The organism is Oceanobacillus sp. FSL W7-1309, assembly GCF_038002145.1.
GTDB classification, from domain to species: Bacteria; Bacillota; Bacilli; order Bacillales; family Amphibacillaceae; genus Oceanobacillus; species Oceanobacillus profundus.
Window position 1 is genome coordinate 1 of the sequence record NZ_JBBOBX010000002.1, and the last position, 57671, is coordinate 57671.

Below are 57671 nucleotides of genomic sequence, written 5' to 3' on the forward strand. Positions count from 1 at the left end.
TGGGGCTGGTAAAACAGAGATGCTATTTCCAGGCATTACAGAGGCATTAATATGCGGGAAGCGCGTTTGCTTAGCCACACCACGAGCTGATGTGGTGAAAGAATTATACCCCAGACTGCAACAGGCATTTCGAGCAGTAACGATCCAAGCATTGTATGGTGGTAGTTTAGATAAAGCTGGAACAGCTCAGCTGATTGTCACTACAACACATCAATTACTTCGTTATCAGGAAGCATTTGACGTCATAATCATTGATGAAATCGATGCTTTTCCATTTCACGCAGACCCGTCCTTGCCATATGCTGCAAATCGAGCCAAAAAGTCCGAAAGTACTACGGTTTATTTAACGGCAACGCCACGCAGTAAACAGCGCAAACGAATCCAACGTAAACAATTACCACACGTATTCGTCCCACTTCGCTTTCACGGCAAACCTTTACCTGTCCCCAAAGCTAAAATGTGCTTTAGTTTAAAACGTGATCTCCAAAACTTAACAATTCCAAAAACAATTATAAACTGGTTGAAAAACCGGAAAAACCCAGGCAGACAGCTATTGATATTCACTCCAACAATTATGCTTGCTGAAAAATTGCAAAAACCATTTGAAATTCTCCTGCTGCAAACTGGATTACTACATTCAGCTAAGCAGCTGCAATCTGTCCATGCCCAAGATCCTGATAGGGGAATAAAAGTTCAAGCTTTCAGAGAAAAGGAAATAGTTGCTTTGATTACGACAACCATTTTGGAACGTGGGGTAACATTCCCTTCTGTCGATGTTGTCATATTGGATGCGGGGCATGATGTCTTTGATGAAGCGGCACTTGTACAAATTGCTGGAAGAGCAGGAAGGAGCCCGAATAATCCGACGGGGGAAGTAATCTTATTCCATCAAGGGAAGACAGAAGCTATACATGAAGCCATTACTTCTATAAAAGAAATGAATAAGAGAGGAGGATTTTAAGAATGGATTGTATAGCTTGTCAAAGTGAGATAATTATGCAGATTACCTGGGCTAATTTATTTCAGTTGTCTCTGCCTCGCCCTATTTGTGATGAATGTGCAGCAGGTTTAAATCTGTTAGGAGGAAAGCAATGTACAAAGTGTAGTCGTCCGTCGATAGAGAAAATTTGTTCAGATTGTCTGTGGTGGGAGCAGCAAGAAGAAATGAACACTATTGAATTTAATCACTCCATATTTTCCTACAATGAAAAAATGAAGGCAATTGTTGCAACCTGGAAGTATCGGGGAGATTATGTGCTAGGAGAAATATTCCGAGATTATGTCTCCAAAGCTTTTCGAGAAAGGTTTTCTTTTTTGGGGAAAGAGTCCCTAGCAGTCCCAATTCCATTAAGTGGAGAACGAATTTTGGAGCGGGGGTTTAATCAAGCACTCCAATTGTGCGAGTTCTTACCAATTGAGCACGCAGGCATCCTCTCGCGCATTCATGGAGAAAAGCAGTCAAAGAAAACGAGACACGAACGAATTACTTCAGAAAACCCATTTTTTATAAAACAACCTATTAACAAAGCTGTCGTACTTGTCGATGATATATATACAACAGGTACAACTTTACGTCATGCAGCTCAATTATTAAAGCAGCATGGATGTCCGACTGTGTATGCATTTACACTGATTCGAGGATAGCTTTTAGGTGTGCTATAATTATGGAAAGTGGGAATAAATATGGCTGAGTTAGCTAATTGTGTCCGGTGTAATACGGTTTTTGTAAAAGGGTTGCGTGATATTTGCCAGAACTGTTATAGAAAAGAAGAGGAAGCATTTCAAACAGTCTATCGTTTTTTAAGAGAAAGAAAAAACAGAGAGGCAACATTAATTGAAATCATCGAAGCTACTGGAGTAGAAGAATCGTTGATTATCAAATTTATAAAGGAAAAACGACTTCTCCCGTCTGATTTTCCAAAGCTTGCTTATCCATGTGAAAAATGCGGAAATGAAATTACTTCTGGAAAGCTATGCATTTCATGCACGGAAGAATTAAAAAATGATTTAACGGCATATGAAAAAACAGAAAAGGTTATGGAAGAAGCACGTAAAAAAAGTTCATCTAATATTGATACGTATTATGCAATCGATAAGCATAAAAAATAAATATGACTTTGCTGTTTCAGTACTGGCGATAAATCAAACTAAAAGTATTTAATAAGTTGACTAAGCTGCCGATAAATAAATAGAGAGAAATGATGATCGTTGAAATAAATATTTAAAACAAAACGGGGTGAAGTTCAGGATGAAGATAAATGGTCCAAATCAAACAAATTTTAATCCTTATAAGCAGCAAATACAAAAACAATCTGAACTAACAAAAGGGACGAAGCAAAAAGATCGCATCGAAATTTCCAACGAAGCAAAGCAGCTGCAAGAAAGTGGAAAAACGAATGAAAAACGAGCAGCTTACGTTCAAGAAATTAAACAGGCAGTTGATTCTGGAGAATATAAAGTGAACCCGGAGAAAGCAGCGCAAAAGATGCTGCAATTCTGGTCGAAATAATAGCGTAAGGAGGACTGGAGATTGTCCGCAGACACAATAAGAGAGTCATTGGAAAAGTTAGTTCAAATTCATACAGATTTATTAGCTGTTTCTGAAGACAAGACACGTATCGTAAAGGAAGGCGCCATTGAAAATCTGCAAAAGCTTCTAGTGGAAGAACGAAAACAATTACGACTATTGGAACAAGCAGAGAATAAGAGGCAGCAAGCTGTAAGTAACTGGTGTGCATTGAATCATATTCAAGCAGAGGATGCTACGATTACAAATATTTTAAAGCACATCACGCTTGAAAAGGAGCAAGTCAAACTTGAAAATGCAGCAACAAAGCTTACAGAACTGATTACGAAGCTAAAACAGCAAGAGCAGTTGAACCAAGTTTTAATTAGTCAGTCAATGCAGTTTGTCCAAGTGTCACTTGATTTGATGAGTCCAACATTAAAAAGCATGAATTACGGAGTCAAAAATGAAACCGATGTATCGAATCGGTCCGTTTTTGACTCGAAGGCATAAAGGAGTAAAGCTAATGAGCACATTTCATGGCTTGGAGATGGCAAGGCAAGCCCTTGCCACACAACAAGCAGCACTATATACAACGGGTCATAATATAGCGAATGCAAATACAGAAGGCTACTCAAGACAACGCGTTAATTTTGAAACACTATCAGCTTTCCCAGCTGCATCACGTAATCGTCCGCAAATACCAGGGCAAATGGGAACTGGAGTAGAAGCTGGATCGGTTCAGCGTATTCGCAATCAGTTTTTAGATAATCAATTCCGTGGTGAAAATAGTACTTCGGGATACTGGTCAACAAGAGCAGAGGCATTAAGCCGTATGGAGTCTTTATTAAACGAACCTTCCGAGGCTGGTCTATCTAAAACAATGGATCAGTTTTGGCAATCCTTACAAGATCTTGCAGTTAACCCGGAAAATTCAGGTGCAAGATCTGTCGTGCTCGAGCGTGCCCATGCAGTAGCAGATACATTTAATTATATGTCAGAGTCGCTGACCAATATACGCACGGATTTGCAAAAGCAGATTGATGTAACCGTGAAAGATGCGAACACATTGATTGATGGAATCAACGAGTTAAATAAACAGATTAAGCATTTGGAAACACACGGCTATAGTGCCAATGATTTATATGACCGCAGAGATATGTTAATAGACAATCTTTCTGAAATCGTAAGCATTGATGTTTCATACGATAAAAGTCATCTTCCGCCAAATAAACAAGGTGATGGTGTTGCAACGATTAATCTTGTAAATGAAGCAGGAACGTCAATTATGGATACGCCGTTAATTGACGGAGTATCTGGAGTTGCTCAAGCATTTGACGAACCTAACTATGAAACAGCAGAAGGATTACTTGCTGTTACTAATCTTACAATTGGTGGTACAGAAGTTGATATTTTGGCTACAGAAGGTTCACTCAAAGGTCTGATAGATGCATTTGGCTATGTGGATGAATCCGGTGAAGTTGTTGGGGATTATCCTGAGATGCTGCGTAACCTGGATAAAATGGCATATGCGTTTGCAACTGCATTTAATGCACAGCATCAGGCAGGTAAAATTGGTGATGAAAATGGAGCTGCATTCTTTACTGAATTTGGCACGGAAGAAGATGCTTATATTGGTGCAGCTGGGGCAATTTCGGTATTGATTGAAGATGGAAGTCAAATAGCAACGAGTACAACCGGCGATTCTGGTAATGGGGATAACGCATCGATGTTAGCAGATGTTTTCAACAAGAGTGATGCTACATTAGATGGTGCGAGTATTAAAAAGTACTATGAATCTGTGATTGGAGACCTTGGCGTAACAGCTGAGCATGCAAACAGAATGACAGAAAATACAAACACACTGTTAGGACAAGTGCAGAACCAGCGTCTGGCTGTAAGCTCAGTTTCGTTGGATGAAGAAATGTCGAATATGATTAAATTTCAACATGCATATAGTGCTGCTGCAAGAAGCATGACAGCAATGGATGAAATGCTGGATCGAATTATAAATAGTATGGGATTAGTAGGAAGGTAGGAGATTTGAATGCGTGTGACACAGGGAATGATTTCGAATAATATGCTCCGTAACTTAACGAATAGTTATGGGAAAATGGATACGTATTTGCACCAGTTGAGCACCGGTAAAAAGATTAACCGTCCTTCTGATGACCCAGTTATTGCGATGAAAGGCATGAGCTACCGCACAGAGCTTGTAAGAGTAGAACAATATATTCGGAATACAAATGAAGTGCATAATTGGATGGATAATACCGATGCAGCACTTGATAAAGCTACTTCTGCAATGCAGCGTATACGAGAGCTCGCTGTACAGGCAAGTAACGGGACATACGATAAAGAAGAGCTTGTTAATATCAGTGAAGAAGTAAAGCAATTAAAAGAACATATGATTGAGATTGCAAATACAAATGTAAATGATAAATATATCTTTAATGGTACAAAAACGGATACAGCTCCAATAAATCAAGAAACTGGTGCAGTTGATTTTGACAATTCCCCTGTATTAATTGAAGTTTCCAGTGGAACAGCATTAAAAGCAAATGTTGACGGAAATGAAGTTTTTGGTGGTGAACCAAGTATTTTTGATGCGATTGATACATTTATTGAAAAGCTTGAAGCGACTGGTGATAGTGATTTAGATAATGAGGCTATTGATGCTAGTATCGCTGAATTGGATATTGGTATAAATAACATCGTCAATGCCCGTGCAGAGCTTGGAGCACGCATGAATCGCTTGGAGCTGGTCGAAAATCGTTTAAGTGAACAGGAAGTTATTGCAACACAGACCATGTCACAAAATGAAGACATTGATTACGCAAAAGCAATTACAGAATTAATTACCCAAGAAAGCCTGCACCGTGCAGCGTTATCAGCAGGAGCAAGAATTATCCAGCCATCTTTAGTAGATTTCTTAAGATGATAACAAAAGCATAATTGTCCTTGCAGGCTCAGTACGCAATGTCCTGTGTGTCGTTGGATGCTAAGCTGGACGGACGTAAAACATAAGCCCTGGCCCGTTATAGGGTTCAGGGTTTATGTTGCGTTTAAACTATTTTCAGTAAAATATGGTCTTAGATAGAAGGAGTGCGCTGCATATGCAAATTCCACAAATACGGATGCAATCACAACAGGCACAAATTGAAATTCAAAATACAGATGCAAAACTAGAAATTTCTCAACCGCAAGCAGAACTAAACATTCAACAGCCACAAGCAGAATTATCGATACGAACTACTCCAGGGAAGCTTCGTATTGATCAAACCCAAGCATGGGCAGACTTAAACTTAATGCATATCACCGAGCGAAATGAACGTTTTGCAAGAGAAGGAAAAAATTCACTCATGCATGGGATTGCGAGACGTGCTCGACAAGGTGATGAGTTGATGAAAATTGAAAATGGTGGAGATCCATTAATTAATCAAGCGATTCAAAATAGTTCAGATCCAATGAAGTCTCTTGGAATTAAGTTCATACCTTCTCATTTTTCAGTGAAAACAAGCTATCAGCCAGCTGAAGTACATATCGATGTTCAAACCAAGAAACCAATTATAAATGCAACACCTCGAAGTCCGGAATTTACCTATGAGGCTGGTAATGTCACAACAAGTTTGAAACAAAGGCAGTATCTAAAAATCAGTTTTACTAATTTATATGTATAGGAAAGGACGACTCGAAATGAATATACAAACAAAATATCTAGGGGAAATTGCAATAGATGAACGTAAAATAATTCATTTTTTAACTGGTATTCCTGGGTTTCCTAACGAAAAGGAGTTTGTATTAATGGACTTGCCTGACACACCAATTTTTCAGGTTTTACAGTCTATTAAAACGCCAACAGTAGCATTTATCGTTTCAAATCCATATCAAATATACCCAGATTATTCAATTGAACTAGATGATAATCTTATCGAGAGCCTGCAAATCAAGGAGGTAAAGGAAGTTGCAGTTGTAGCTATTGTAACGTTGAAACAACCTTTTTATATAAGTACATTAAACCTTAAGGCACCGATTGTTATCAACACAAGTCTAGGACAAGGGAAACAATATATTTTAAATACAGAAGCATATTCTTCAAAAGCACCAATTACACCTCAGTCAGTTGAGAGAGAGGGGTAAAAAAATGTTGGTTTTAACAAGAAAACGAAATGAAGCAATTCAAATTGGCGAAGATATTGAGATTAAGGTACTAGCAATTGAAGGGGATCAAATTAAACTTGGTATAGCTGCACCACAATCTGTTGATATTTATCGTAAAGAAATATACTTGGACATCAAACAGCAAAATAATGAAGCAGCAGGTGTATCTCTAGACCTATTTGAGATGCTTAAAGAAACAAAAGAATAATGAAGTATTTTTATTTAAAGCTTTAGAAAGTATAGGGTGTAACCGATATAAAAAGAAAAAGTTTAGGAGTGCATTGACATGGCGTTAGATAAAGTAATGTCAGCACCTCAATCTCTGCTAAATAACGAATACAACACGAAATTAATAACAGAAATTGGGAGTAAGGGAATAGGGGCAGACACGCATTATAAGGTTGAAGACAAGATAGATAAAAATGAAGTTGACATGGTCGTTCAAAAGCTAAATGAATTTATGGAGCCTATTAGAAGGAACCTTAAATTTGAACTGCATGACAAATTGGATAAGTACTACGTTACAGTCGTTGACTCGAATACGAATGAAGTGATTAAAGAAATCCCGCCCAAAAAAATGCTTGATATGTATGCAGAAATGGCAGATTTTATGGGGATTTTAATTGATAGGAAGATTTAAGGGAGAGGATCAAGAGTATGCGAATTGGTGGATTAGCCAGTGGTATTGATACAGATACGATTATTAAAGATCTGATGAAAGCTGAACGAATGCCTTTGGATAAAATGGAACAGGATAAAATAAAATTTGAATGGAAGCGAGATGCTTTTCGAGATATTAATAAGCAAGTAGCTGAAATTGAAAAAATGATTACCGACATGAGATTAAATAGTAGTATGATTAATGCCAAAACAATCAGTTCTACAATGGGAAATGCAGTAACTGCTACAGGTTCTTCGTCTGCTACCAATGGTTCGTATGAGATTGCAGTAACTCAGTTGGCTAAGAATGCGATTAATGTGGGAAAAGAAGTGGATAAAGAAGTTGATCTATCTGATTATGCAGGTAAACAAATAACATTTTATACCTATGGTGAAGCATATACAACAGAAGATGGTACTGAGGTAGCTGAGGGAATGCAAGCGCGAACCTTTACAATTAATGAAGGTGATACATTAAAAGATGTGTTAAAAAAAATAGAAAGTGCAGATAAAAATGTACGTGCTTTTTATGATGAGCAGACACAGCAAGTTGTATTGGAAACGAAGAGGTCCGGGGATTATAATACAGATTCTAATAAATATGGCGGTAAGGAAATCGGATTTGATGACGATTCCTTCTTTACTAATGTATTAAAAATGGATCTAGGAGAAGAACAAGGCGGTACAAACGCCAAATTCACATATAATGGTGTCTTGGAGTTGGAATCAAAAGAAAACAGATACATATTAAACGGTATTACTTTTGAATTCAAAGATACAACAGGAACAGTAGATAATCCTCAAAGCGCCAAACTTACAGTTTCAAATGACGTGGACACTGCTGTCGAGAATATAACAAAACTCGTTACAAAATATAATGAATTAGTGGAATCGTTAAACTCTTCACAGCAAGAGCAGAGATATCGGGATTTCCCACCATTAACAAATGCACAGCGCGAAGAAATGTCTGAAAATGAAATTGAACTTTGGGAAGAAAAGGCAAAAAGTGGACTTCTTAAGGGAGAATCTATTATTACATCTTCTTTATTTGATGTACGCCAAGGTTGGTATCAAACGGTTGAAAATGGTAGTCAATTTAAACTATTAACAGATATTGGTCTGTCAACAACGAAGGATTATTTAGATGGTGGTAAACTCGAGATCAATGAAGGGGATTTGAGAACCGCACTTACAAATGATCCGGAAAGTGTCCAAAAGCTACTGTTAAATAATGTAGAAGGCGAAGGTCGTGGACTATTAAATCGCCTTGAGGATTCTCTTGAAAATACAATCGGCCGAATTGAAAAGCATGCTGGTAAAGGTTCCTATACATCTGAAATGTATACAATCGGTAGACGTATGGATGATCTCGATGGTCGAATCTCTGCATTTGAAGACAAACTTACAAGAATTGAAGACCGATACTGGAGACAGTTTTCAGCAATGGAGCAAGCGATTTCCAGGATGAATAATCAATCCGCAATGCTCATGAATGCTTTTGGCGGAGGAACGATGTAGCTCATTAAGGAAGGAGTGAACGGCTAATGGGAGCAAATAAAGCGTATCAAGCCTATCAAAATAACGCTGTAAATACGGCATCTGGTGGAGAGCTAACCTTAATGCTCTATAATGGATGCATGAAATTCATTAAACAGGCAATGAAAGACGTGAATGACAACAACTATGAAGCAAAAAATAAAAATATCCAGAAGGCACAAAACATTATTCAGGAACTAATGATTACACTAGATCCGAAAATGGAAATATCAAAGCAAATCATGCCTCTGTACGAGTTCATGCAATTTCAGTTGAAAGAAGCAAATATTAAAAATGACGTGAAGAAGTTGGAAGAAGTTTTGGAATTTGTAACAGAATTCCGTGACACATGGAAACAAGTTATTCTAAAAAATCGTCAGCAGCAATTTGCCAAAGGCGAACCGGTATAATGAACAGAGCGGAGCCAGTTTATGAGTTGACAATGCAAATGAAACAACTCTTAAATCAGGAGATTACAGGTAAAACGAGAGAGTCGATAATTGAACAGTTGACAGCATTAATTACACAACGCGGAATTGCTATGAAAGCATTAAATCCACCATATACTGAGGCAGAAAAGCAACTTGGTAAAGAACTTATGCAAGTTAATGAGGAAATTCAATCGAAAATGCAGATGCTATTTTTGGATTTAAAAAAAGAAATGAAGCAGGTCAAAATGCAGAAAAAATCAAACCAGTCCTATACGAATCCTTATAAAAATGTCCAAACAATGGACGGAATGTTTATGGATAGCAAAAAATAATGGGTGATGGCGTGTACAATGTACACGTCATTTTTTATTTATATATTAACTTTAATATTTTTTTGTAAATTATATTAATAAAATGTAAATCTCCTAATGCTTGATATCATGCGGTTTACAGATGATTTTACAAAAAACAGCAAATTTTCCGGAAGGTTTAAACAGGAAAAGTTGGTGGTAACGTAGTATAATAAAACTATAAAGAATAAAGGAGGACACTTTTATGAAATTTAACATTCGTGGTGAAAATCTCGAGGTGACTGGAGCAATTAAAGAATACGTTGAAAAAAAGATCAGCAAGCTAGAAAGATACTTCGATGATGCTCCAACGTCCGATGTACATGTAAATTTAAGTGTCTATAATGATGAACAACGAATTGAAGTTACAATCCCAATGACAAATCTATTATTACGCGGTGAAGTTCAACACATAGATTTATACGCTGCTGTAGATCTTGTAGTTGATAAACTAGAAAGACAGATTCGTAAATATAAAACTAAAATAAATCGAAAAACCAGACAGAATGGTGCACCTAAATATGCTTTTGCTGAAATGGAAAAAAGTGCAAATGCTGTTGAAGAAGAAAGTGATGAAATCGAAATCGTAAGAACAAAACGATTTAATTTAAAACCAATGGATTCAGAAGAAGCAATTCTTCAAATGGATATGCTTGGTCATGAGTTCTTTGTTTTTACAAATGACCAATCTGGTGATACAAACGTTGTATATCGACGTAGAGATGGCAAGTATGGATTAATTGAACCAAATGTATTTTAAATAAAGTTAGAGAAATAAAGACGACTCCAAATTTGGGGTCGTTTTTATTTCTGAAATAATCCCGGTTATGCAGGCTTTTAGCTAACCTATAGATGCAATGTCGAAAAATGTAGAACGAAATGCTGATTTTGTATTTTAGTGTTAATTTTTGTCTGGAAATAGGGGAAAAGAATTTATTTATTATGCTAAAACTCTCTTTTTGTCACTGTTTTTTGTCGAATACAAGTCTGAAATTTAAAAATGGCGATTAGTCTTTTGGACCATATAGATGTTATAAATGAATCAAACGAACCAGGAGGTATTTGTGTGAATGAAGAGGATGAACGAAGATTTCTTGCATTGGTAACACAAGTACAACAACATGAAGCTACAATTACCCAGCTGCTTGAAATTCTTGCAGCTACGAACCGAAAAGTTACCGAGTTTTTCTCAGGTCAAGAAAAATAGGCAATGAATCCTGAGCAATACTCTCCCCGATTTTTTCCTTCCTTAAAGAAAGCAGACTATCCCCAGTCTGCTTTCTTTTTTAGAATATAGGGCTATATAATGCCTAGTCAGTTGTCATACATTATTGGAAAGTGTTATGATAAGTAGTGGATTATAGTATTGATTTTTGTCAAATAGGAAAGTATTAAACTTTCCTATTTGTATAAGTGCAACTAAGACATTCGCTTAGGAGGCTTGCACTCCAAAGTATAAGGGCTTCTAAGAAAGCAAAGAACGCTTTCGTACGAATCCCTTTAACGAATGTCGAGTTTTCTAAAGGAGCGTTTAACATATGGCTGGTTTTTTAACGAAGATTTTTGGTGACGGTAATCAAAAGCAATTGAATCGAATACAAAAAAAAGTAGATCAAATAGAAGCAATGGAAGCAGAGATTGAAAAACTCTCTGATACAGATTTACAAAATAAAACGAAGGTATTTAAAGAACGGATTGCAAATGGGGAGACACTTGATGATTTACTAGTGGAGGCATATGCAGTTGTCCGTGAGGCTTCTAAACGTGTGCTTGGTATGCGGCCTTTTGCTTCTCAGCTCATTGGGGCAGTGGCCCTGCATGAAGGTAATATTGCTGAAATGAAAACAGGTGAGGGTAAAACGCTCGCTTCCACGATGCCAGCATACTTAAATGCATTGTCTGATAAAGGTGTTCACATCATTACTGTCAATGAATATTTGGCGGAACGTGATGCAACCGAGATGGGGAAACTTTATAATTTTCTTGGATTGACCGTTGGTTTAAATGGAAATGGTTTATCGAAGGAAGAAAAAAGGGAAGCTTATGCAAGCGATATAACTTATGGAACGAATAATGAATTTGGTTTCGATTATCTCCGGGACAATATGGTTCTATATAAAAATCAAATGGTACAGCGTCCTTTGAATTTTTCCATTATTGATGAGGTTGACTCAATTTTAATTGATGAGGCGAGAACGCCGCTAATTATTTCCGGGTCTGCAAAGAAATCAGCTACACTTTACCAACAAGCAGATGGGTTTGTAGCTACCCTCTCCAAGGAAACAGACTATACGTACGATGAAAAAACAAAAGGTGTTCAATTAACTGAAGAGGGAATTAATAAGGCGGAAAAATATTTCTCCATTGAGAATTTATTTGATTTAAATAATGTATCCTTAACCCATCATATTAACCAAGCATTGAAAGCACACGCCTCTATGCATCGTGATGATGATTATATGGTGGAAGATGGAGAAGTCGTTATTATTGACCAGTTTACCGGACGGAAAATGAAAGGTCGTCGGTATAGTGACGGTCTCCATCAGGCGATTGAAGCAAAGGAAGGTCTGCAAATTCAAAACGAAAGCATGACACTTGCTTCCATTACATTCCAGAATTTCTTCCGGATGTACAATAAGCTATCGGGTATGACAGGTACTGCGAAAACGGAAGAAGAAGAGTTCAGAAATATCTATAATATGGATGTTATTGCAATCCCGACGAATATGCCAATTGCTCGTGATGATCGTGCAGATTTAATTTATAAATCAATGGAAGGGAAATTCCGCGCTGTTGTGGAGAACATCAAGGAAAGACATGCAGCTGGACAGCCTGTACTAGTTGGTACAGTTGCGGTAGAAACTTCAGAGCTTATTTCCAAGTTATTGAAAAAGGCTGGCATTAAGCATGAAGTGCTAAATGCGAAAAACCATTATCGGGAAGCTGAAATTATCGAAACGGCCGGACAAAAGGGTTCTGTTACAATTGCGACAAATATGGCCGGTCGTGGTACTGATATTAAGCTTGGTGAAGGAGTAAAAGATCTGGGAGGACTCGCAGTTGTTGGTACAGAGCGTCATGAATCACGCCGAATTGACAACCAGCTTCGAGGACGTTCCGGACGTCAAGGAGATCCTGGTATAACGCAATTTTACTTATCGATGGAAGATGAATTGATGCGCCGTTTTGGTTCAGACAACCTAAGAAACATGATGGAAAGACTTGGCATGGATGATACGCAGCCAATCGAAAGTAAAATGGTATCCAAAGCTGTTGAATCTGCTCAGAAACGAGTGGAAGGAAATAACTTTGATGCTCGTAAAACAGTTTTATCCTATGATGATGTACTTCGTGAACAACGTGAAATTATTTATAAACAACGTTTCGAGGTTATTGATGCAGATGCAAACATTCGAGAAATTATTGAAAACATGCTGCAATCATCGATTGATCGAGTTGTAGGTACCCATACACAGGATAATGATGAAGAAAATTGGGATCTAAAAGCCATTGTTGAGTATGTGCATGGTAATCTGCTGGATCCTGAAGATCTTTCCGAAGCAGATTTGAAGGAAAAAGAAGCTGAAGAAATTTCTGCACTAATTATGGAAAAAGTGCGCAAACGTTACGATCAAAAAGAAGAGGAGCTTACACCTGAACAGTTCCGCGAATTCGAGAAGGTTATTGTTCTTCGAGCAGTCGATTCGAAATGGATGGATCATATTGATCAAATGGATCAGCTACGACAAGGGATTCATTTACGTGCGTATGGACAAAACGATCCATTAAGGGAATATCAGATGGAAGGTTTCGCAATGTTTGAAGCAATGGTTGCGAGTATCGAAGAAGAGGTTTCAAAATATATTATGAAAGCTCAAATTCGAGAGAACCTACAACGTCAAGAAGTAGTGAAAAACACACAAGCAGTAGCTGGTGGACAGGATGAGAAAAAGAAAGTACGTAAACCGATTGTGAAAAAACAAACCGTTGGTCGAAATGATCCATGTCCATGCGGGAGTGGTAAAAAGTATAAAAACTGTCACGGTCAGTAATACTTCTCTATGCACAGACAGCTGAATTTTACTGGCGGAGACTGTATCTGGGGAATTAGCAGTTAGAAGGTTTGGAATTGTTTTGATGCAGACAGAAAATAATATCTGCTAACAAAGAGGCTGGAACATAACTAAAGTACTTAATGTTAAAGACGAACGATGTACAAACTTAGCGGAGTATATTTCCAGAGCGAGTTATTTGCATCAATCATGTTCGGTTTTCACTTCATAAAAATACTTTTGTCCCAGTCTCTTTACATGAATTTTGAATAAGAGGTGGAAGTATGGAATTAGTAGAAATTAAACACGAGTTAGACAAAATAGCTTCACGAATTGAAGATTTTAGGGGGTCTCTTTGACTTAGAGGCTAAGAAAGCTCGGATAGCAGAATTAGAAATGCAAATGGCAGATCCTAATTTTTGGAATGATCAAGATAATGCCCAAAAAACAATTAATGAAGCGAATGGCCTCAAGAGTTATGTGAATAGCTTTGAAGAAATTGAAGAGCGATGGGAAAACATGGAGGTTTCCTATGAGCTTGTAAAAGAAGAGAATGATCAAGAGTTATTTGACGATCTGCAGGAAGAATTAGCAGGATTTATTTCGGATGTCAATGAGTTTGAGCTGCAAATGCTATTGAGTGAACCTTATGATGCAAATAACGCAATTCTTGAGCTGCACCCTGGTGCTGGTGGTACGGAATCACAGGATTGGGCTAGTATGTTGTTACGAATGTATCAACGCTTTGCAGAGGATAAAGACTTCAAGGTTGAGACATTGGATTATCAGCCCGGTGAGGAAGCTGGTGTTAAAAGTGTAACCCTGCTGATAAAAGGTCATAATGCGTATGGTTACTTGAAAGCAGAAAAAGGTGTCCACCGCCTTGTACGTATCTCTCCATTTGATTCATCTGGTCGCCGTCATACTTCATTCGTTTCATGTGATGTGACACCAGAAATGACAGATGATGTAGATATTGAAATCCGATCAGAAGATATTAAGGTTGATACGTACCGAGCAAGTGGAGCTGGTGGGCAGCATGTTAATACAACTGACTCAGCTGTTCGTATAACGCACCTTCCGACAAATACAATTGTTACATGTCAAAATGAGCGCTCTCAAATTAAAAACCGTGAAGCAGCAATGAAAATGTTAAAATCAAAGCTTTACCAATTAGAAATAGAACGTCAACAACAAGAGCTAGATGATATTCGTGGAGAACAGAAGGAGATTGGCTGGGGAAGTCAAATTCGTTCTTATGTTTTTCATCCTTATTCCATGGTAAAGGATCATCGAACAAATATGGAAACAGGGAACACACAAGCTGTAATGGATGGAGATCTTGGCATTTTCATTGATGCTTACTTAAGATCACAAATAAACTAATACATCAAAAGGGGCTCATTCTATAAGAATGAGCCCCTTTTGATGTGGAGCAGAATATATTGCTATTGTTTCATAAATTTGCCATAAACCGCTAAAGTTATTGATTTAGCAATGTTATGAGTGATGTTAGAGATGTAAACGGTTGTAACAGCGGTTTTAATCTAAATGAAAAGGGTTATAATAGGGGTGTGATCTTTATATAAAGTGTAAAGGGGATTTTTAAAATGAAAAAATGGTTAGTAGCAGTTTTGTTTTTAGCAGTGCTTGCACTAGGTGCCTGTGGAGCTGGTGATGACAATGCATCAGATGATGCGGGTACGGATGATTCCAACGATGGTGCAGTAGAAACCTCCGCAGGTGAAGAAGTTTACCAATCAAATTGTGCTTCATGTCATGGTGCCGACCTCTCTGGTGGTGCAGGTCCATCGTTAGCGCAAGTAGGATCTAAATACTCGGCAGATGAAATTGCTGATATTGTGAAAAATGGTAAAGGCAGTATGCCAGCACTTAATGTAGCTGGTGAGGATCTTGATGCTTTAACGAGCTGGCTATCTGAAAAACAATAACTTTATTTTAAAACAGAACGAGCCCAGTATAGGTAGAAATAGTCGCCTATATTGGGCTTTTTTGTTTTTTAGAAAAACATTACATTCTTTACGCATTGAAATATAATTGTAATAATTTTATGTCTAAAAATGCTGTAGAAAGATGTTATAATAGGTAGGAAATGTTCGAGGTTTATTCGGAAATAAATATAGATTCATAGATTGACAACTAGGAACAACAATTATAAAAAAAAGGTGATATTTAGATGATATTAATGAAAGATGTATATAAGACATATGACAATGGTGTCACCGCATTAAATGGTGTCAACGTAGATATAGAGCAAGGTGAGTTCGTATATATTGTTGGCCCGAGCGGTGCAGGAAAATCGACATTTATTAAATTAATATATAGAGAAGAGAAACCAACTAAAGGTTCGATTATTATTGGAGATACAGATTTAGGTGACATTAAAGAGCGAAAAGTTCCTTACATACGCCGGGACATTGGTGTCGTATTCCAAGATTTCAAGCTTTTACCCAAAATGTCCGTTTATGAAAATGTGGCATTTGCGCTTGAAGTAATTGAGGAATCACCAAAAAGTATTCGTAAGCAAGTAATGGAAGTACTGGAAGTAGTGGGATTGAAGAATAAAGCCCGCTCCCTGCCGAGTGAGTTATCCGGGGGAGAGCAGCAGCGTGTTTCCATAGCTCGAGCTATTGTTAATCATCCTAAGATTGTAATTGCTGATGAGCCAACTGGAAACCTGGACCCTGATACATCATGGGGGATTATGAAAACATTTGAAGAAATTAATGCTAGAGGAACAACAATTATCATGGCCACTCACAGCAAGGAAATTGTAAACACAATTAAAAAACGAGTAATTGCTATCGAAGGCGGTATGATCGTTAGAGATGAGCAAAGAGGGGAATATGGCTATGAGATTTAGAACTTTTATGCGGCATGTACGTGAAGGCTTTAAAAATATTTTTCGTAATGGTTGGATGACTATTGCTTCTGTAGGTGCCGTTACAACAACATTAATTTTAGTGGCAGTTTTCTTAGCATTAGTACTTAACTTAAATGAGATGGCAAAGAGTATTGAAGATGATGTACAAATTAACACGATGATAGATCTGACAGCAACAGAGGATGAGATTATCGAATTAGGTGAGGAGATTGAACAGATTGAAGGTGTGGACACAGTATCATTCTCTTCCAATGATGATGAACTCCAAAAACTAATTCAAAGTATGGGCGAAGAGGGTGAAGCTTGGCATTTATTTGAACAGGACAACCCTTTAAACCATGTTTATATCGTAAGAGCGCTAGTTCCTGAAGATACAGATCGCATTGCTTCTGAAATTGCTTCGTTCAATTATGTTGACCAAGTAAACTACGGTAGAGATGTTGTTGAACAATTATTTGAGTTTAATAAATATGCAAGGACAATTGGACTTGCTTTAATTATCGCTCTAGTATTCACAGCAATTTTCCTGATTTCTAACACCATTAAAATTACGATTATGGCACGAAGCACAGAAATTAGTATTCAGAAACTTGTAGGAGCGACAAACGGATTTATTCGCTGGCCATTCTTTGTTGAAGGGTTACTACTTGGAGTTCTAGGCTCCATCGTTCCGATCGCAGTAATATTAGGCGGCTACTACTACTTGTACACCAACTTCAATGACCAAATTACATTTAGTTTTGTAGAAATGCTACCATTTAGTCCATTTGCTTGGCAGCTATCATTAATGATACTTGCAATTGGTGCAATTATTGGTGTATGGGGAAGTGTCATGAGTGTACGTAAATTCCTAAAAGTCTAAGCCGACTTGCTCGTAACGGCTCTTGAGGTACATCCAGCCGGAGCGAGCTTTTACATAACAAGCAACATAACATCGTCTATGAAGCATGCCTAGACAACAAGAGTGAACAGAAAAAGCAAGAAGGAACTTGCAATATATTAGGTGAAGGAGAAATACGAGTGAAAAAAGTAGCTTCAAGTATACTTATCGCAGGGCTGATTTTAATGACTATACCAACTAGTGGGTTTCATGTTTCTGCAGAATCGGTTGGTGATTTAGAAAAGAAAATTAACGATTTAGACAAAGAACAGTCTGGATTGAATGATGAAAAAAATAATCTAGAAGGTAATAAAAGAGATACGGAAGAAAAATTAAATAAAAATAAATCAAAGCAGAGCACTGTCGAACAGGACATTAATTCAATTGATGAAGATTTAACCTCTACACAAAATAATATTAGCAATAAAGAAAATGAGATAACTGAAACAAATAATGAAATCGAAACATTAACATCTAAAATTAATGAATTGACAGAGAGAATTGAAGAATTAAAAGAAGAGATTAAGATATTAGAAGATCGAATCGAAAAACGCGACGCACTATTGAAGGAACGTCTTCGTACCATTCAGCAAAATGGTGGGGATATGAAATATATGGAAGTTATTTTCGGTGCAAGCAGTTTTGGAGACTTTATTAGCAGAACATCGGCAGTGAATACAATTATGGATTCTGATAAAACGATTATGGAAGCACAGGCTGCAGATAAAAAAGTACTTCAGGAAAATAAAAAAGAAGTAGAAGCGAATAAAGAAGAAGTAGAAGTGAAGAAAGTAGCAGTTGAAGATAAGAAAAAATCACTTGAAAACCAAAAAGAAGAGCTAGTAGCGTTAGAAGGTCAACTAAAAGATCAAATGCAAGAAAAAGAAACGCTGATGGCACAACTTGAAGAAGAGCATCAAGATTTAGAAGAATACAAATTGAGCATTGAAGACGAGCAGCAAGTCCTGAATGATCAAGAAAAAGCTATTAAACTAGCAAAACAACAATATGAGCAAGAAAAAGGAAAATTGGAACAGCTTGCTAAAGAGGAAGCAGCTCGACAAGCTGCTCAAGAAAAAGCTTCACAAAGTAGTTCAGGTTCATCAGGAAGTTCAAATACAGTTGCTTCCACACCAGCTCCGACACCTAGTGGAAATGGAATGTTTATCAGACCGACAAGCGGTCCAGTAACTTCTTCATTTAATCCAAATCGAATGCACCCGATTCACAACGAGATAAGACCGCATAACGGGACTGATTTTGGTAAGAGAAGTTCAGCGGATGCTCGGATTGTAGCAGCTGCAGATGGTGTTGTTTCAACTGCTGGAGCATTGGGGAGCTTTGGGAACACGGTTATGATAACTCATGTTATTAATGGTCAAACATATACAACAGTATATGCGCATTTAAATAGTATCTCAGTTTCCTCTGGACAAACGGTTAGTCAAGGACAGCAGATTGGTGTTATGGGAACAACTGGTGGATCTACTGGTGTACATCTTCACTTTGAAGTTCACCCAGGCGGATACAAAAATCCAGTGAATCCAATGAATTACCTTAATTAACTTTTTAAAAGCATACCAAGTCAGGTATGCTTTTTTACTATCCATGGAACGTTTGCATATTTGGGTGATGGTTAAATCCATAGTCAATCATAAAATAAAATGTTATGCTATTACTATTCGTATATCTTTCGGCAGATCCATATACTAATATACAGCATCAATTTTAAATTAGAGGTGGAAAAATGAAATTGAAAAAGTCTCAAATTATATTGATTTTCGTCGCTGCCTTATTTCTTGGATTCGCAGGTGCTTATGCAGGTGTGGAGTTTGCACAATCTAAAGATTCAGGAATGGAACAAGGTGCGAATCAAATTACGAATAACGGTTCTACAAATGAGGATACGGAAGCACCAGATTCTTCTGCTGATTTAAATAAAATTAACCAGGCCTATTCGTTGATCAAACAAAATTACCTGGAAGAAGTAGAAGATACACAGTTAATTGAAGGTGCGATCGAAGGAATGCTTTCCACCTTAGAAGATCCGCATACATCTTATATGGATATTGAAACAGTAAATCAATTTACCGATCAAATTGAATCCTCTTTTGAGGGAATTGGTGCAGAAGTGAGTATGGTTAACGGACTTGTTACCATTGTAGCGCCAATCAAGGATTCACCAGCTGAAAAGGCGGGCTTGCGACCGAATGATCAAGTATTAACCGTAGATGGAGAAAGTCTAGAAGGATTAAACTTGAATGAAGCGGTTGCTAAGATTCGTGGTGAAAAGGGTTCAGAGGTTGAATTAGAAATTCAGCGTGCAGGTGTTTCCGATCCATTCCCGGTTACAATTGTTCGTGATGAGATTCCGGTCGAAACGGTATATAGCAGTTCAGAAATGGTGGATGGAAAATTAACTGGCATCATCGAAATAACAAATTTCTCGGAGAATACTGCTAAGGAATTCCAAGAACAATTAGCAGCTTTGGAGAAGGAAAATATTGAAGGGCTAGTTATAGATGTTAGAGGAAATCCAGGAGGTCTTCTTGATGTAGCGGAGGACATTCTATCACTCTTTGTCCCTAAAGATATTCCGTATATTCAAATTGAAAACGGTGATGGTGAACGAGAAGGCTATCATTCACAATTAACGGAGAAAAAAGGTTACCCAATAAGCATTTTGATAAATGAGGGCAGTGCGTCAGCTTCTGAGATATTAGCTGTTGCATTAAAAGAATTAGACTATGATGTCGTTGGAGAAACGAGTTATGGAAAAGGAACTGTTCAACAGGCAGTGCCATTAGGAGATGGAAGCTCGATTAAATTAACGACATTTAAATGGTTATCACCACATGGAGAGTGGATTAATGAAAAAGGGGTTGAGCCAACAATTGAGGTGAAACAACCTGAATATTATTACACACATCCAGTGCAAATAGAAGAAGATGCGTTGAAGGTTGATCAGACCGATGAAGCAATTGCCAATCTGCAAGTGATGTTATCTGGATTAGGCTATGATACAGGACGAACAGATGGTTATTATAGTGAAGAAACAGAAGAAGCAGTCTCCTCATTCCAGTCTGATAATGATTTAAACGATACTGGTGAAGTTGATCAAGATACAGCTGGACTAATCGAAGCGCAGGTTATTGAGAAGATAAGGGATCGTGACGATGATAACCAAATGGTGGAAGCGTTGAAAGCATTATATTAATAACAGTGCATGAAAAGTCCACGAGTGTTGCTCGTGGATTTTCATATTAAAGGTAGTTAGTACAATCATAGCAGGATAGTGTGTTCCCTTTACTGGCAATGCACTCTATTGTTCTCTACCAATTAACAAGAAAAGCAGGAGATTGGTCGATATTTATCGAATAGGTAAAGAAAGGTAATACATAGAAGAAGGTGAGCAGATTTGGCAGAAGCATGGCTGATTGAGTTATTAAAAGGAATCGGTAGGTTTTTTATCAATCCACTGGTATACTGGACTATTTTATTATTATTTATCGCAGGGCATAGACGGATTAAGCAAGAGAGAATGGACTATGGAGTTAAAATATTTGATGTGTTTTCAGAGTGGAAAAACACGCTGGGAACATCACTCATAAGCGGACTCGTTATATCTGTTATTACAATTGGTACGGGGATGGTGTTCAGTTATGAAATGATTTTGTTATTAGCTATTGTAACGATTATTTTATCGATTACAATGCGCTTTTCATTGCTATCGCCAAGTTATACCATTGGACTTACATTTGTAATCCTGTTTATTTTACCACTAGTATTAGAAAATCAAACAATTATTACGGATACAGAATTGTTGCTTTCAGCTATAGATTTTACAAGTATTGCATTGCTTTTGGGAATCATGATTTTGGTGGAATCAATTTTAATTCATAACGTGAAACGAAATGCAACATTCCCAAGCATTGCGTTAAGTGATCGTGGAGCGTGGGTTGGTCAACATCGGATTAAGAAATTAAGTTTGATTCCGTTTTTTGCCATGATCCCAAATGGATTAATTGCACCGTTTGCCCCTTGGTGGCCATATTTTTCGATTGGTGAAGAAACCTACAGTGTAATTCTTATCCCTTTTCTAATAGGTTTTGATTATTTGGCGAAAGGCCATTTTCCGGTACATGCAGTTCAAAAGATATCCAAATTCAATACATTATTGGGAATTGGAATATTAGCGATTGCTGCAGGTAGTATATTTCTGCCATTCTTATCTATTGTCGCAGTGATTCTCGCTATAATAGGGAAGGAATTTTTGAATTACAAATACCGTGTAGGTGATCGATTGCGACGACCATTTTTTGGACAATTGCAAGATGGTTTAACGATTGTCGGAATTATTCCAGCAACACCTGCAGCACGATTAGATATATTCATAGGTGAGACCATTGTAAAAGTAAATGGCAAAAGAGTCGCAACAGAGGAACAATTTTATAAAGCATTACAATCCACTGGAGCGTTCTTTAAGCTGGAAATACTTGATGATCGAGGAGAAAATCGTTTTGTTCAAGGTGCGTTTTATGAAGGAGATCACCATGAACTTGGGCTGTTGTTTGCTTCTGCGCCATACAGACAAAAGAAGTCTCGAATAAGCTCGTAATTTTCAAGTAACGGAAAGGCTTGAAGATTTCGATACGCAGACCATAGGAAAAATGTATTTATGTAAAGAGCCGAAATTTCTTATGACCACGTTATAGTGGTATAGGGAATATCGGCTTTAAATTTTGTCTCCGTTTATTACGAAAATCCAGCAGCAATCGCACCAAGTCTACTTAAATTACATCGCGTTTTCCTTTCAAGCCATAATAAAAACAAGACAAATGATTTTCTAGATCAATGAACGGGTAGTATACTATTAATGAAAAAGCTAAAAAGTCGAATACTTGTTCGTTTTTGTGTTAAAATATATAATTAGATATGATAGAATGAGTTATAGAACGGATCGGAGGAAATAGCCGTGGATGATAAATTTGAACTTGTATCGAGCTATAAACCGGCTGGGGATCAGCCGAATGCAATTAATGAGATTACGGAGAAGGTTCTTTCCGGACAACGACATCAAACATTACTTGGAGCAACAGGAACGGGAAAAACATTTACGATGTCCAATGTTGTCACAGAAATCAATCGCCCGACACTTGTAATTGCACATAATAAAACATTAGCTGGACAATTATACAGTGAATTTAAAGAGTTTTTTCCAAACAATGCGGTCGAGTATTTTGTTAGCTATTATGACTATTACCAGCCAGAAGCATATGTGCCCTCGACAGATACGTTCATTGAAAAAGATGCAAGTATTAATGATGAGATCGATAAATTACGTCACTCTGCAACCTCTGCTCTATTTGAAAGAAATGATGTGCTAGTTGTTGCAAGTGTGTCCTGTATATATGGATTAGGTAATCCGGAAGAATATCGTAACCAGGTACTTTCATTGCGAATGGAAATGGAGAAGGATCGTGACCAGTTGCTTCGTGATTTAGTAGATATTCAATATGCGCGTAACGATATAGACTTTCAACGTGGAACATTCCGAGTGCGAGGAGATTCGGTTGAGATTATCCCAGCTTCCAGAGAAGAGCATTGTATTCGAGTAGAATTTTTCGGAGATGAAATTGACCGGATTCGTGAGGTTGATGCGCTCACGGGTGAAATTATCGGTGATCGAGAGCATGTAGCAATCTTCCCGGCTTCCCACTTCGTAACTGGTGAAGAAAAAATGAAGATTGCGATTAAAAATATTGAAAAAGAATTAGAAGATCGTCTAAAAGAGTTGCGTGACAATAATAAACTTCTTGAAGCACAACGTTTAGAGCAACGAACAAATTATGATTTAGAAATGATGCGAGAAATGGGATTTTGTTCTGGAATTGAAAATTACTCGCGTCATTTAACATTACGTGAAGCCGGAGCAACGCCATATACATTGCTCGATTTCTTTCCAGAAGACTTTCTTGTCATCATCGATGAGTCCCACGTAACGTTGCCGCAAATCCGGGGAATGTATAATGGTGACCAAGCAAGAAAACAAGTCCTTGTTGATCATGGATTCAGACTTCCATCTGCTTTGGATAACCGCCCACTGAAATTTGAAGAGTTTGAAGGGAAAACAAAACAACTTGTTTATGTATCGGCAACACCTGGTCCATATGAATTGGAGCATAATCCAGTGATGACGGAACAAATTATTCGACCAACTGGTTTGCTTGACCCAGAAATTGAAGTGAAGCCTATTGAAGGTCAAATTGATGATTTAATCGAAGAGATTAACAAACGTACAGAGCGAAACGAACGTGTTCTCGTAACAACACTGACAAAGAAAATGTCAGAGGATCTTACCGATTATCTGAAAGAGATTGGGATGAAAGTGGCATACTTACATTCAGAGATTAAAACGCTAGAACGTATTGAAGTTATTCGAGATCTTCGTGTAGGAAAGTATGATGTACTTATAGGGATCAACTTATTACGTGAAGGGTTGGATATTCCAGAGGTTTCACTTGTGGCAATCCTTGATGCTGATAAAGAAGGTTTCTTAAGATCAGAACGCTCCTTAATTCAAACAATGGGCAGGGCTGCACGTAATGAAAATGGTCATGTAATCATGTATGCTGACAAAATAACAAATTCGATGCAAGTTGCAATGGATGAAACGAATCGTAGGCGGACCATACAAATTGCATATAATAAAGAACATAACATCGTACCGAAAACGATTCGTAAAGAAGTGCGTGATGTCATCAAAGCGACAATTGCCGCAGAAGACCAAGAAAAATACGAATCAACGACAAAAGGCTTAACGAAATTAACGAAGAAAGAGAAATCGAAGGTACTCGAGCAAATGGAAAAAGAAATGAGAGAAGCTGCCAAGGCACTCGATTTCGAAAAAGCAGCCGAGCTTCGTGATGTGATTTTTGAACTTAAAGCGGAAGGATGAGCAGTTCATGCTTAATAAAACTATTAAAATTCAAGGTGCTCGTGCACATAATTTAAAAAACGTTGATATCGAAATCCCCAAAAATAAGCTCGTTGTCTTAACGGGTTTATCTGGTTCGGGTAAGTCTTCCTTAGCATTTGACACCATTTATGCAGAAGGACAGAGACGATATGTGGAATCACTTTCTGCATATGCTAGACAATTTCTTGGTCAGATGGACAAACCGGATGTGGATTCGATTGAAGGACTATCGCCAGCTATTTCCATTGATCAGAAAACAACGAGCAATAATCCAAGGTCAACCGTAGGAACGGTCACAGAAATATATGATTATTTGCGGTTGTTATATGCAAGAATTGGAAGACCAACCTGTCCAAAGCATGGGATTGAAATTAGTTCCCAAACCGTCCAGCAAATGGTCGATCGGATTTTGGAATATCCAGAACGAACAAAGCTGCAAATCCTTGCTCCAGTCGTTTCTGGACGAAAAGGGGAGCATGTTAAATTATTAGAGAAGCTAAAGCAGGAGGGTTACGTCCGAATTCGCGTTGATAAAGAGATGCGAGAAGTAACAGACGAAATCAAACTTGAAAAAAACAAAAAGCATTCGATTGAGGTCGTTATTGATCGGGTTGTGGTAAAAGAAGGTATAGCTGGACGATTAAGTGATTCCATTGAAGCTGCACTTCGATTAGGTGAAGGAAGAATTATTGTTGATATTATCGATGGGGAGGAGCTTGTTTTCAGTGAGCTTCATGCATGCCCGATATGCGGTTTTTCTATTGGAGAATTAGAGCCGCGTCTGTTTTCTTTTAACAGTCCGTTTGGTGCATGTACAAGCTGTGACGGATTAGGAACAAAATTAGAGGTTGATCTGGATTTAGTCATACCTGATTGGGATAAAACGTTAAATGAAAACGCAATTGCACCATGGGAGCCAATTAGTTCACAGTACTATCCGCAGCTATTGAAGAGTGTATGTACGCATTACGATATTGACATGGATTTACCGGTTAAAGATATTCCAGAAGATAAAATGGATAAGATTTTAAATGGTAGTGGAAAAGAAAAAATCCATTTTTATTATAAAAATGAGTTTGGTAATATTCGTGATACGGATATACTTTTTGAAGGAGTGTTGAAAAATGTAGCGCGCCGTTATAAAGAAACTTCTTCTGACTTTATTCGAGAAACACTCGAAAAATACATGACTCAAAAAAACTGTCCAACATGTAAAGGACACCGACTTAAGCAAGAAGCGTTAGCTGTTTTGATTAATGGTTTACATGTGAGTGAGGTTACGAAGTTTTCTATTGTAGAAGCGATGAAATTCTTTAAAAAAATTGACCTTACTGAAAAGGAACAGCAAATAGCAAAAATGATTTTAAAAGAGATTGATAACAGACTGGAGTTTTTAAATAATGTTGGTTTGGATTATTTAACTCTTTCTCGTACTGCTGGAACACTTTCTGGTGGAGAAGCACAACGAATTCGACTTGCAACACAGATTGGCTCAGCACTTACTGGTGTGCTCTATGTCCTTGACGAACCATCGATTGGGCTGCATCAACGAGATAATGATCGCTTAATTGAAACGTTGCAAAGAATGCGAGATTTGGATAATACACTGATAGTTGTTGAGCATGATGAGGATACAATGCTTGCAGCAGATTGGCTGATTGATATTGGCCCGGGTGCTGGTGAGCATGGTGGTGAAATTGTTGCAAGCAACACACCAGAAAATGTCATGAAAAACCCAGATTCTCTAACTGGCAGGTACTTATCCGGAAAAGATTTTATTCCATTACCAATGGAACGTCGAAAAGCCGATAAGCGGAAGATTGAAGTGATCGGAGCAACAGAAAATAACTTAAAGAATGTTTCTGCCAGTGTACCAATTGGATTAATGACGGTTGTTACAGGAGTATCTGGATCGGGGAAAAGTACACTTGTTAACGAAATTATCTATAAGTCACTATCAAAGTCACTTTATAAAGCAGCAAAACATAAGCCTGGAAAACATCGTAAAATAAAAGGAATCGAGCATATTGATAAAGTGATCGATATTGATCAATCGCCAATTGGACGGACGCCACGTTCAAATCCGGCAACATATACGGGTGTATTTGATGATATCCGGGATGTTTATGCGCAAACGAATGAGGCAAAGGTTCGCGGTTATAAAAAAGGCCGTTTTAGTTTTAATGTGAAGGGCGGGCGCTGTGAGGCATGTCGCGGTGATGGAATTATTAAAATTGAGATGCACTTCCTTCCTGATGTCTATGTCCCATGTGAGGTGTGTCATGGAAAGCGATATAACCGTGAAACGTTGGAAGTGAAATATAAAGGAAAAAGTATAGCAGATGTGCTTGAAATGCGGGTCGAAGAAGCAGTGGAATTTTTTGCACCGATACCAAAAATTAAGCGGAAGCTCGAAACAATTTATGATGTTGGTTTAGGGTATGTTACATTAGGACAACCGGCAACAACACTGTCAGGCGGAGAGGCGCAACGAGTCAAATTGGCAAGTGAGCTTCATAAACGTTCAAACGGAAAGTCAATGTACATTCTGGACGAACCGACGACAGGGTTACATGCTGATGATATTAAGCGGCTCCTAGTAGTATTACAACGGTTAGTGGAAAATGGCGATTCTGTTTTAATTATCGAGCATAACCTGGATGTCATAAAAACTGCCGACCATATAATTGACCTTGGTCCAGAGGGAGGAGCACGCGGAGGACAGGTTATTGCAACTGGGACTCCAGAGGAAATTGCTGACATAGCGGACATATCCTATACAGGGAAATATTTGAAGACGGTCCTTGAACGTGACCGAAATCGAATGGAAGCCATGCTTGAGGAAAAAGAAAAAATAAGCACGAAATAAAAAACTGCACCCAATAGAGTAGATACATAAAAAAATGTCTACCCTATAGGGTGATTTTTTTACTTGAAATCCGGACTTTCAGGCTCCCTATTTGACGCGTTATCAAGGTTTCGGTACAGTAGTAATAGAGAATTGGAGGATTGTATAATGAAGCCGATAGAGATTGATAATGTACAGCATATTCTAACTCAGTTTATAAATAAAAAAGTTTATGTTCATTTGGAGACAACGAATGGAGCGTATGCAAACCATATAAATAAAGCAGCCTATAATGTAGGTGTATATATGCGTAATGCGCAAGTAACATTTGAGCAAGCGAAGATTGTTGGAGATGGAAGTGTGTATCGTGCCGGGTTAAAAATGGATACGGGTTGGATTTATGCAGAAGGTTTAACTGATTGGACCATGCATGAAGATACGAAACTATTACTTGCCGGCCATGATCGTGAAGGTAGATTAATGGTTTCCTTACAAATCAGTGAAACGCCTTTTAGCTATTAAACTTCGTAGTTGAAGGAAACTGCGATGTAATGGGCAATTATGGTAGAGCGTAAACCCGCTCTGGAAATACACTTCGCTTTCCGTGGCCAGAGTGAGCCTCCTCGAACCCCGTTTTTCAGAGTCTCACTCTGGCCACGTACACCACAGGAGTCTACGTGTATTTCCTCCACTAGAATCGGCTCACTGTCTATTGCTAAAATAGTTCATCAAACAGTAACGTTGCTCAGACCAGTCCGGGTGAGCGGAGGGCGGTGACTCCTGCGGGAACAGCACGTGTCTGAAGACTCGTAGGGAGTGGTTTTCTTCCGGAGAGGCTGAGGCCGTGCCCTAAGGTGCGCATCCGCCCGAAGCGATCCCGGGCGGCGATTATTGCACACTCTTGAAGAAAAATGGAGAGAAGTTAGTTCGCAGCCTATATCTTTTGATCAAGTATCAACAACACTAACGCATGAAAAATAATAATTGGAATCAGGTGAATAAATATGGAAAAGCATGTGGTAGTCATTTATCCGCATCCAGATGATGAATCGTTTGGAGCGGCTGGAACGATTTTAAAATTTCGAGAACAGGGAGTACCAGTAACCTATCTCTGTGGTACATTAGGAGAAATGGGAAGGAACATGGGCAATCCACCATTTGCGAATCGCGAAACATTGCCCGAAATACGAAAAGTTGAGCTGCTTAATGCTTGCCGCGTATTGGATATGGAAGTCAAAATGCTTGGTTACCGTGATAAAACTCTGGAATTTGAGGATAGAAGAGAAGTAGCATTACATTTAAAACAGCTTCTTGAGGAACTCAAGCCAACACTCGTGATTACCCATTATCCTGATTATGCAGTACATCCAGATCATAACGCACTAGGTGCTGCAGCAATTGAAGCTGTACAGTTAATGGATCCGTCTGAACGACCAGAAGTCTGGGCTCAGGCAATCTCGAATAACTATATGGACGTACTTGGAAATCCTGATATAATCAATGATATTACGAATTACTTTGATAAAAAAATGGAAGCTATTTTTTGCCATGATTCGCAAGCAGCAGGAGTTCTTGGTCAGTTTAAACATGTAGATAGTTTAGAAAGTGAAGTACAAGAAGATATTAAAAAAAGATTTAGTAAAGAGCATTTTTATCGCTGGGATTTCACTAATTAGAGATTTACAGCACATATGAAATGATGGTTTCGTTTAAAGTGATGGAACGAAGTAAATAATAATAACGTGAAGACAAGACAAACACCCTTGCATATATATATAGCAGGGTGTTTTCAAAATGAACAACAAATAAATGGTAATATTGCGTTTAAACTGCAGAAAAGAAACCTTTTTCCTTTCTGCACCGTATATATGTTAGATGGTGAATGGGAATGGGTAAAGATTATATATGGAAGGATGATAATTTATGAAGAAATTATATCGCTCCACTTCTAATCGCATGGTTGGCGGTGTACTTGGTGGAATTGGTGACTACTTTAATGTTGATGCAACAATTCTGAGGTTAGCCTTTATATTGTTACTAATTCCAAGCTTTATGACATTTGCAGTGGCATATCTTGTTGCTATGATGATTGTACCGAAAGATGTGGAGATTTATTAATGTTTAAACGCTGGATTATATCTCTTATACTTAATGCTGTTGCTTTAATTGCTGTTGCCGAGTTATTTCAATCGTTTCAATTAGATGGTTTTGGAACAGCGTTAATTGCAAGTTTCATTTTATCTATATTAAATGTGTTCATAAAGCCGTTATTAATCATTTTAACATTGCCAATCACGATCATTACATTTGGATTGTTCTTGGTTGTCATAAATGCAATTACCTTAATGATCACGCAGTCATTAATGGGGGCTTCTTTTGTAATTGAAGGATTCGGAACAGCAATGATAGCATCAATTATTATTTCATTGCTAAATATGCTATTAAATAGTTTAGTAAAAGATTCGTTAAATAGATAAAAACGTAGGTCTCAGCCTACGTTTTTTTCGTTTCATATGCTAAAATGTATATCAGTTAGCGTCCAAATGATTGGAGGAGCATTAGATTATGGCAGCGATTGTTCGTACAAGTGACTTATTAGACAACTTTAACCTAACACTTGTAGCAGGTGAGGATGGAATTAATAGAGAGATTATTACAAGTGATATATCTCGACCTGGTATAGAGATGACAGGTTATTTCAGATACTATCCGAAGGAACGTCTACAATTGATAGGAAAAACTGAAATGACGTATTTTCTGGAATTATCGGATGATGAGAAAAGGAGCCGAGCAGAAAATCTATGCACGGATATTACTCCTGGAATTGTTGTTACAAGAGGGATGACTGTCCCGCAAGTGTTAATGGAAGAAGCAAATAAAGCAGGCGTGCCGATTTTACACTCGCCGCGAAAAACAACTCGAGTTATAAGCAGACTTACGAATTATTTAGAAGAAAAATTTGCCCCTTCAACAGCAATCCATGGTGTGTTAATCGATATTTATGGTGTCGGTGTTCTCATTATTGGACAGAGTGGGGTAGGGAAAAGTGAAACCGCATTAGAGCTTATTAAGCGGGGACATCGTCTTGTAGCAGATGATAATGTAGAAATTCACCAGGAAGACTATGAGAGCTTAGTTGGAAACGCACCACCACTTATTGAGCACTTACTTGAGATTCGTGGATTAGGGATTATTAATGTGATGACCCTTTTCGGAGCTGGTTCTGTACGTAGCAATAAAAGGATCTCGATGGTAATTAACCTAGAAAACTGGGATGAAAAGAAGCAATATGATCGTCTCGGTCTCGATGAGGATACAATGAAAATCATGGATGTCCATTTACCGAAGGCAACAATACCTGTTCGACCAGGACGAAATCTTGCTGTAATTATCGAGGTAGCAGCAATGAATTTTCGTTTGAAGCGGATGGGCGTAAATGCTGCTGAGGAATTTTCAGAGCGGTTAACGATGATGATTGAAAACGAAAAAAATCTCGGTGAATAGGAGTGAATTGAGTTGATTTTGACAGCAGTTCCCTTAGATAGGGTATTTCTTGAATTAGGCCCATTTACGATCTATTGGTATGGAATTATTATCGCTTTTGGTGCAATATTAGGAGTTTATTTGGCAACCAAAGAAGCAAACCGTCTTGGATTACAGAAGGATTTAATAATTGATTTCATCGTGTTTGCCGTCCCAATCGCAATTATTTTTGCAAGAATCTACTATGTTACATTTGAGTGGGAGAACTATGTAAATGGTCCATGGTGGAAGGTGTTTGCCATTTGGGAAGGTGGCATTGCTATCCATGGTGCGATTATTGGTGGCGTGTTAACAGCAATTGTATTCTCAAGAGTAAGGAATATATCTTTTTGGCAGTTAGCTGATATTATCGCTCCAAGCTTAATTCTTGCTCAGGCAATTGGCCGCTGGGGAAACTTTATGAATCAGGAAGCACATGGAGGACCAATTTCCCAAGCTACATATGAAAGCTTTCACCAATACTTACCTGACTTTATTATGAATCAGATGACGATTAATGGAGTTATGTATCATCCGACATTTCTATATGAATCATTTTGGAATATAGTTGTGTTTACGATTCTAATTTTAATGCGAAAATATAATCCATTACGTGGTGAAATTTTCTTGAGTTATGCAATTCTTTATTCGATCGGCAGGTTCTTTATCGAAGGACTGCGAACAGACAGTTTATATGTTTTCGGGGAACTTCGTACAGCTCAGGCAATATCGATCGTAATTATCGTTGCATCGATTATTTTAATTATTTATCGTCGCAAGACAACAACGGTTCGATATCTTGATGTTCCAATTGCAGACAAAAAGAATACCCATAAGAAAAAGCCGCGTAAAAAGAAGAAAAAATAACACAGTTCCACCATTTTGAAAGAGAGGGTTACGGAATGACCGGAATGTTAAACCGGGGTTTACAACAAGGCTTGAAAACAACGTGGACCTTGGGAAAGGTGATATTTCCAATTACATTAATAGTTACAATTCTGCAGTTTACACCTGTTTTGCCGTGGGTTATCCAATTATTAACCCCGGCAATGGGAATGATTGGTCTCCCAGGAGAAGCTGCAGTTCCTTTAGTGCTTGGAAACACATTAAATTTATATGCTGGGATAGCAGCGATTATTTCATTTGATTTTACAGTAAAAGAAGTATTTATAATGGCTATGATGCTTTCCTTTTCTCATAATTTATTTGTCGAATCTGCTGTGGCGACGAAGGTCGGTGTTAATTGGTGGTTAATAGTAGGGCTGCGACTAGGTCTTGCACTCGCTTCAGCATTTGTTATTAATCTTGTATGGAATGGTGGAGCAGAATTAGCGCAATATGGGTTTGTCTCATCATCTGAGGTTGTATTGAATGGTTGGGTTGAAATTGCGTTGCATGGAATGCAAACAGCACTATTAGCTATACTTCAGTTAGCATTGATTGTGATTCCATTAATGATTATTATCCAAGTGATGCGTGAGAAAGGCTTGCTTACAGCAATGTCTAACATGCTTGCTCCATTTATGAAATTGCTAGGGATGAACAAAAACACATCCATGACAATGATTGCTGGTCTTACAGTTGGATTAGCTTTTGGTGCTGGGTTAATGATTCAAGCAGTAAAAGAGGATGGAGTATCAAAAAAAGATATGTATTTGGCGCTCATTTTCCTTGTTTCTTGTCATGCGGTTGTAGAGGACACGCTTGTATTTATCCCTCTTGGCATACCCGTTTGGCCACTCCTAGTTATACGCTTAACAACTGCAATTGTTCTTACAATGATTGTCGCTTATATTTGGAACAGTAAAGAAAGTAAGAATAGAAAGGAAACACCACATGAACATTCATACAATACTCTTTGATCTGGATGGTACATTAATTGATACAAATGCGTTAATTAATGCATCCTTCCTACATACTTTTGAGCAATATAATTTAACATTTACGCATGAGGAGATACTGGAATTTAACGGTCCACCTTTAATTGAAACGTTCCAAATGATCGATCCAATAAAAGCAGACAGTATGCTGACAACCTATAGAAAGCATAATTTGGCCGAACATGATAATTATGTAACAGCATTTCCACAAGTGTTGGAGACAATAGAGCAATTACACAAGCAGAAGATCCAACTTGGTGTTGTATCGACGAAAATGTCCAAAGGCGTGCATATGGGATTAAAATTGACTGGTTTAGATCGCTTTTTTAAAACGGTAATTACTTTTGACGATGTTACAAACCCGAAGCCACATCCAGAACCAGTGCTTAAAGCAATGGAAGCATTAGGAGCTAGTGCAAACACAACATTGATGGTAGGAGATAATCATCATGATATTGAATCGGGAAAAAATGCGGGAGTTATGACAGCAGGTGTGGCTTGGTCTGCTAAGGGTAAAGAAAGGCTTATAACATATGAACCAACCTATATGCTAGACGAGATGACCGATTTGCTAAAAATTGTAGGAGTGTAAGCGATGCGTAAAACGGAACGATTTAAAGTAGAAAGTTCAAATTCATTATGGCAAATCTACAAGACAGTTCCATTTTGGAAGGTTGTTAAAAATTTCATTATTATTCAGCTTGCAAGATACACGCCATTTTTAAGCATGAAGAATTGGCTTTATCGTACGTTTTTAAAAATGGAGGTTGGGAAACAGACCTCCTTCGCGTTAATGGTTATGCCTGATATTATGTTTCCAGAGAGAATTTCAGTTGGTCGTAATAGTATCATTGGCTATAATACAACGATTTTAGCACATGAATATCTAATAAAAGAATATCGAATTGGTGACGTGAAAATTGGTGATGAAGTAATGATCGGCGCCAATTCGACGATTCTTCCAGGGGTCGCGATTGGTGATCATGCAATCATTTCGGCAGGGACACTTGTGCATAAGGATGTTCCTGCTGGAGCGTTTGTTGGTGGAAATCCGATGCGGTTAATTTATACCAAAGAAGAATTGGAAAACCGAAATCAAGATGAATGGTAAAGCAGGTGACAATTTGAATGTACCAACGGGAATATTACCCGCAGTTCGAAAAATGAAAGATTTTGATAAAGCGCTAGAAACGAACCAAGATTTCATCGTTATTCTCGAGTCGCGACTTGCTCAATTAAAGAGCCTTGTTGCTTACGCAAAGCGAGCAAATAAACAGGTATTGGTTCATTTTGATTTGATACAAGGCTTAAAATCGGATGAGTATGGCATGGAGTTCTTAATTCGAGAAGTGAAGCCAGATGGTGTTCTATCGACGAGGGGCAATATTATTCAGCTTGCAAAGAAACAGAAGCTGTTAGCGATTCAGCGCATGTTTTTGTTGGATAGTTTGGCTCTGGATCAAAACTTAAAGCTTATCAGCCGGTTTCAGCCAGATTGTATTGAAGTATTACCAGGATTGATGCCAAGTGTCATTCATCAGATATATGAACAAACAAAGCTACCAGTTATTGCTGGAGGCTTGATTACAACAAAAGAGGAAGTCCAAGCGGCTTTCGATGCGGGGGCAATTGCGGTATCAACTTCGAAAACAAGCCTCTGGTACAAATAGCAGTGTTTATAAATCGATTTGAGGTCATAGTTAAAATGTTCGCTTGACATTTTAAAAAATAAAGCTGGTTTTTATTAGAACCATTATACAAGATATAACCTACGGACTACCTATTGTGGTATGAATAAATCTTACCGTCCGGGAGCGCTTCGTGCGGTTGCACACCTCGGGGCACGGCGTCAGCCCTCCTCGAGTAAACCACTTTCCGGGATCTTCAAACAGTGTTGTTCCCGCGGGAGTCATCATTCTACACGCACAAACCATAATTGCAGATTAGTTAACAGTTTATTTCAACTAGTAATGTTGAATTAACGAATGGTATGAGCTTATTTATTTTTATAACAGTTAAGCTTAACTGTTATAAAAATAAATAACCCTGTTGACAACGCTTCCAATATCGGTTAATATAAGAAGACAAGTTAATGATGTGGTGGAGACTAGGAGACCTACATTTCAATCGTACCTTTCTAAAAGAAAAGTATGTTTATTGAAGTGTGGGTTTTTTTAGTGCGCTGAATTAACCTGTCTATGAGATTAAAAACATAAAAAGGGGTGTTCTTATGTCTGAGTTTGTCGCTGAACTGATTGGTACCATGATCCTGATTATCTTTGGTGGCGGAGTTGTAGGAGGAGTTGTTTTAAAAAAATCAAAAGCTGAAGGAACTGGGTGGGTACTCATCACTATTGGTTGGGGGCTAGCTGTTGCAATGGGGGTATATGCAGTTGGAAACTTTACAGGTGCACATATAAATCCTGCAGTGACGATTGGCTTTGCTGCTGCTGGGGAATTTCCTTGGGCAAAGGTTCCGATGTATGTAAGCGCTCAAATGATTGGCGCCTTTATTGGCGGAGTAATCGTATTTCTGAATTACCTGCCACATTGGAGAGAAACAAAAGACCAAGGTGCAAAGCTAGCTGTATTTGCAACAGATCCAGCAGTCAGAAGTCCTTTTTCCAATTTACTAAGTGAGATGATTGGTACGTTTGTTTTATTACTTGGTCTTATGTTTATCGGTGCCAATGAATTTACGGAAGGATTAAATCCATTGATTGTTGGAGCATTGATTGTCGCGATTGGGATGTCTTTAGGTGGAGCAACTGGTTATGCGATTAATCCAGCTCGTGACCTTGGACCGAGAATTGCACATGCACTTCTTCCGATACCTGGAAAAGGTAGTTCAGACTGGGGATATGCATGGATTCCTGTAGCAGGACCAATTCTTGGCGGTGTGTATGGTGCAGTATTTTATCAAGCGATATTTCTTGGAAATTTTTCAGCACTATTCTGGATAATGAGTGGTTTTGTTGTCATACTTATAATTGGGGCAACTAATATAGAATTGAAGAAAAATGACTCAGCTGAAGATGAATTAAATAAAAAAATAGTATAGGGGGATATAAAATGACTGGAGAATTTATTTTATCATTAGATCAAGGTACAACAAGTTCGCGGGCGATTCTATTTAATCAAAAAGGAGAAATTGTGGAAACTGCTCAAAGGGAATTTGAGCAGTTCTTTCCAAAGCCTGGCTGGGTTGAACATGATGCAAATGAGATTTGGACATCAGTGCTTGCATGTATAGCTGATGTATTGCGAAAAGCCGATATAAATCCAGAACAAGTTGCAGGTATTGGGATTACGAACCAACGGGAAACAGCGGTGGTATGGGACAAAACGACAGGTAAACCTATCTATAAGGCGATTGTGTGGCAATCACGTCAAACAGAGGCTATCTGCAGAGAATTGAAAGAACAAGGGCATGAGGAATTAATTCGAGATAAAACAGGATTATTAATTGATCCTTATTTTTCTGGAACTAAGGTGAAATGGATTTTGGATAATGTGGAAGGAGCAAGAGAACAAGCAGAAGCTGGCAATCTATTATTTGGAACAATTGATAGTTGGCTAGTGTATAAGCTTTCAGGTGGTAAAGCGCATATTACAGATTACTCCAATGCATCCAGAACATTATTATTCAATATTTATGATCTCAAATGGGATGATGAATTACTGGAGATTTTGACAGTACCTAAATCAATGCTTCCTGAAGTCCACGAGTCATCAGAAGTTTATGCTACAACGGTTGGGTATCATTTCTTTGGACAGGAGGTGCCAATTGCAGGTATTGCTGGTGATCAGCAGGCAGCGCTATTCGGTCAGGCATGCTTTGATAAAGGAATGGCGAAAAATACGTATGGAACTGGTTGTTTTATGTTAATGAATACTGGAGAAAAAGCTGTAAAATCTGAGCATGGATTGTTGACAACCTTAGCCTGGGGTGTTGATGGTAAAGTAGAGTATGCCTTAGAAGGTAGTATTTTTGTTGCTGGTTCTGCTATTCAATGGCTTCGCGACGGGCTGAAGTTGATTGAATCAAGCCCGGATAGTGAAGCATTTGCAACAAGAGTTGACTCAACAGACGGTGTTTATATGGTTCCAGCGTTTGTAGGACTAGGCACACCTTATTGGGACAGCGATGCGAGAGGTGCAGTTTTTGGTCTTACACGTGGTACGACAAAAGAACATTTTATTCGAGCAACATTGGAATCACTTGCATATCAAACAAAGGATGTGCTTGATGCTATGATTGCAGATTCTGATATTGATTTAAAAACATTACGGGTTGATGGCGGGGCAGTCAAAAATGATTTCTTAATGCAATTTCAAAGTGATATGCTCGGTGTTTCTGTAGAGCGTCCTGTTGTCCAAGAAACAACGGCTTTAGGAGCGGCTTATCTTGCAGGTCTGGCTGTTGGATACTGGAAAGACAAGGATGAAATCAAAGAGCAATGGTTAAATGATCGCACGTTTGAAAATAACATGGATGAAGAAAGAAGAGAAGATCTGTACATTGGCTGGAAAAAGGCAGTAGAAGCAACGAGATCGTTTAAATAATAGGTAGGGTAGTGAATAAAGAGATCAGTTCTTATCATGGAATCTGGTCTCTTTATACTCCATTAATTAAGATGCATGGACGAGGAGGTAAGGAAAACATGAAAAAAATTATAAATGATCCGAACCAGGTAGTGCAAGACATGATAGAGGGGATGATTGCCGCTTATCCAAATGAATTAAAACAAATTTCGGGAACTACTGCCATTACGAGGAGTGAAGCTCCAGTACAAGGTAAAGTAGGTTTAGTTAGTGGAGGAGGCAGTGGGCATGAACCAGCCCATGCTGGTTATGTAGGAAAAGGAATGCTAGATGCTGCTGTACTTGGCGAAGTATTTACATCGCCTACACCGGATCAAATATATGAAGCTATAAAAGCTGTTGATGGTGGAAACGGTGTATTCCTAATTATTAAGAACTACACAGGAGATGTACTTAATTTTGAAATGGCAATGGAATTAGCTGAAGCTGATGGGATTCAAGTGGACAAGGTCATTGTCAATGATGATGTGGCAGTGGAAGATAGTTCATTTACTATAGGGAGAAGGGGGATTGCTGGAACTGTTTTAGTTCATAAAATTGTCGGCGCTAAGGCAGAGCATGGTGCAACACTGGAAGAAGTCAAAACCTTAGCTGAGAAAGCAGCAGGCAATATCCGTTCGATTGGAATGGCTTTAACACCATGTACTGTGCCGGCAGCGGGTAAACCGAGCTTCCAACTTGCAGAAGATGAAATGGAAATTGGAATTGGAATTCACGGTGAAGCTGGAATTGAAAGAAAACCGATAACGACAGCGGATGAAATCGCCTCGGAATTAACAGAAAAGATTTTAGCGGATATGAATTTAAATAATAATGAGGAAGTAGCAATTATGGTTAATGGGTTGGGAGCTACTCCAGAAATGGAATTATACATTATTAATAAAAAAGTTAACCAGCTTTTGACTGAAAAGGGTATACAGATTTATAAAACCTTTGTTGGTGAATATATGACAGCACTCGAGATGACAGGTTGCTCTGTTACGTTATTGAAATTGGATGATGAATTAAAAGAACTGCTAAATGCAAAATCAGAAGCACCAGCATTTCGTAATTAGGAGGTATATGGTGGAACTTCAAGTAGAGGATACAATTCAGTGGCTCGAAAAATCAAATGAAAAAATACAGCAAAATAAAGATTATTTAACAGCTTTAGACCAAGCAATCGGAGATAGCGACCATGGCATTAATATGTCACGAGGATTCCAAGAAGTAGTAAATCAAGTGAAATCGAAACCGTACGATACAGTTTCTGATGTATTAAAGGATACAGCAATGACGTTAATGTCAAAAGTCGGCGGGGCTTCCGGACCGTTGTTTGGTACTGCTTTCCTACGCTTTTCAATGAGAGTGAAAGGAATAGATCCAATTAGTCAGGATGCATTTACAAAGGGAATGGAAGACGCACTTGCTGGCATTATACAGCGCGGTAAAGCAGCAACAGGGGAAAAGACAATGGTTGATGTATGGTCTCCGGTAGTGGATTATTTTAAAGGTACGACTATTGTTCAAGCAGACGAGGTTGCTCAAACCGCTAAAAAGGCAATGGAGCAAACAAAAGAAATAACGGCTACGAAAGGAAGAGCGTCTTATTTCAAAGAGAAATCGATTGGACATATTGATCCTGGTGCGGCATCTTCGTTTTATATATTTGAAGCATTGTCAGAAGTAATCAAGGGGGAAGGTTAAGATGGAACGTGTTGGTATTGTGTTAATCTCTCATAGTTCCAAAATAGCTGAAGGCTTGAAGGAGCTTATTTCCCAAGTGATCACAGATGTTCCAATTGAAACTGCTGGTGGTACAGAAGAAAATGAAATTGGAACAAGCATTGAAAAGATTATGGAATCTATCCATCGTGCTGATTATGGAAAGGGTGTATTGCTTTTTTATGATATCGGAAGTGCAAAAATGAATGCTGAAATAGCGATTGAAATGGCAGAATCTATTGAGATAATACTATCAGAAGCTCCATTGGTAGAAGGATCCTATGTGGGAGCTGTGGAATCGGGAATGGGGAAAAGTTTGAAAGAGGTTTATGATGCTGTCGAGAAAGCGTTTTAACTTTTTTTAAGAAAGACAGCTAATTACTGTACATGGCAGCTTGAATATGCTATGATGTAATTAAGTTAATACGTATTGGACGGAGAAATGGAGAACCGCAGACGACTAGTGCATGGATGCATTAGTATGTTCGCGGTTTTTTTATTTTTTTCACACATTAACGGGCTGAAGTACCCCACATCTATGCGTGACAGAACAAAAGATTGTGTAGGTGTTATAAACTGCTCGTAAATTCATGATTCCGTTCAAGGGCCTGCTGGTCTCTATTATGGTGCTAACATTTAGTAGGGGTGGAAGGAATTCCACTAAATGAAGTTTCACTTTATCACATGATTGATGAGTTAAACGGGTATAGCTAGCTAGAATAACAGAAGTTTTAAGGGAGCGTGTAAACATGACATTATTTTCAAGTTTTAAAAGAGATGCTACGTTGAATAAATTAGAAAATGAAGCGTTAGATGTTCTTGTAATTGGTGGTGGTATTACGGGCGCTGGAATTGCTCTCGATGCAGTTACTAGGGGAATGAAAACCGGTTTAGTGGAAATGCAGGACTTTGCTGCTGGAACTTCAAGCCGATCAACGAAACTTGTCCATGGTGGATTGCGCTATTTGCAGCAGTTTGAAATAAAAATGGTTGCAGATGTAGGGAAAGAGCGTGCAATAGTGTATGAAAATGGCCCGCATGTGACAACACCAGAGTGGATGCTTCTCCCATTCCATAAAGGGAGTACGCTTGGTCCGTTCACAAGTAATATAGGATTAAGAGTGTATGATTTTCTAGCAAGTGTTAAAAAAACGGAACGAAGAAAAATGTTAAACCAAGAGCAGGCATTACAGAAAGAACCTCTTTTAAAAAAGGAAGGATTAAAAGGGGCCGGCTATTATGTGGAGTATAAAACAGATGACGCAAGACTGACGATGGAAGTAATGAAAAAGGCAGTTGAACACGGAGCACAGGCAGTAAACTATGCAAAGGTCACTGATTTTATTTATGAGCAATCAAAAGTAGTTGGAGTTGTAGTGGAAGATCAATTAAATCGAAAAATGTATAAAATTTTCGCTAAAAAAATAATTAGTGCTGCGGGTCCATGGGTCGATGAAGTTCGAGAAATGGATGGATCAAAGCAAGGAAAGTCATTACATTTAACAAAAGGAGTCCATCTCGTCTTTTCGCAGCAGGACTTTCCGCTGCAAAATGCTATTTATTTTGATGCTCCAGACGGTCGAATGATTTTTGCAATCCCACGTGATAAGAAGACATATGTTGGTACAACTGATACGACATACAGTGGAACAATTGCTCATCCGCTTGTAACAGTAGCGGATCGGGAATATTTGCTAGATGCAATTGAATATATGTTCCCATCTATGAAAATAAAGGCTGATCAAATTGAATCGAGCTGGGCAGGACTCAGACCGCTTATTGCAGAAGAAGGGGCGAACAGTCCAAGTGAAATATCACGTAAGGACGAAATATTTATTTCTGAAACTGGATTAATTTCAATGGCGGGCGGTAAACTGACAGGTTATCGAAAAATGGCAAAAGAAGCTGTGGATTTGCTTGCGGATCAATTTAAAAATGAAAATGATGTGCTTTACTCTGCTTGTGAAACGAAACATCTTCCGATATCCGGTGGAGATGTAGGGGGATCAAGCGGATTCCAACAATTTAAAAAGAATAAGTTAGAGGAAGGATTGCAATTGGGAATTGAAAAGGAATCAGTTGAAAAGCTGATAGCGAGGTACGGATCCAATGTAGATATTCTTTTTCAAACCTATCAAAACAACATTGAAGTGGCAGAGCAAGAGGGTATCGATCCAATCGTGTTTGCGGAATTGATCTATGCAATGGATTACGAAATGACCTACAAACCGATAGACTTTTTTGTAAGACGTACAGGGGCATTATTTTTTGATATCGATTGGGCTAAATTACACAAGCAACCAGTAATTGACTATATGGCGAAAGCTTTTACATGGAATGCAGAGCAAAAATCGGACTATACGAAAGAATTGGATGATGCGATCATGGAAGCTGTGACAGCAGTACAATAATCATTAAAAAGTCAACCTTGGTTGGCTTTTTTTATTACAGGAAATGATAAAATTTAAATGCTGTGGATAACTTAAGGTACGCTAACAGTCACGTTCACAAAGCACTAAAGCCGGAGCGGGACTTCCCTCAGCTTCGTACGTCACTAACAGAAAGTTTGCGATTTTCTTCTTGATGCCTAGACATTTTAGTTAGTAGAACAACGTTTTATTCGACATTTTTCTTAAAACGGAGAATATAGTTCCAGATTTCTTCCAATCTTATAGGAATAGCCCTCAATCTATGGTATAATTTTGTCGGATGTTGCGAATTTAGGGGGAGACCTATGCACGTGAAGAAGAATAAGGAAATGAAATCAAATAAGATCATCCCTTTTATCCCTGAAAGTGAATTTTATTTTACGAAAGGTGTAGAAGCTTTTCAAAAAAGAAAGTTTGATGTAGCGATAAAATGGCTGAATAAAGCGATTGAGCAAAATCCTAATGAACCATTATATAAATGTCAAATGTCGATTATATATACGGAAACTGGTGCTTATCATACAGCGAACCAACTACTTACCAATGTATTACAATCCAGCGACTATATTGATTGTTATTATTTAATAGCGAACAATTATGCACATCTCGGACTTTTAAATGATGCCAAAAAGTATGCTAACTCTTATTTGGAAAAAGAACCAGATGGAGATTTTAGCGAGGAAGCAAAAAGTTTAATTGAAGTGCTTGATATCGACGACGATGAAGAAGATGAAGACTGGTTTTTTGAGGATGAAGATGAACTGTTAATTTTACAGGAAACAGTGTTTTATCATATGGAAAATAAGGAATGGGATAAAGCAATGCCTCTTCTTGAAGAGATGAAAATCCTTTTTCCAGAATACACAATGGCACAGCATGATTATACACATGCATTGTTTTTTACTGGTAAGCAACAGGAAGCCGTACAGCTGGAGCTAGATATGCTAAATGAGGATCCGAATGCATTGTACAGTCACATTAATCTAGCTTTATTTTATTATGAAATGAATGAGAAACAGAATTATGAAAAACATATACATGTATTAAAAAATATATATCCCATTCATGAACAGCAGAAGCTGCGAATCGCAGTAACATTTTCAAGAACTGGAAATCATGAAGAAGCTTTCTCTCGTTTTCGTACGTTAACGAAAGAAAAGGTGAAAAACCATCTGTCTTATTATAAATGGTACAGTGTATCCGCATATCAAACTGGAGACCCAAGTAAAGCACTAGCACTGTGGGAAGAAGGCTGCAAAAAGCATCCCACGCTTTCAAAAGAAGACGGACCATGGAGTTAAGTAGTGACTCCTTGAGCAGAAAGATAGACGGACGTTGCAGGATTTTATACACTGAATATGATAAAAATATATATGAATTGAAGGGGCGATTTTAATGTCCGAAGAACGAATGTATGATGTGATTATCGCAGGAGCTGGACCAGCGGGAATGACTGCTGCCGTTTATGCTTCTCGTGCAAATTTAGATACGTTAATGCTAGAGCGTGGTATCCCTGGTGGACAAATGGCGAACACAGAAGATGTGGAAAACTATCCCGGTTATGATCATATTTTAGGGCCAGATTTATCGAATAAGATGTTTGAGCACGCCAAAAAATTCGGTGCTGAATATGCTTATGGCGATATTAAAGAGGTCATTGACCATGGCGATTATAAAACAATTGTCACTAGTAACAAAGAGTTTCAAACGCGAGCTATTATTATTGCAACTGGAGCACAATACAAGAAATTAGGTATCCAAGGTGAAGAAGAACTTGGAGGACGCGGTGTGTCTTATTGTGCTGTATGTGATGGGGCTTTCTTTAAACAGAAAAATCTTGCCGTAATTGGCGGAGGAGACTCAGCAGTTGAAGAAGGAATTTACTTGACTCGATTTGCTGATAAAGTAACGATTATACACCGTCGTGATGAGCTTCGTGCTCAAAGAATTATTCAAGAACGCGCATTCGATAATGACAAAATTGATTTCATTTGGGATACTGTTGTGAATACAATTAATGGTCCTGAAGGGAAAGTAAGCAGTGTAACCTTGGAAAATAAAAACACTGGTGAAGTATCGGAATTTGCGGCTGACGGCGTGTTTGTATATATTGGGATGGTTCCACTTAGTGAGCCGTTTAAATCACTTGGTATTACAAATGGTGAAGGCTATATTCCAACGAATGAAAATATGGAAACAAAGCTTCCGGGAATTTTTGCGGCGGGGGATATTCGTGAAAAAACACTTCGACAAATTGTGACAGCTACTGGTGATGGAAGTATTGCAGCAGAAGCCGCGATTAAATATGTTGAAGACCTTGCAGAAAAGTTGAAAACAGCAAATAAATAATATATGTGTAAAAAAATTTACTATTAGTAACTGCTTCTTAATGGTGTTGTAATACGTTCGCAACATAAATGGGGTACACTATAAATAACTAATTGACCCCCTTTTAATAGATAAATTAGTTTATTGCACAGGTGTATATCACCTGTGTTTTTTTTTGAGTGTAAGTTTGTCCATATTTGTCAAAAATACTCTTTTTTTCTATCCTTGTTGGAAAGGTTTCGTTCATAGTATAATGAAAGTAAGTACTTAAATAATAGTTAGTTAATCATGAATGTAAGATATTGGCCTCAGCATATCTTAGTTATAGATGGAATACAAAAGGAATTAGCAGACCCAAACATCCTTTTATGTATAAGAAGGAGAGATACTTAATGAATATCGACCAGGAAACAAACATGGTTATTATTACAGGTATGTCTGGAGCTGGTAAAACAGTAGCAATACAAAGTTTTGAAGACTTAGGATACTATTGTGTAGATAACCTTCCACCAGCATTGTTGCCTAAGTTTTTAGATCTCATGAAGGATTCCACGAACAATATTCGTAAAGTAGCATTAGTAATGGATTTAAGAGGCCGTGAATTTTTCGATTCGTTATTTGAAGCATTAGATGTTCTTGGACAAGAGGAATGGCTAAATGAGCATATCCTATTTTTGGATGCAAAGGATGAAGCGCTTGTTTCACGATATAAGGAAACGAGACGATCACACCCACTAGCCACAGGAGGACTTCCGTTAAATGGTATAACAAAAGAACGTGAAATTTTGGATGAGCTTCGGGGCCGGGCACAGCGGATTATAGATACAACGAATTTAAAGCCAAGAAATCTTCGTGAGAAAATTCTAAAAGTCTACTCGGAAGAAAAGCAAGAAATTTTTTCTGTTCATTTCCTATCTTTTGGGTTTAAGTATGGTCTTCCAATTGATGCGGACTTAGTGTTTGATGTACGGTTTTTACCAAATCCTCATTATGTTGCTAACCTGCAACCACTAACAGGATTGAACCAAGATGTAGCTTCATATGTGTTCAAATGGTCGGACACACAGAAATTTAATGATAAAGTACTAGACCTGTTAAAATTCATGCTTCCGCAATACAAAAAAGAGGGGAAATCCCAGCTTGTTGTAGCAATTGGTTGTACTGGAGGGCAGCATCGTTCTGTAGCATTAGCTGAGTTTTTTGCAAAAGAGCTCTCAACCGGCTATATTACGCATGTCAGCCACCGGGATATTGATAAAAGAAAGGGACATTAAAATGAATAATCAAAAATTCCCTCGAGTTGTTGCTATTGGTGGTGGAACAGGCATGCCAGTATTGTTAAGAGGACTAAAAGATTTGCCAATAGAGCTTACTGCACTCGTAACAGTTGCTGATGATGGGGGCAGTAGTGGCCGGTTAAGAAATGAAATGGCAATGCCAGCACCAGGTGATATTCGAAATGTAATTGCCGCATTATCAGACGCAGAACCAATGCTTCTCGAACTATTTCAACATCGATTCGCAGAGGGGAATGGTCTGTCTGGTCATTCATTAGGCAATCTTCTGCTTGCAGCAATGACATCTGTGACAGGTAATTTTAATACAGGGATAAAAGAAATATCACGCGTTTTAAATGTGAAAGGAAAGATTTATCCAATATCTAATGACAACATGTCATTACATGCAGAAATGGTGGATGGAACAATAGTCTCTGGGGAATCAAATATTCCGCTTTTGAATAAACGAATCAAACGTGTTTTTTTAAGCCCACAACCAATTAAGCCACTCCCGAATGCAGTTAGAGCGATTGACGCGGCGGATTTAGTCGTCATCTCACCAGGGAGTCTATATACAAGTATTATGCCTAACTTGATCATTCCCCAGGTAAAAGAATCTCTCAAGACTACGAAAGCAAAAGTTGTATATGTTTGTAATGTCATGACTCAATTCGGTGAAACAACTGGATATGCTGCTTCTGATCATGTGCGAGCAATTACCGATCATATTGGAGAAGGGTGTATTGATGCAATAGTCGTACATAATGAACCAATTGAAAAGTCGATTCAGGCAGTTTATGCAGAAGAAAATGCAGTACCAGTTATTTATGACACGGAACGATTGATCGATATGGGACTTGAAATTATTGAAGGAGATATCATTGATCATTCACAAGCTACTGTGAGGCATGATAATACGAAAATTGCAAAGCTATTATATTCAATCTTATAAGTACTTGTTCAAAAAAGGAGAACCGTGCTTTTTGAACAACACCACTACAAAAAGAATAACTCATATATATGAGGAATGGTAAGGGGGGCTATCATGTCCTTTGCTTCGGAAATTAAAAAGGAATTGACAACGATAGAAGTTGAAGAATGTTGCCAAGTTGCAGAGCTAGCGGCTTTAATTCGAATGAATGGAGCGGTTTCATTATCAAGGTATGGTTATTCACTTGATGTACAAACAGAGAATGCAGCTATTGCAAGGAGAATATATACTTTAATTAAGCAGAATTACTCACTGCCAGTTGAACTGCTGGTTCGTAAAAAAATGAAATTGAAAAAAAATAATGTATACATCGTACGAATGAAAAATGATGTCGAACCTTTTTTGGAAGACTTAGATATTATCCATGAACCTTATAAGGTCGTACGTACAATTTCAAAGAAATATTTGGAAAGCGAATGCTGTCGAAGATCTTATTTGCGTGGTGCATTTCTTGCAGGTGGCTCGATTAACAATCCAGAAACCTCATCCTATCATCTTGAAATCTCTAACTTCTATCAAGAGCATAATGATGCATTATGTGAATTATTGAATGCTTTTGATTTACGTGCTCGCACATTAGAAAGAAAGAATGGATATATCGTATATATTAAGGAAGCTGAGAAAATAACGGAGTTTTTAAGCATCATTGGAGCGCATAATGCACTTTTTAAATTTGAGGATGTCCGAATCGTAAGAGATATGCGGAACTCTGTCAATCGATTAGTGAATTGTGAAACAGCAAACTTAAATAAAACCATAGGAGCAGCATTTAGGCAGATTGAAAATATAAAACTAATTGAGAAAACAGTTGGTTTAGATCAACTGCCTGAAAAATTGCAGGAAATTGCAAAGCTTCGTGTACAGCATGAGGATGTTTCCTTAAAGGAGTTAGGGGAATTGGTAACAAGTGGTAAAATCTCCAAATCTGGAGTGAATCACCGGTTGAAAAAAATTGATGATTTCGCAGACAAAATACGGCGTGGGGAAACGATGTTAAAGAATTAGTAAGTAAATTACTACATTCGTTTTGCTATTCATGTTATAATACTGATAATTCAAAGGATTACCGTTTAATTAAAGTAAAATCTTTAGAGGCAGATAGAAAAGATAAAAGCCTTCCTATCTGCTTCTAAATCAAAGAGAATTTCAGTAGTGTATGTAGATGATAGCGTTTTCTAAAAATGAGGAGGATGGATGATTTGATTGAAAGGTCGGTTAAGGTTGAATTAGAGACAGGGTTACAGGCTAGACCTGCAGCGCAATTTGTACAGGAAGCGAATCGCTATTCTGCAAATATATTTCTGGAGAAAGATGGTAAGAAAGTAAATGCCAAAAGTATTATGGGGTTGATGAGTCTCGCGATTACAAAGGGTGAAGATATTGTATTAATTGGTGATGGGGCTGATGAAGAGATGGCCGTTGATCACCTTGTTTCGTTTGTTGCAAAGCCTTAAGAGGAAATTTGACTCATTAGGTGATGCATCTCTGTCTAAAATTACGTTTTTTGATATAACGTTTTTATAAAAGCTATGTAAAGAGCCTGCAGGAACATTATAATGTTCCTGCAGGCTCGAGTTATTGATGGGTTTATTTTTCTTCTTTACGCTCTAAAATTTTATCAATCAAACCATATTCTACGGATGCCTGTGCAGTCATAAAGTTATCACGTTCTGTATCACGTTCGATAACTTCTAGTGGTTGACCAGTTTTTTCAGCCATAATTTCGTTCATTCTGCGCTTAATTTCAATAATACGCTTCGCATGAATTTCAATATCTGTTGCTTGCCCTTGAGTTCCACCTAAAGGTTGGTGAATCATAATTTCACTATTTGGTAATGCATAGCGTTTTCCTTTTTCACCGGCGGTAAGTAAGAATGCACCCATTGATGCCGCCATACCGATACAAATTGTAGATACATCTGGCTTGATGAAATTCATTGTATCGTAAATAGCCATTCCAGCTGTAATGGATCCACCCGGTGAGTTGATGTATAATGAAATATCTTTGTCTGGATCTTCAGCTTCTAGGAAAAGCAATTGGGCTACGATTGAGTTGGCCACATTGTCATCGATTCCACTGCCTAGTAAAATAATGCGGTCTTTAAGTAAACGTGAGTAAATATCATATGCGCGCTCTCCACGGTTGGTTTGTTCAATAACTGTAGGTACTAAATTCATTGTAAATCCTCCTTTAGTCTGTAACTTCGTACACCCATTTGATTGTACATTTTATGGATATAATTTCATAATAGCTTAATGGTCAATAAAGGTCAAACAAAAAGAAATATATTTGTTAAAAAATCTATACTCCATGATTCCCTTATTTTTGCATTATAAACCTTTTTCTTGAGTTAAGCATCAATGTGCGGAAGACTATATGAATAAGAGCCAAGTAAGTAATTATACCTTCATTTCTTACTTGGCTCTTATTATATCACGGATAACAACTAGCTAACTAATGGAATTGCAGCTGCTTAATTTGGTTTCATGTTCTTAAAAAGTGTTTCGATCTGCGCATGAAAGATGATGATTTCATTCAATCGCGCTGTTAGGATTGTTTGCTCTTCTAAAGTTAACTCGTTGCTGCTTTTATCTTTATAGTGGTTGTTTATTTCCTCTAAGGAGATTTTTTGACGACGTGCTATGTCAATCCATTTCCTCTGAAAGGAAGTCATAAATGTTTTAAAAAGTTGGGAATTTGCTTGATATAAATCTTTTCTTACCCCTTTTTTCCACACGCGTGTAACAAGGTTTAATTCAGCCAGACTTCGAATGTTCGTGCTAATAGATGTTTTGCTTTTTCCTAATGCGTCTGCCATCTCATCTAATGTTAGATCCTCTTCTGATAAATAAAGATATGCAAACAATCGTGCTTCTACAGTTGTTAGTCCAAACAATTCAATTGTCTTTGAGAATTCAATCATGATATTCACTATTATATCGTTCGTTTGAAGCTTGCCCATAGCATCCTCCTATACTGTCCCAATAAAAGCATACATCAAAATGGTAGGTATTAAAAATATGTTGTTAAGCAGTATTTTGGAGCAAATAAACGGAAATAAGCGAATAACAGAGGTGAAGTTCGTGCAATTTAAACTGTACGTATAAAACATACAAAAACAACCGAATTTAAAGTTTGTAGTTAAAATCGGAAAGGTTTATAGTTGTAAAGTGACTAATTGCTGTTCGGGTATAAGTGGCTTTGCTTTTTTGAGAAATTTTTCTTTTGAATTACAAATAATGTTTTAGAAATTCAATAAGATATTGCACACTTTACGTAGTGAAAGCTTTGGCGTCTAGCCAATTTTCTAATGGCTTATGTCTGGTAGAAAAGTAGTAAGACTATTAACATATGTCATTCGTACACACTGCAAGACTAAAAGAGAGGTGAGAGGCATGCCAGTAATTGAGGCGAAAAACTTATCGAAGGTTTTTGGTAAAAACAAAAAACAGGCATTAAAATTATTGGATGAAGGTTTAACAAAGGAAGAGATTTTAAAGGAAACAGGAAGTACCGTTGGGGTAAACCGGGCTTCGTTTTCTGTTGAAGCCGGTGAAATTTTTGTCATTATGGGATTATCCGGAAGTGGTAAATCTACTTTAGTTCGCTTGCTTAACCGATTAATTGAACCTACTGAAGGTAATATATTAATTGATGGAGAAGACTTATCGAAAATGGATAAGTCTTCGTTACGCCGGGTTCGTAGAGAGAAGCTAAGTATGGTTTTCCAACAGTTTGCTCTATTTCCGCATCGAACCATTTTGAAAAATACGGAGTATGGGCTTGAAATTCAAAATGTGCCGAAAGAAGAAAGGGAAGAAAGAGCAAAAAAAGCTTTGGAATTGGTTGGATTGGGAGACTATATCCATCAAAAGCCTAGTCAATTATCAGGCGGAATGCAGCAGCGGGTTGGTCTTGCAAGGGCACTTGCTAACGATCCGAAGGTATTGTTAATGGATGAAGCATTCTCTGCATTGGATCCACTTATTCGTAAAGAAATGCAGGATGAATTGATAGATTTACAGTCTACGATGCAAAAGACAATTATTTTTATTACCCATGATCTAGATGAAGCGCTTCGTCTTGGCGATCGGATTGCTTTAATGAAGGATGGTGTTATCGTTCAGATTGGTACACCTGAAGAAATACTAGTAAGCCCTGCTAACGATTATGTTGAAAAATTCGTTGAAGACGTAGATATCTCTAAAATCTTGACTGCACAGCATATTATGAAGCGTCCTGAAACAGTAAATATTGAAAAGCATGGTCCTAGAGTTGCACTAGAGCGGATGCGTGAAGAAGGAATATCAAGTATTTTAGTCATCGACAGCAAACGGAATTTAAAAGGTTATGTTACAGCTGAAGATGCTTCAGAAGCCCGCAAAAAAGATATTAAGGATTTAAAAGAAATAATTCGAACAGATATACCGAAAGTAAATCGTGACACAGCGATGCAGGATATCTTCAATATCATTTATGACTCTCAAACACCAGTAGCAGTCATGAAAGATGAGAAGTTAGAAGGAATCATTGTGCGCGGAGCTGTAATAGCCGCACTAGCAAGCGATAGTGAGGTGAACTTAAATGCTTAATAATGCATTAGATTTTATACCAGAAATACCGTTATCAGATGCAGCAACTGCCGTAACGGACTTTATAACGGATAAATTTTCATTTTTATTTAATCCAATCAAGGAACATTTTGGAACCTTTATGGAATTCATGTCAGAAGACGTGCTAATGAATATTCCGCCGATAATATTTATTATCGTAATTGCTATTCTAGCATTCTTTATTTCTGGTAAGAAGTTTGGGTTAGCTGTCTTCTCTATTGTTGGTCTTTGGTTGATTTATAATCAAGGACATTGGGATAACCTGATGAACACTGTGACACTTGTGTTATTGGCTAGTATTTTATCTGTTATTATCGGTGTCCCAATCGGTATTCTTATGTCAAAAAGTAAAACGGCAAATGCAATTTTTACACCGATATTAGATTTCATGCAAACTATGCCAGCATTTGTTTATTTAATTCCAGCCGTTGCATTTTTCGGTATTGGAATGGTACCAGGTGTGTTTGCATCTTTAATATTTGCAACTCCTCCTACGGTGAGATTTACAAACCTAGGTATTCGTCAAGTTTCGAAAGATTTAGTGGAAGCTGCGGATGCATTTGGCAGTACTGGAGCGCAAAAATTGTTTAAAGTGGAACTGCCTATGGCAAAAGCGACAATTATGGCAGGGATTAACCAGACTGTTATGCTTGCTTTATCGATGGTTGTTATTGCATCGATGATTGGAGCACCAGGATTAGGAAGAGAGGTTCTTTCCTCCTTACAACGTGCGCAAGTCGGACCGGGATTTGTTGCTGGTATCGGTATTGTAATTTTAGCGATTATTATTGATCGAATTACACAAAATATGAATAAGAAAAAAGATTAATACATGTTGGCATCTTTTCAATGTGAAAAGTTTCCATATATAAATTTTAAAAAAGGGGAGATCAATAGCGATGTTAAAACGTAACAAGAAATTATTAAGTCTAGTTGCTGTACTTTTATTAGCGTTACTTGCTGCATGTGGTGGATCTGATGAGTCTGGTAATGGTTCGGAGGATGCTATTGTTGATGGGGACGCGATTGAGTTAGCATACGTAGAGTGGGATACAGAAATAGCTTCTACGCATGTTGTTGGTAAAGTGTTAGAGGATTTAGGATATGACGTTAGCTTAACCCCACTTGATAATGCAGTAATGTGGGAAGCTGTTGCAAGCGGTGAAGCAGATGGAATGGTTTCAGCATGGATGCCAGGTACTCATTCTGCTCAATTTGAGACGTATGGCGACCAAGTTGTTGATCTTGGTGAAAACCTTGAAGGAGCGGCAATTGGTTTAGTTGTGCCATCTTATATGGATGTTGATTCCATTGCAGATTTAACAGATGAAGCAGGTATGACAATTACAGGTATCGATGCTGGTGCTGGAGTTGTTGCTGCTGCAGAGCAAGCAGTAGAAGACTATGATAATCTTGATGGCTGGGAAGTCCAAACTTCTTCTGGTGGTGCAATGGCAACGGCTTTAGGTGAGGCTTACAATAATGAAGAAGAGATTATTGTTACGGGCTGGTCCCCGCACTGGAAATTCCAAACGTATGATTTAAAATATTTAGAAGACCCTGAAGGTACATTTGGAGAAGCGGAAGTTTTGAAAACAATGGTACGTGAAGGGTTAGAAGAAGATCTTCCGGAAGCCTATCAAGTTCTCGATAATTTCTACTGGGAATTAGAAGATATGGAAGAAGTAATGGTAGCAATTCAGGAAGGTACAAGTCCAGAAGATGCAGCAGCTGAATGGGTGGAAGCAAATCCAGATAAAGTAGCTGAATGGACTAAAGGGTTAGAATAAGGTTATCCTGAAAGCAAGTTATCGATTTTCGATAACTTGCTTTCTATTTAATCAAGATAGAAAGTATCTTTGTAAGCAATCATTTGTAAAAAAGGCTTGTTTCCCTATCAAAATCCGGTTATAATAGAATATGTGTTAAATTTATAAAATCTATGCGCCCATAGCTCAGTTGGATAGAGCACTGGTTTCCGGTACCAGGTTTGTCGGGGGTTCGAATCCCTCTGGGCGCGCTTGGTAAAGTCAATGATGACAAGGGTTAGAGTGATATTCTTCCCTTGTCTTTTTTCTTTTAAAAATACCTTTTGCAAACCAATTGCAAACCTTCGAGTCTCGAAATATATTTTCATCTCTATTTTTTAGTCATTGAAACAACATTTTCTGGTTTCTTTTCTTTCTTTCCATAAAGTGATCGTTGGATACTTGTTGCTGCAATTTCTTGTATGCCAGGAATGATATGTGAATAAATATCCAATGTTGTCTGTATGGATCTGTGTCCTAATCTTTCCTGCACTACTTTTGGATGCACCCCAGCTTGCAATAAAAGGGTAGCATGCGTGTGTCTTAATCCGTGAAAGCTAATTTTTTTAATTTTACTTCTTTCGATGATACGATTAAAAACAGTCCTAAGATATGTTGGTTTAATAAAACCTCCGGTTGACGTAGCACATACCAAGTCCATTTCCTCATAATCTGGACCACATTTCAATTTATCTTTATCCTGTTGTCGTTTATGGTTTCGAGTATCTTTATTGTCTCGTCATCAATGTCCATTGTGCGGTAGCTAGATGATGTTTTTAATTGGGGTGATAGTTCCCAAATTCCTTCATTATCCTTTTTCAACTGATGGGTTACAGATATTACTTTATTATCAAAGTCGATTTTAGACCATCTTAGACCAAGAACCTCACCACGGCGCATACCTGTTGCTAATGATAAGAGTATGGGTAATGCGTGATTCTTACTATTTAAATTCTGCATAAATAATTCAACTTCATGATTTGTCCAATATTCAATTTCTTGCTTACCGACTTTTGGTGCTTCAATGTCCTCCATAATATCTTCTTTAATACCGTATCGCTTTCCTTTTGAAAGGGCGCTAGATAATATCCTATAGATATGCTTCTTGCTTCGTTGCGAAAGTTTCTTGTCGTTAATTTCATCCATAAATGATTCCACATGATGGCTTTATGGAATGTATGTTCTGTTCTGTTTTATTTTGTAAGAGATGGTGTACATAAGTTTGTACACCATCAATTTTAAGTTTTATTCTTCCAGTCCTTCTTTAGATATAAATTCAAATTCTAAACGTTGTTCTTCTCCCATTGCTCCATTAATAGGATCAACAGCGCCGTCTTCTACCTTATAAGGTCCGTCCATAATTAATTCGATGCTTTCAGGTACAGACTCGTCTTCCTCCATTACGATGGTGAACGCTCCTGTCTCTTTTACTTTTCCGTAATACTTTTGAACAACTGGATTTTCGGATAGGATACCGGAATCACTATTTAATTGTTCACCATCACTAGTAATCACTATTATATTACCGTTGTAACTAACATCGAAGTCATTAGTATTCTCAACATCTGTTGTTATCTGAATGGCTCGGATGCTTTCTTGCTCATCATACATATATTGATATTCTTCATTCACATCGATATCTACTAGTGCAATAGCAAGATCAACCCTAAAACCGTCGAAGTCTACTTCGTACATACCGGTTTCTTCATTAATCTCATCATTCAGGTACATACCAAGCATATAAAATTTACCGACATTAGTTTCAAATTCCCAGAAGCCATCCTCTATTTCTTGTGGTTCCTGTTCGCTGTCTTGTTCTTCCTTCCATTCGGCTTGTTTTTCAGCTGAACTTCTATTACCTTCTGTTTCTTCAACAGTTGGGGTATCACTTTCATTACATGCTGCCAAGAATAATATTAAAGTTATAAATGCAAAAAATAGATATTTTTTCAATTTAATTCTTCATCACCTTTCTTTAATATATAAACGAATGTCAGTTCTTGAATCATTTTACCCATAGTGATATTAAAATTTTTTTAAATGACTGACTTCTTTAGGTATACAGTATGTTTCAGCAATCTCGTGCAATGTTAAACGGTCTGAGCAAGCCACTTTTTTAATACAAAAATATTAGGAGGAATTTATTATGTCAAAAATTTATTTAGATCCAGGTCATGGTGGAACAGATCCAGGTGCAATTGGTAATGGGTTGCAAGAGAAAAACGTAACATTAACTCTTGCATTGAAAACTCGGGACATTCTTAATAGAGATTTTGAAGGTCATACAATTCGTATGAGTCGTACTACTGATGTCACCAGAAGCCTCGCCCAACGTACTAACGGTGCTAACAGTTGGGGTGCTGACTATTTCGTATCAATTCATATTAACGCTGGGGGCGGTACTGGATACGAGGACTTTATTTATAATGGTAGTGTATCCAGTAATACAGTGACATATCGTGATAAATTACACGCTGAAATTATGAAGCAAGTCGATTTTAGAAATCGCGGTAAAAAACGTGCTAACTTCCATGTTTTACGTGAATCGAACATGCCAGCCGTACTAACGGAAAATGGATTTATTGATACTGTGGCCGACGCAAATAAACTTAAATCTAATGCATATTTAGATCGCATTGCTTTAGGACACGCGAATGGTATAGCGCAAGCACTAGGTCTAAGTCGAAAATCTGGCGGTGGAGGCAATACGTACACCGTTAAATCTGGTGACACGCTATGGAGCATTGCTCAAGCATATGGATTAACTGTGCAGCAGCTTAAAAATCTAAATGGATTAACTGGTGACGATATTTACCCTGGACAAGTTTTAATTGTCAGTGGTGGCGGAGCAGTTTACCATACTGTGAAGTCTGGTGAGACGTTGTGGGGTATTGCACAGCAGTATAATACTACTGTTAATGCCATAAAGAGTTTGAATGGGCTGACTAGTGACGTAATCCAGCCAGGTCAGAGACTAAGAGTTAAGTAAATTAGTCTATTATTTTTCTAACAAAAAATAGTATTTCTTGTAATTGTAAAAATGTGTTTTCTACTATTAACTTTGTCCACCCCCTTTAATTCTTAGTTGCATAATTTATAATGAAGGAGGTGGAAGTTATGAGCTTTTTTGATCCATGTAAAAAGAAGTATGTCTGTTTTGATCCATGTAAAAAGAAGTATGTCTGTTTTGATCCATGTAAAAAGAAGCATGACTGTTTTGATCCATGTAAAGAGAAGCATGACTTTTTTGATCCATGTAAAGAGAAGCATGACTTTTTTGATCCATGTAAAAAGAAGCATGACTGTTTTGATCCATGTAAAAAGAAGCACGATGATTGGTGTCATTGCCACCACCACTTTAATAATTGTAAGAAGAAATTCTGTCATTGTTGTAACAGATATTACTAATAAGAACTTTTATAAGAAAAAAGCCCTCACGATTGTGGGGGCATTTAAGGGTTAGGACGGCTTTAAAGCCTTCGCGTTAAGTATTATTTACTGTAAAATTTAATTTATACTATGTTTTTCTTCATGCGGCGTTTGCTATAGTCTCCTTATTCAGTATTATTTTGTAAAAATTACACATAATACAACAGAATTAGTGTGCGTAAAAGAAAGGTGGCACATAAGTGAATTTACTAAGGAGGATATCAATGGGCATATTAAGTGGAAATCCACAAGACGAGCCAATGCATTACGGAGAAGTATTTAGTTTATGGAACTTTGTTTTAGCAGGTAATAAAATGATACTTGACCAGCGAATTTTTTTAAACCATGTAGGAGATGAGGATTTAAAGAAGTTAATTAAAGAGTCTGTAGAAGGATGTCAACAAGAGGTAAAACAAGTTGAAGAAGTATTAAAACAAAACGGTGTTGCTCTACCACCTGCAGCTCCTGAGCCACCGCATGTAGAGCTTAATGATATTCCTACGGGTGCACGATTTCAGGATGCAGATGTAGCAGCCTCAGTATCTGCAATAACAGCATCGAGTTTAGTTACTTGTAGTCAAATAATAGGGCAATCTATTCGTGAGGATATTGCAATGATGTTTGGACAATTTCATATGAGTAAAGTTGCATTTGGAGGTAAATTATTAAAGTTGACTAAAGAAAAGGGTTGGCTCATCCCTCCACCTCTACATTATTCTTCAAAGGAAAACTAATTATAATTAAAGGACTTGTTGGTTTGAACAGGTCCTTTAATTTTGGAATAAAAATATTCTTCAGTGGATAGGCTACACTAAATTGGACAGATAAAATAAGGGCTTGTAAACTTAGACTATTAATTAAAGGGAGCATCTATTATGACACGTCAACGTCGAACTTTTACACCCGAATTTAAACTGCAATTAGTGAAGCTTTATGAAAATGGCAAATCTCGTGCAGACATTGCTAGGGAATATGATATTACGCCTTCTGCTTTAGATCGTTGGATTAAAAATCATAAGGAAACAGGTTCATTCGCCGCCAAAGATAACCGTTCTGAAGAGGAAAATGAACTGGCTCGACTGCGTAAGGAAAATCAACGTTTAATGATGGAGAATGATATTTTAAAGCAAGCAGCGCTGATCATGGGACGAAAATAGATGTGATCCGAAATAATGCTCACAAATATTCAGTATCAGCAATGTGTGACGTCCTCCATATTCCAAAAAGTACGTATTACTATCATGCCAATTTGTATGGCAAACATGTGCTTAAAACGGAAGATAAAGAGATTTCCAAAGAGATTGCCAGGATTTTCAATGAAAGCCGAAGCAATTATGGCACGCGAAAAATCAAGAAAGAACTGAGTAAATTACCAAAGGCAAAACACGTATCGCGTCGTCGGATTGGTCGTTTAATGAACTACTGTATAGTTCGATACGAGTCCAAGTTCTTTTAAAACTATTCTACAAACACATCATCACTCGCTAAACCTAACCCTCGTACGATCCTCATTATCAAACATCAATCTATCATTATTTACACTCAATAACTTCCTTCTTACCTCATGAAAATCATGACCCTTAAAATATTTAACCTCTACAGTCAAATTACCATGTATAGCCAGTTGCAGTTTCATTGCATTCTCTTCAATTTTCTGTCATCAAGGATAGGTTTTTCTTTATATTCAAGTTCCTTTTGTACCTGTTTTAGCATCTCGATATGTTAAGGCATCATGAGGCTGTCCATTGTTTAGTTCCGCGATTATTTATCATATTA

General features: G+C 37.8%; 59 protein-coding genes, 1 tRNA gene and 1 pseudogene. 56 read left to right on the plus strand and 5 right to left on the minus strand.

The features are described from left to right. The 48 genes from NST46_RS12695 to NST46_RS12930 form a co-directional block, all read left to right on the plus strand. The coding region (locus tag NST46_RS12695) for a helicase-related protein (protein ID WP_341137336.1) at positions 1-961 on the plus strand (961 nt) is incomplete at its 5' end. Between the two features lie 2 nt (positions 962-963). Continuing rightward, the gene (locus NST46_RS12700; protein WP_095311133.1) at positions 964-1644 is read left to right on the plus strand and encodes a ComF family protein; all 681 of its coding nucleotides are present in this window, start codon (positions 964-966) and stop codon (positions 1642-1644) included. A gap of 27 nt (positions 1645-1671) precedes the next feature. Beyond that, positions 1672-2109, plus strand: coding sequence for a TIGR03826 family flagellar region protein (locus tag NST46_RS12705; protein ID WP_341137337.1), 438 nt, complete (start codon positions 1672-1674; stop codon positions 2107-2109). Positions 2110-2248: 139 nt separating this feature from the next. Beyond that, positions 2249-2509: a flagellar biosynthesis anti-sigma factor FlgM gene (gene flgM / locus NST46_RS12710; RefSeq protein ID WP_095311138.1), complete on the plus strand. Its 261-nt coding sequence runs from the start codon at positions 2249-2251 to the stop codon at positions 2507-2509. A gap of 21 nt (positions 2510-2530) precedes the next feature. Further along, positions 2531-3019: a flagellar protein FlgN gene (locus NST46_RS12715; RefSeq protein ID WP_095311140.1), complete on the plus strand. Its 489-nt coding sequence runs from the start codon at positions 2531-2533 to the stop codon at positions 3017-3019. Between the two features lie 13 nt (positions 3020-3032). Beyond that, a complete protein-coding gene (gene flgK, locus NST46_RS12720; RefSeq protein ID WP_341137338.1) occupies positions 3033-4544 on the plus strand; it encodes a flagellar hook-associated protein FlgK in 1512 nt (503 codons plus the stop codon). A gap of 9 nt (positions 4545-4553) precedes the next feature. After that, on the plus strand, positions 4554-5447 hold the full coding sequence (flgL, locus tag NST46_RS12725) for a flagellar hook-associated protein FlgL (protein WP_095311143.1): 894 nt from the start codon (positions 4554-4556) through the stop codon (positions 5445-5447). Between the two features lie 175 nt (positions 5448-5622). Further along, positions 5623-6186, plus strand: coding sequence for a DUF6470 family protein (locus tag NST46_RS12730; RefSeq protein WP_095311145.1), 564 nt, complete (start codon positions 5623-5625; stop codon positions 6184-6186). A gap of 16 nt (positions 6187-6202) precedes the next feature. Next, positions 6203-6646, plus strand: coding sequence for a flagellar assembly protein FliW (gene fliW / locus NST46_RS12735; protein WP_341137339.1), 444 nt, complete (start codon positions 6203-6205; stop codon positions 6644-6646). A gap of 4 nt (positions 6647-6650) precedes the next feature. Continuing rightward, positions 6651-6875: a carbon storage regulator CsrA gene (gene csrA, locus NST46_RS12740; protein ID WP_095311148.1), complete on the plus strand. Its 225-nt coding sequence runs from the start codon at positions 6651-6653 to the stop codon at positions 6873-6875. A gap of 78 nt (positions 6876-6953) precedes the next feature. Then, entirely contained in the window at positions 6954-7307 is a 354-nt protein-coding gene (gene flaG, locus NST46_RS12745; RefSeq protein ID WP_095311150.1) for a flagellar protein FlaG, read from the plus strand. 17 nt (positions 7308-7324) lie between these two features. Further along, positions 7325-8845: a flagellar hook-associated protein 2 gene (locus tag NST46_RS12750; protein ID WP_341137340.1), complete on the plus strand. Its 1521-nt coding sequence runs from the start codon at positions 7325-7327 to the stop codon at positions 8843-8845. Positions 8846-8871: 26 nt separating this feature from the next. Continuing rightward, on the plus strand, positions 8872-9273 hold the full coding sequence (gene fliS / locus NST46_RS12755) for a flagellar export chaperone FliS (RefSeq protein ID WP_095311153.1): 402 nt from the start codon (positions 8872-8874) through the stop codon (positions 9271-9273). Beyond that, positions 9273-9626, plus strand: coding sequence for a flagellar protein FliT (locus tag NST46_RS12760; RefSeq protein ID WP_095311155.1), 354 nt, complete (start codon positions 9273-9275; stop codon positions 9624-9626). The genes fliS and NST46_RS12760 overlap by 1 nt, the downstream gene beginning before the upstream one ends. A 223-nt stretch (positions 9627-9849) precedes the next feature. Further along, positions 9850-10404: a ribosome hibernation-promoting factor, HPF/YfiA family gene (hpf, locus tag NST46_RS12765; protein ID WP_095311157.1), complete on the plus strand. Its 555-nt coding sequence runs from the start codon at positions 9850-9852 to the stop codon at positions 10402-10404. 306 nt (positions 10405-10710) lie between these two features. Further along, the gene (locus NST46_RS12770) at positions 10711-10851 is read left to right on the plus strand and encodes a hypothetical protein (protein ID WP_158586268.1); all 141 of its coding nucleotides are present in this window, start codon (positions 10711-10713) and stop codon (positions 10849-10851) included. Between the two features lie 331 nt (positions 10852-11182). Then, the gene (gene secA, locus NST46_RS12775) at positions 11183-13696 is read left to right on the plus strand and encodes a preprotein translocase subunit SecA (protein WP_095311158.1); all 2514 of its coding nucleotides are present in this window, start codon (positions 11183-11185) and stop codon (positions 13694-13696) included. Positions 13697-13980: 284 nt separating this feature from the next. Then, positions 13981-15082 (plus strand): peptide chain release factor 2 gene (gene prfB, locus NST46_RS12780; RefSeq protein ID WP_118889665.1). Its coding sequence is split into 2 segments (ribosomal slippage): positions 13981-14052 and positions 14054-15082, totalling 1101 coding nucleotides; the frame shifts between segments, so codons are not numbered across the junction. A 224-nt stretch (positions 15083-15306) separates the two neighbouring features. Continuing rightward, positions 15307-15648 carry a cytochrome c551 gene (gene cccB, locus NST46_RS12785; protein ID WP_095311160.1) on the plus strand — a complete coding sequence of 114 codons (342 nt, stop codon included), beginning with the start codon at positions 15307-15309 and terminating at the stop codon, positions 15646-15648. Positions 15649-15893: 245 nt separating this feature from the next. Next, entirely contained in the window at positions 15894-16580 is a 687-nt protein-coding gene (gene ftsE, locus NST46_RS12790; RefSeq protein WP_095311162.1) for a cell division ATP-binding protein FtsE, read from the plus strand. Next, positions 16570-17463 (plus strand): permease-like cell division protein FtsX, encoded by an 894-nt coding sequence (ftsX, locus tag NST46_RS12795; protein WP_095311163.1) that lies wholly within the window; start codon positions 16570-16572, stop codon positions 17461-17463. Before ftsE ends, ftsX begins: the two co-directional genes overlap by 11 nt. A gap of 158 nt (positions 17464-17621) precedes the next feature. Beyond that, complete coding sequence (locus tag NST46_RS12800) at positions 17622-19046, plus strand: murein hydrolase activator EnvC family protein (protein WP_251659209.1); 1425 nt, start codon at positions 17622-17624, stop codon at positions 19044-19046. A gap of 182 nt (positions 19047-19228) precedes the next feature. After that, positions 19229-20698 carry a S41 family peptidase gene (locus NST46_RS12805; protein ID WP_341137341.1) on the plus strand — a complete coding sequence of 490 codons (1470 nt, stop codon included), beginning with the start codon at positions 19229-19231 and terminating at the stop codon, positions 20696-20698. A gap of 201 nt (positions 20699-20899) precedes the next feature. Continuing rightward, a complete protein-coding gene (locus tag NST46_RS12810) occupies positions 20900-22099 on the plus strand; it encodes a PDZ domain-containing protein (RefSeq protein ID WP_118889667.1) in 1200 nt (399 codons plus the stop codon). A gap of 357 nt (positions 22100-22456) precedes the next feature. Continuing rightward, complete coding sequence (gene uvrB, locus NST46_RS12815) at positions 22457-24439, plus strand: excinuclease ABC subunit UvrB (protein WP_341137342.1); 1983 nt, start codon at positions 22457-22459, stop codon at positions 24437-24439. A gap of 7 nt (positions 24440-24446) precedes the next feature. Continuing rightward, a complete protein-coding gene (gene uvrA, locus NST46_RS12820; protein WP_341137343.1) occupies positions 24447-27329 on the plus strand; it encodes an excinuclease ABC subunit UvrA in 2883 nt (960 codons plus the stop codon). A gap of 147 nt (positions 27330-27476) precedes the next feature. Next, a complete protein-coding gene (locus tag NST46_RS12825; RefSeq protein WP_095311174.1) occupies positions 27477-27830 on the plus strand; it encodes a YojF family protein in 354 nt (117 codons plus the stop codon). Between the two features lie 482 nt (positions 27831-28312). Beyond that, the gene (gene bshB2 / locus NST46_RS12830; protein WP_095311176.1) at positions 28313-28984 is read left to right on the plus strand and encodes a bacillithiol biosynthesis deacetylase BshB2; all 672 of its coding nucleotides are present in this window, start codon (positions 28313-28315) and stop codon (positions 28982-28984) included. A gap of 247 nt (positions 28985-29231) precedes the next feature. Next, positions 29232-29426: a PspC domain-containing protein gene (locus NST46_RS12835; RefSeq protein ID WP_095311178.1), complete on the plus strand. Its 195-nt coding sequence runs from the start codon at positions 29232-29234 to the stop codon at positions 29424-29426. Beyond that, on the plus strand, positions 29426-29785 hold the full coding sequence (locus NST46_RS12840; RefSeq protein WP_095311180.1) for a phage holin family protein: 360 nt from the start codon (positions 29426-29428) through the stop codon (positions 29783-29785). Before NST46_RS12835 ends, NST46_RS12840 begins: the two co-directional genes overlap by 1 nt. Positions 29786-29873: 88 nt before the next feature. Further along, positions 29874-30812, plus strand: coding sequence for an HPr(Ser) kinase/phosphatase (gene hprK, locus NST46_RS12845; RefSeq protein WP_095311182.1), 939 nt, complete (start codon positions 29874-29876; stop codon positions 30810-30812). A gap of 12 nt (positions 30813-30824) precedes the next feature. After that, the gene (gene lgt / locus NST46_RS12850) at positions 30825-31697 is read left to right on the plus strand and encodes a prolipoprotein diacylglyceryl transferase (protein WP_118889669.1); all 873 of its coding nucleotides are present in this window, start codon (positions 30825-30827) and stop codon (positions 31695-31697) included. Positions 31698-31732: 35 nt separating this feature from the next. Next, positions 31733-32692, plus strand: a complete 960-nt coding sequence (locus tag NST46_RS12855) for a nucleoside recognition domain-containing protein (RefSeq protein WP_095311186.1) — start codon at positions 31733-31735, stop codon at positions 32690-32692. Further along, a complete protein-coding gene (gene ppaX, locus NST46_RS12860; RefSeq protein WP_095311188.1) occupies positions 32667-33302 on the plus strand; it encodes a pyrophosphatase PpaX in 636 nt (211 codons plus the stop codon). Before NST46_RS12855 ends, ppaX begins: the two co-directional genes overlap by 26 nt. A 3-nt stretch (positions 33303-33305) precedes the next feature. Beyond that, entirely contained in the window at positions 33306-33821 is a 516-nt protein-coding gene (locus NST46_RS12865) for an acyltransferase (protein WP_095311190.1), read from the plus strand. After that, a complete protein-coding gene (locus tag NST46_RS12870) occupies positions 33811-34380 on the plus strand; it encodes a glycerol-3-phosphate responsive antiterminator (protein ID WP_419776322.1) in 570 nt (189 codons plus the stop codon). The genes NST46_RS12865 and NST46_RS12870 overlap by 11 nt, the downstream gene beginning before the upstream one ends. A gap of 560 nt (positions 34381-34940) precedes the next feature. Continuing rightward, positions 34941-35771: an MIP/aquaporin family protein gene (locus NST46_RS12875; RefSeq protein ID WP_095311191.1), complete on the plus strand. Its 831-nt coding sequence runs from the start codon at positions 34941-34943 to the stop codon at positions 35769-35771. An 11-nt stretch (positions 35772-35782) separates the two neighbouring features. Further along, complete coding sequence (gene glpK, locus NST46_RS12880; RefSeq protein WP_095311193.1) at positions 35783-37276, plus strand: glycerol kinase GlpK; 1494 nt, start codon at positions 35783-35785, stop codon at positions 37274-37276. Between the two features lie 98 nt (positions 37277-37374). After that, positions 37375-38370, plus strand: coding sequence for a dihydroxyacetone kinase subunit DhaK (gene dhaK, locus NST46_RS12885; protein ID WP_341137344.1), 996 nt, complete (start codon positions 37375-37377; stop codon positions 38368-38370). Positions 38371-38380: 10 nt separating this feature from the next. After that, a complete protein-coding gene (gene dhaL, locus NST46_RS12890) occupies positions 38381-39001 on the plus strand; it encodes a dihydroxyacetone kinase subunit DhaL (protein WP_340002097.1) in 621 nt (206 codons plus the stop codon). 1 nt (position 39002) lies between these two features. Next, entirely contained in the window at positions 39003-39374 is a 372-nt protein-coding gene (dhaM, locus tag NST46_RS12895) for a dihydroxyacetone kinase phosphoryl donor subunit DhaM (RefSeq protein WP_095311198.1), read from the plus strand. 394 nt (positions 39375-39768) lie between these two features. Further along, positions 39769-41430, plus strand: coding sequence for a glycerol-3-phosphate dehydrogenase/oxidase (locus NST46_RS12900; protein ID WP_341137345.1), 1662 nt, complete (start codon positions 39769-39771; stop codon positions 41428-41430). A 323-nt stretch (positions 41431-41753) separates the two neighbouring features. Next, positions 41754-42749 (plus strand): tetratricopeptide repeat protein, encoded by a 996-nt coding sequence (locus NST46_RS12905; protein WP_118889672.1) that lies wholly within the window; start codon positions 41754-41756, stop codon positions 42747-42749. Between the two features lie 94 nt (positions 42750-42843). Next, positions 42844-43797, plus strand: coding sequence for a thioredoxin-disulfide reductase (gene trxB, locus NST46_RS12910; RefSeq protein WP_118889673.1), 954 nt, complete (start codon positions 42844-42846; stop codon positions 43795-43797). Between the two features lie 371 nt (positions 43798-44168). Further along, positions 44169-45050, plus strand: a complete 882-nt coding sequence (gene rapZ / locus NST46_RS12915; protein ID WP_118889674.1) for an RNase adapter RapZ — start codon at positions 44169-44171, stop codon at positions 45048-45050. A gap of 1 nt (position 45051) precedes the next feature. Then, positions 45052-46005, plus strand: a complete 954-nt coding sequence (locus NST46_RS12920; RefSeq protein WP_095311207.1) for a gluconeogenesis factor YvcK family protein — start codon at positions 45052-45054, stop codon at positions 46003-46005. 93 nt (positions 46006-46098) lie between these two features. Next, positions 46099-47049 (plus strand): DNA-binding protein WhiA, encoded by a 951-nt coding sequence (whiA, locus tag NST46_RS12925; protein ID WP_095311209.1) that lies wholly within the window; start codon positions 46099-46101, stop codon positions 47047-47049. A 194-nt stretch (positions 47050-47243) separates the two neighbouring features. After that, positions 47244-47498 carry an HPr family phosphocarrier protein gene (locus tag NST46_RS12930; RefSeq protein WP_095311468.1) on the plus strand — a complete coding sequence of 85 codons (255 nt, stop codon included), beginning with the start codon at positions 47244-47246 and terminating at the stop codon, positions 47496-47498. A gap of 133 nt (positions 47499-47631) precedes the next feature. Here the strand turns inward: NST46_RS12930 and clpP are convergent, their stop codons facing one another. Together clpP and NST46_RS12940 are read right to left on the minus strand one after the other, a co-directional pair. After that, positions 47632-48222: an ATP-dependent Clp endopeptidase proteolytic subunit ClpP gene (gene clpP / locus NST46_RS12935; RefSeq protein WP_095311210.1), complete on the minus strand. Its 591-nt coding sequence runs from the start codon at positions 48220-48222 to the stop codon at positions 47632-47634. Between the two features lie 296 nt (positions 48223-48518). Beyond that, positions 48519-49007 (minus strand): GbsR/MarR family transcriptional regulator, encoded by a 489-nt coding sequence (locus NST46_RS12940; RefSeq protein WP_095311212.1) that lies wholly within the window; start codon positions 49005-49007, stop codon positions 48519-48521. Between the two features lie 433 nt (positions 49008-49440). Here NST46_RS12940 and NST46_RS12945 point away from each other — a divergent pair, with 433 nt between their 5' ends. From NST46_RS12945 to NST46_RS12960, 4 genes are all read left to right on the plus strand, one after another. After that, positions 49441-50637 carry a quaternary amine ABC transporter ATP-binding protein gene (locus NST46_RS12945; RefSeq protein ID WP_095311213.1) on the plus strand — a complete coding sequence of 399 codons (1197 nt, stop codon included), beginning with the start codon at positions 49441-49443 and terminating at the stop codon, positions 50635-50637. After that, positions 50630-51487 carry an ABC transporter permease gene (locus NST46_RS12950; RefSeq protein WP_095311215.1) on the plus strand — a complete coding sequence of 286 codons (858 nt, stop codon included), beginning with the start codon at positions 50630-50632 and terminating at the stop codon, positions 51485-51487. Before NST46_RS12945 ends, NST46_RS12950 begins: the two co-directional genes overlap by 8 nt. Positions 51488-51557: 70 nt before the next feature. Further along, on the plus strand, positions 51558-52448 hold the full coding sequence (locus NST46_RS12955; RefSeq protein WP_095311217.1) for a glycine betaine ABC transporter substrate-binding protein: 891 nt from the start codon (positions 51558-51560) through the stop codon (positions 52446-52448). A gap of 154 nt (positions 52449-52602) precedes the next feature. After that, positions 52603-52678 (plus strand) — tRNA-Arg (locus NST46_RS12960). Positions 52679-52797: 119 nt separating this feature from the next. Here NST46_RS12960 and NST46_RS12965 read toward each other — a convergent pair. The 3 genes from NST46_RS12965 to NST46_RS12975 form a co-directional block, all read right to left on the minus strand. Continuing rightward, a complete protein-coding gene (locus tag NST46_RS12965; RefSeq protein ID WP_095311219.1) occupies positions 52798-53154 on the minus strand; it encodes a site-specific integrase in 357 nt (118 codons plus the stop codon). Beyond that, the gene (locus NST46_RS12970) at positions 53151-53612 is read right to left on the minus strand and encodes a site-specific integrase (protein ID WP_095311221.1); all 462 of its coding nucleotides are present in this window, start codon (positions 53610-53612) and stop codon (positions 53151-53153) included. Before NST46_RS12970 ends, NST46_RS12965 begins: the two co-directional genes overlap by 4 nt. Before the next feature lie 99 nt (positions 53613-53711). Further along, the gene (locus NST46_RS12975; RefSeq protein ID WP_095311223.1) at positions 53712-54419 is read right to left on the minus strand and encodes a hypothetical protein; all 708 of its coding nucleotides are present in this window, start codon (positions 54417-54419) and stop codon (positions 53712-53714) included. Between the two features lie 193 nt (positions 54420-54612). Here NST46_RS12975 and NST46_RS12980 point away from each other — a divergent pair, with 193 nt between their 5' ends. The 4 genes and pseudogenes from NST46_RS12980 to NST46_RS12995 all read left to right on the plus strand — a co-directional run. Further along, the gene (locus NST46_RS12980) at positions 54613-55455 is read left to right on the plus strand and encodes an N-acetylmuramoyl-L-alanine amidase (RefSeq protein ID WP_095311225.1); all 843 of its coding nucleotides are present in this window, start codon (positions 54613-54615) and stop codon (positions 55453-55455) included. A gap of 309 nt (positions 55456-55764) precedes the next feature. Then, entirely contained in the window at positions 55765-55929 is a 165-nt protein-coding gene (locus NST46_RS12985) for a hypothetical protein (RefSeq protein ID WP_158586270.1), read from the plus strand. A gap of 190 nt (positions 55930-56119) precedes the next feature. Next, entirely contained in the window at positions 56120-56629 is a 510-nt protein-coding gene (locus NST46_RS12990; protein WP_095311229.1) for a DUF3231 family protein, read from the plus strand. A gap of 138 nt (positions 56630-56767) precedes the next feature. Further along, positions 56768-57312: pseudogene (locus tag NST46_RS12995) on the plus strand (transposase); the annotation flags it as partial. Between the last annotated feature and the right edge of the window lie 359 nt (positions 57313-57671).

What these genes read in the sequence shown, in the direction of transcription:
- fliW (WP_341137339.1), top strand. Translation starts at nt 6,203, where the DNA reads ATGAATATACAAACAAAATATCTAGGGGAAATTGCAATAGATGAACGT.
- NST46_RS12990 (WP_095311229.1), top strand. Translation starts at nt 56,120, where the DNA reads ATGGGCATATTAAGTGGAAATCCACAAGACGAGCCAATGCATTACGGA.
- csrA (WP_095311148.1), top strand. Translation starts at nt 6,651, where the DNA reads ATGTTGGTTTTAACAAGAAAACGAAATGAAGCAATTCAAATTGGCGAA.
- NST46_RS12730 (WP_095311145.1), top strand. Translation starts at nt 5,623, where the DNA reads ATGCAAATTCCACAAATACGGATGCAATCACAACAGGCACAAATTGAA.
- ftsX (WP_095311163.1), top strand. Translation starts at nt 16,570, where the DNA reads ATGAGATTTAGAACTTTTATGCGGCATGTACGTGAAGGCTTTAAAAAT.
- NST46_RS12970 (WP_095311221.1), bottom strand. Translation starts at nt 53,612, where the DNA reads ATGGATGAAATTAACGACAAGAAACTTTCGCAACGAAGCAAGAAGCAT.
- NST46_RS12840 (WP_095311180.1), top strand. Translation starts at nt 29,426, where the DNA reads ATGTTTAAACGCTGGATTATATCTCTTATACTTAATGCTGTTGCTTTA.
- NST46_RS12700 (WP_095311133.1), top strand. Translation starts at nt 964, where the DNA reads ATGGATTGTATAGCTTGTCAAAGTGAGATAATTATGCAGATTACCTGG.
- hpf (WP_095311157.1), top strand. Translation starts at nt 9,850, where the DNA reads ATGAAATTTAACATTCGTGGTGAAAATCTCGAGGTGACTGGAGCAATT.
- dhaM (WP_095311198.1), top strand. Translation starts at nt 39,003, where the DNA reads ATGGAACGTGTTGGTATTGTGTTAATCTCTCATAGTTCCAAAATAGCT.
- NST46_RS12835 (WP_095311178.1), top strand. Translation starts at nt 29,232, where the DNA reads ATGAAGAAATTATATCGCTCCACTTCTAATCGCATGGTTGGCGGTGTA.
- NST46_RS12920 (WP_095311207.1), top strand. Translation starts at nt 45,052, where the DNA reads ATGAATAATCAAAAATTCCCTCGAGTTGTTGCTATTGGTGGTGGAACA.
- ppaX (WP_095311188.1), top strand. Translation starts at nt 32,667, where the DNA reads ATGAACATTCATACAATACTCTTTGATCTGGATGGTACATTAATTGAT.
- flgL (WP_095311143.1), top strand. Translation starts at nt 4,554, where the DNA reads ATGCGTGTGACACAGGGAATGATTTCGAATAATATGCTCCGTAACTTA.
- NST46_RS12950 (WP_095311215.1), top strand. Translation starts at nt 50,630, where the DNA reads ATGCTTAATAATGCATTAGATTTTATACCAGAAATACCGTTATCAGAT.
- clpP (WP_095311210.1), bottom strand. Translation starts at nt 48,222, where the DNA reads ATGAATTTAGTACCTACAGTTATTGAACAAACCAACCGTGGAGAGCGC.
- secA (WP_095311158.1), top strand. Translation starts at nt 11,183, where the DNA reads ATGGCTGGTTTTTTAACGAAGATTTTTGGTGACGGTAATCAAAAGCAA.
- whiA (WP_095311209.1), top strand. Translation starts at nt 46,099, where the DNA reads ATGTCCTTTGCTTCGGAAATTAAAAAGGAATTGACAACGATAGAAGTT.
- NST46_RS12750 (WP_341137340.1), top strand. Translation starts at nt 7,325, where the DNA reads ATGCGAATTGGTGGATTAGCCAGTGGTATTGATACAGATACGATTATT.
- NST46_RS12940 (WP_095311212.1), bottom strand. Translation starts at nt 49,007, where the DNA reads ATGGGCAAGCTTCAAACGAACGATATAATAGTGAATATCATGATTGAA.
- NST46_RS12955 (WP_095311217.1), top strand. Translation starts at nt 51,558, where the DNA reads ATGTTAAAACGTAACAAGAAATTATTAAGTCTAGTTGCTGTACTTTTA.
- trxB (WP_118889673.1), top strand. Translation starts at nt 42,844, where the DNA reads ATGTCCGAAGAACGAATGTATGATGTGATTATCGCAGGAGCTGGACCA.
- cccB (WP_095311160.1), top strand. Translation starts at nt 15,307, where the DNA reads ATGAAAAAATGGTTAGTAGCAGTTTTGTTTTTAGCAGTGCTTGCACTA.
- NST46_RS12855 (WP_095311186.1), top strand. Translation starts at nt 31,733, where the DNA reads ATGACCGGAATGTTAAACCGGGGTTTACAACAAGGCTTGAAAACAACG.
- NST46_RS12945 (WP_095311213.1), top strand. Translation starts at nt 49,441, where the DNA reads ATGCCAGTAATTGAGGCGAAAAACTTATCGAAGGTTTTTGGTAAAAAC.
- dhaK (WP_341137344.1), top strand. Translation starts at nt 37,375, where the DNA reads ATGAAAAAAATTATAAATGATCCGAACCAGGTAGTGCAAGACATGATA.
- rapZ (WP_118889674.1), top strand. Translation starts at nt 44,169, where the DNA reads ATGAATATCGACCAGGAAACAAACATGGTTATTATTACAGGTATGTCT.
- NST46_RS12900 (WP_341137345.1), top strand. Translation starts at nt 39,769, where the DNA reads ATGACATTATTTTCAAGTTTTAAAAGAGATGCTACGTTGAATAAATTA.
- NST46_RS12980 (WP_095311225.1), top strand. Translation starts at nt 54,613, where the DNA reads ATGTCAAAAATTTATTTAGATCCAGGTCATGGTGGAACAGATCCAGGT.
- flaG (WP_095311150.1), top strand. Translation starts at nt 6,954, where the DNA reads ATGGCGTTAGATAAAGTAATGTCAGCACCTCAATCTCTGCTAAATAAC.
- fliS (WP_095311153.1), top strand. Translation starts at nt 8,872, where the DNA reads ATGGGAGCAAATAAAGCGTATCAAGCCTATCAAAATAACGCTGTAAAT.
- NST46_RS12905 (WP_118889672.1), top strand. Translation starts at nt 41,754, where the DNA reads ATGCACGTGAAGAAGAATAAGGAAATGAAATCAAATAAGATCATCCCT.
- NST46_RS12825 (WP_095311174.1), top strand. Translation starts at nt 27,477, where the DNA reads ATGAAGCCGATAGAGATTGATAATGTACAGCATATTCTAACTCAGTTT.
- NST46_RS12760 (WP_095311155.1), top strand. Translation starts at nt 9,273, where the DNA reads ATGAACAGAGCGGAGCCAGTTTATGAGTTGACAATGCAAATGAAACAA.
- flgK (WP_341137338.1), top strand. Translation starts at nt 3,033, where the DNA reads ATGAGCACATTTCATGGCTTGGAGATGGCAAGGCAAGCCCTTGCCACA.
- hprK (WP_095311182.1), top strand. Translation starts at nt 29,874, where the DNA reads ATGGCAGCGATTGTTCGTACAAGTGACTTATTAGACAACTTTAACCTA.
- NST46_RS12985 (WP_158586270.1), top strand. Translation starts at nt 55,765, where the DNA reads ATGACTGTTTTGATCCATGTAAAAAGAAGCACGATGATTGGTGTCATT.
- NST46_RS12870 (WP_419776322.1), top strand. Translation starts at nt 33,811, where the DNA reads ATGAATGGTAAAGCAGGTGACAATTTGAATGTACCAACGGGAATATTA.
- uvrA (WP_341137343.1), top strand. Translation starts at nt 24,447, where the DNA reads ATGCTTAATAAAACTATTAAAATTCAAGGTGCTCGTGCACATAATTTA.
- NST46_RS12875 (WP_095311191.1), top strand. Translation starts at nt 34,941, where the DNA reads ATGTCTGAGTTTGTCGCTGAACTGATTGGTACCATGATCCTGATTATC.
- ftsE (WP_095311162.1), top strand. Translation starts at nt 15,894, where the DNA reads ATGATATTAATGAAAGATGTATATAAGACATATGACAATGGTGTCACC.
- NST46_RS12805 (WP_341137341.1), top strand. Translation starts at nt 19,229, where the DNA reads ATGAAATTGAAAAAGTCTCAAATTATATTGATTTTCGTCGCTGCCTTA.
- NST46_RS12865 (WP_095311190.1), top strand. Translation starts at nt 33,306, where the DNA reads ATGCGTAAAACGGAACGATTTAAAGTAGAAAGTTCAAATTCATTATGG.
- flgM (WP_095311138.1), top strand. Translation starts at nt 2,249, where the DNA reads ATGAAGATAAATGGTCCAAATCAAACAAATTTTAATCCTTATAAGCAG.
- bshB2 (WP_095311176.1), top strand. Translation starts at nt 28,313, where the DNA reads ATGGAAAAGCATGTGGTAGTCATTTATCCGCATCCAGATGATGAATCG.
- glpK (WP_095311193.1), top strand. Translation starts at nt 35,783, where the DNA reads ATGACTGGAGAATTTATTTTATCATTAGATCAAGGTACAACAAGTTCG.